General features: G+C 70.1%; 35 protein-coding genes and 1 pseudogene. 27 read left to right on the top strand and 9 right to left on the bottom strand.

The annotated features are described in order from the left end of the window. The first annotated feature begins 204 nt into the window (after positions 1-204). From GWK61_RS21955 to GWK61_RS21945, 3 genes are all read left to right on the top strand, one after another. The gene (locus GWK61_RS21955; RefSeq protein WP_194910921.1) at positions 205-990 is read left to right on the top strand and encodes a helix-turn-helix transcriptional regulator; all 786 of its coding nucleotides are present in this window, start codon (positions 205-207) and stop codon (positions 988-990) included. A gap of 167 nt (positions 991-1,157) precedes the next feature. After that, positions 1,158-1,964 (top strand): hypothetical protein, encoded by an 807-nt coding sequence (locus GWK61_RS21950; RefSeq protein ID WP_194910920.1) that lies wholly within the window; start codon positions 1,158-1,160, stop codon positions 1,962-1,964. Positions 1,965-2,041: 77 nt separating this feature from the next. Continuing rightward, on the top strand, positions 2,042-2,680 hold the full coding sequence (locus tag GWK61_RS21945; protein ID WP_194910919.1) for a hypothetical protein: 639 nt from the start codon (positions 2,042-2,044) through the stop codon (positions 2,678-2,680). Positions 2,681-2,730: 50 nt separating this feature from the next. On the opposite strand, the gene GWK61_RS21940 is transcribed toward GWK61_RS21945, so the two are convergent. After that, on the bottom strand, positions 2,731-4,047 hold the full coding sequence (locus tag GWK61_RS21940) for an MFS transporter (protein ID WP_194910918.1): 1,317 nt from the start codon (positions 4,045-4,047) through the stop codon (positions 2,731-2,733). A gap of 104 nt (positions 4,048-4,151) precedes the next feature. Here GWK61_RS21940 and GWK61_RS21935 point away from each other — a divergent pair, with 104 nt between their 5' ends. Next, entirely contained in the window at positions 4,152-5,249 is a 1,098-nt protein-coding gene (locus GWK61_RS21935) for a DUF5937 family protein (protein WP_194910916.1), read from the top strand. A 105-nt stretch (positions 5,250-5,354) separates the two neighbouring features. Here GWK61_RS21935 and GWK61_RS21930 read toward each other — a convergent pair whose 3' ends face one another. Then, positions 5,355-7,235 (bottom strand): hypothetical protein, encoded by a 1,881-nt coding sequence (locus tag GWK61_RS21930; protein ID WP_194910914.1) that lies wholly within the window; start codon positions 7,233-7,235, stop codon positions 5,355-5,357. 162 nt (positions 7,236-7,397) lie between these two features. On the opposite strand from GWK61_RS21930, the gene GWK61_RS21925 reads away from it, so the two are divergent. After that, entirely contained in the window at positions 7,398-8,618 is a 1,221-nt protein-coding gene (locus GWK61_RS21925; RefSeq protein ID WP_194910912.1) for a hypothetical protein, read from the top strand. A 102-nt stretch (positions 8,619-8,720) separates the two neighbouring features. Here GWK61_RS21925 and GWK61_RS21920 read toward each other — a convergent pair whose 3' ends face one another. Together GWK61_RS21920 and GWK61_RS59655 are read right to left on the bottom strand one after the other, a co-directional pair. Further along, positions 8,721-9,557 carry a hypothetical protein gene (locus GWK61_RS21920; RefSeq protein ID WP_194910911.1) on the bottom strand — a complete coding sequence of 279 codons (837 nt, stop codon included), beginning with the start codon at positions 9,555-9,557 and terminating at the stop codon, positions 8,721-8,723. A gap of 200 nt (positions 9,558-9,757) precedes the next feature. After that, positions 9,758-11,533 (bottom strand): FUSC family protein, encoded by a 1,776-nt coding sequence (locus GWK61_RS59655; RefSeq protein WP_194910909.1) that lies wholly within the window; start codon positions 11,531-11,533, stop codon positions 9,758-9,760. A gap of 88 nt (positions 11,534-11,621) precedes the next feature. On the opposite strand from GWK61_RS59655, the gene GWK61_RS21910 reads away from it, so the two are divergent. Beyond that, complete coding sequence (locus GWK61_RS21910) at positions 11,622-12,062, top strand: MarR family winged helix-turn-helix transcriptional regulator (protein WP_323747685.1); 441 nt, start codon at positions 11,622-11,624, stop codon at positions 12,060-12,062. Positions 12,063-12,089: 27 nt separating this feature from the next. Continuing rightward, positions 12,090-12,656 carry a GNAT family N-acetyltransferase gene (locus GWK61_RS21905; RefSeq protein ID WP_194910907.1) on the top strand — a complete coding sequence of 189 codons (567 nt, stop codon included), beginning with the start codon at positions 12,090-12,092 and terminating at the stop codon, positions 12,654-12,656. 31 nt (positions 12,657-12,687) lie between these two features. Here the strand turns inward: GWK61_RS21905 and GWK61_RS21900 are convergent, their stop codons facing one another. Then, the gene (locus tag GWK61_RS21900; RefSeq protein WP_323747684.1) at positions 12,688-14,346 is read right to left on the bottom strand and encodes an MFS transporter; all 1,659 of its coding nucleotides are present in this window, start codon (positions 14,344-14,346) and stop codon (positions 12,688-12,690) included. 314 nt (positions 14,347-14,660) lie between these two features. On the opposite strand from GWK61_RS21900, the gene GWK61_RS21895 reads away from it, so the two are divergent. The 6 genes from GWK61_RS21895 (at position 14,661) to GWK61_RS21870 (ending at position 19,902) form a co-directional block, all read left to right on the top strand. Beyond that, the gene (locus GWK61_RS21895; protein ID WP_194910905.1) at positions 14,661-15,977 is read left to right on the top strand and encodes an ATP-binding protein; all 1,317 of its coding nucleotides are present in this window, start codon (positions 14,661-14,663) and stop codon (positions 15,975-15,977) included. Positions 15,978-15,980: 3 nt separating this feature from the next. Next, the gene (locus GWK61_RS21890) at positions 15,981-16,391 is read left to right on the top strand and encodes a roadblock/LC7 domain-containing protein (RefSeq protein ID WP_194910904.1); all 411 of its coding nucleotides are present in this window, start codon (positions 15,981-15,983) and stop codon (positions 16,389-16,391) included. Further along, complete coding sequence (locus GWK61_RS21885) at positions 16,388-16,735, top strand: DUF742 domain-containing protein (RefSeq protein WP_194910903.1); 348 nt, start codon at positions 16,388-16,390, stop codon at positions 16,733-16,735. Before GWK61_RS21890 ends, GWK61_RS21885 begins: the two co-directional genes overlap by 4 nt. Further along, a complete protein-coding gene (locus tag GWK61_RS21880; RefSeq protein WP_194910902.1) occupies positions 16,713-17,324 on the top strand; it encodes a GTP-binding protein in 612 nt (203 codons plus the stop codon). The genes GWK61_RS21885 and GWK61_RS21880 overlap by 23 nt, the downstream gene beginning before the upstream one ends. Positions 17,325-17,365: 41 nt before the next feature. Further along, positions 17,366-18,535, top strand: a complete 1,170-nt coding sequence (locus tag GWK61_RS21875) for a cytochrome P450 family protein (RefSeq protein WP_228562717.1) — start codon at positions 17,366-17,368, stop codon at positions 18,533-18,535. Between the two features lie 125 nt (positions 18,536-18,660). Next, positions 18,661-19,902 carry a cytochrome P450 family protein gene (locus GWK61_RS21870; protein ID WP_194910889.1) on the top strand — a complete coding sequence of 414 codons (1,242 nt, stop codon included), beginning with the start codon at positions 18,661-18,663 and terminating at the stop codon, positions 19,900-19,902. A 40-nt stretch (positions 19,903-19,942) separates the two neighbouring features. Here GWK61_RS21870 and GWK61_RS21865 read toward each other — a convergent pair whose 3' ends face one another. Then, positions 19,943-20,914, bottom strand: coding sequence for a helix-turn-helix domain-containing protein (locus GWK61_RS21865; RefSeq protein ID WP_194910887.1), 972 nt, complete (start codon positions 20,912-20,914; stop codon positions 19,943-19,945). A 244-nt stretch (positions 20,915-21,158) separates the two neighbouring features. Here GWK61_RS21865 and GWK61_RS21860 point away from each other — a divergent pair, with 244 nt between their 5' ends. After that, positions 21,159-23,030 carry an amidohydrolase gene (locus GWK61_RS21860; RefSeq protein ID WP_194910886.1) on the top strand — a complete coding sequence of 624 codons (1,872 nt, stop codon included), beginning with the start codon at positions 21,159-21,161 and terminating at the stop codon, positions 23,028-23,030. Positions 23,031-23,042: 12 nt separating this feature from the next. Here GWK61_RS21860 and GWK61_RS21855 read toward each other — a convergent pair whose 3' ends face one another. Beyond that, positions 23,043-23,708, bottom strand: a complete 666-nt coding sequence (locus GWK61_RS21855) for a TetR/AcrR family transcriptional regulator (RefSeq protein ID WP_194910885.1) — start codon at positions 23,706-23,708, stop codon at positions 23,043-23,045. A 70-nt stretch (positions 23,709-23,778) separates the two neighbouring features. Here GWK61_RS21855 and GWK61_RS21850 point away from each other — a divergent pair, with 70 nt between their 5' ends. Further along, on the top strand, positions 23,779-24,672 hold the full coding sequence (locus tag GWK61_RS21850; RefSeq protein WP_194910884.1) for an NADP-dependent oxidoreductase: 894 nt from the start codon (positions 23,779-23,781) through the stop codon (positions 24,670-24,672). Positions 24,673-24,704: 32 nt separating this feature from the next. Here GWK61_RS21850 and GWK61_RS21845 read toward each other — a convergent pair whose 3' ends face one another. Further along, complete coding sequence (locus GWK61_RS21845) at positions 24,705-25,076, bottom strand: hypothetical protein (RefSeq protein WP_194910883.1); 372 nt, start codon at positions 25,074-25,076, stop codon at positions 24,705-24,707. A gap of 368 nt (positions 25,077-25,444) precedes the next feature. On the opposite strand from GWK61_RS21845, the gene GWK61_RS21840 reads away from it, so the two are divergent. Together GWK61_RS21840 and GWK61_RS21835 are read left to right on the top strand one after the other, a co-directional pair. Beyond that, on the top strand, positions 25,445-26,353 hold the full coding sequence (locus GWK61_RS21840) for an aminoglycoside phosphotransferase family protein (RefSeq protein WP_194910882.1): 909 nt from the start codon (positions 25,445-25,447) through the stop codon (positions 26,351-26,353). A 212-nt stretch (positions 26,354-26,565) separates the two neighbouring features. Beyond that, complete coding sequence (locus tag GWK61_RS21835; protein WP_194910881.1) at positions 26,566-27,966, top strand: serine hydrolase domain-containing protein; 1,401 nt, start codon at positions 26,566-26,568, stop codon at positions 27,964-27,966. A gap of 31 nt (positions 27,967-27,997) precedes the next feature. On the opposite strand, the gene GWK61_RS59650 is transcribed toward GWK61_RS21835, so the two are convergent. Then, complete coding sequence (locus GWK61_RS59650) at positions 27,998-29,758, bottom strand: cellulase family glycosylhydrolase (RefSeq protein WP_194910880.1); 1,761 nt, start codon at positions 29,756-29,758, stop codon at positions 27,998-28,000. 345 nt (positions 29,759-30,103) lie between these two features. Here GWK61_RS59650 and GWK61_RS21825 point away from each other — a divergent pair, with 345 nt between their 5' ends. From GWK61_RS21825 to GWK61_RS21780, 10 genes and pseudogenes are all read left to right on the top strand, one after another. After that, positions 30,104-31,063, top strand: a complete 960-nt coding sequence (locus GWK61_RS21825; protein WP_194910878.1) for a dihydrodipicolinate synthase family protein — start codon at positions 30,104-30,106, stop codon at positions 31,061-31,063. Beyond that, positions 31,039-32,820, top strand: a complete 1,782-nt coding sequence (gene araD, locus GWK61_RS21820) for an L-arabinonate dehydratase (RefSeq protein ID WP_438939776.1) — start codon at positions 31,039-31,041, stop codon at positions 32,818-32,820. Before GWK61_RS21825 ends, araD begins: the two co-directional genes overlap by 25 nt. A gap of 225 nt (positions 32,821-33,045) precedes the next feature. Then, positions 33,046-34,269: an extracellular solute-binding protein gene (locus GWK61_RS21815; protein WP_228562713.1), complete on the top strand. Its 1,224-nt coding sequence runs from the start codon at positions 33,046-33,048 to the stop codon at positions 34,267-34,269. Positions 34,270-34,271: 2 nt separating this feature from the next. Then, the gene (locus tag GWK61_RS21810) at positions 34,272-35,492 is read left to right on the top strand and encodes an ABC transporter ATP-binding protein (protein ID WP_194910874.1); all 1,221 of its coding nucleotides are present in this window, start codon (positions 34,272-34,274) and stop codon (positions 35,490-35,492) included. A gap of 76 nt (positions 35,493-35,568) precedes the next feature. Further along, the gene (locus tag GWK61_RS21805; protein WP_194910873.1) at positions 35,569-36,489 is read left to right on the top strand and encodes an ABC transporter permease; all 921 of its coding nucleotides are present in this window, start codon (positions 35,569-35,571) and stop codon (positions 36,487-36,489) included. Positions 36,490-36,506: 17 nt separating this feature from the next. Continuing rightward, a complete protein-coding gene (locus GWK61_RS21800) occupies positions 36,507-37,367 on the top strand; it encodes an ABC transporter permease (protein ID WP_194910922.1) in 861 nt (286 codons plus the stop codon). A gap of 18 nt (positions 37,368-37,385) precedes the next feature. Further along, positions 37,386-38,753, top strand: coding sequence for a glycoside hydrolase family 28 protein (locus GWK61_RS21795; RefSeq protein ID WP_194910871.1), 1,368 nt, complete (start codon positions 37,386-37,388; stop codon positions 38,751-38,753). Next, positions 38,750-39,589: an NAD-dependent epimerase/dehydratase family protein gene (locus tag GWK61_RS21790; RefSeq protein ID WP_194910869.1), complete on the top strand. Its 840-nt coding sequence runs from the start codon at positions 38,750-38,752 to the stop codon at positions 39,587-39,589. The genes GWK61_RS21795 and GWK61_RS21790 overlap by 4 nt, the downstream gene beginning before the upstream one ends. 4 nt (positions 39,590-39,593) lie before the next feature. Then, on the top strand, positions 39,594-41,090 hold the full coding sequence (locus tag GWK61_RS21785; RefSeq protein ID WP_194910868.1) for a glycoside hydrolase family 28 protein: 1,497 nt from the start codon (positions 39,594-39,596) through the stop codon (positions 41,088-41,090). A gap of 93 nt (positions 41,091-41,183) precedes the next feature. Beyond that, positions 41,184-41,971: pseudogene (locus GWK61_RS21780) on the top strand (hypothetical protein); the annotation flags it as partial.

The following is a 41,971-nucleotide window of genomic DNA, read 5'->3' as shown; positions in this document are numbered from 1 at the left end:
GGCGGCAGCTGGTAGGCGGCCGCGTCGCGCGGGAGGTACGTACGTGGTGCACGGGCTCGCCACGTACGTACCACGGGGTGCCACGGGGACCGGGGGCAGAGGTGCACTCCGTGCTGGACCGGATGTGTGTCAGGGGGCGGACGTTCGAGAATCCTTGCGAAAGCAGGCCGGGATGGCGGCCCGCTGAGCACGAGGAGACCCCCGATGAGCACCTCCACCGTGACCGAGAAACTGATGTCGCTGGCCGAACAGGCGCGACTGTGGCAGGACACGCTGATGCGGACGACCGCCGAGATCGCGGCGCTGACCGCACTGCCCGACGGCGACGCCGCCGAGCCCGACGCGGTCCGCACGGCCTTGGCTGAGCTGGCGGGCTCCGCCGGCCAGACCGGATGGCTGCGCTCCGGAACCCCGTTCCCGCACCGCGATGGCGACGTCGTCGCCGAGGCGCTGTTGCGGCCGGGAGACCGGGTGCGCGCGCTGCTGAACGTGGATCACCCACAGGACTCCGACAGCCGCCTCGGACGCGGCTGGGCGGATTCGAAGGCTGAGATCCGTGCTGTCGGGTACGCGCCGACGGCTGCCGCGAGTGGCCGGCCGACCGATCCGCTACCGTGCTACGACCTGGTCCTGGCCGACCGCCGCGTCGCCATGGTGATCCTCGCCGAGCTGGACGGGACGCCGAGGGCCTACACCGTCAGCGAGCCCGTCGTCGCGATTCTGGGCTCGGTCTGGGACTCGTTGTGGGCCCGTTCGCTGCCGCTGGATTCGGCGCTGCGGATGGACATCGTGGCGCGTGACGACGTCAAAGCGGCGATCCTGGGCTATCTCGAGGCCGGTGCGAAGGACGAGGTCATCGCCCGCGCGATGGGCATGTCCCTGCGCACCTGCCGCCGCCACATCGCCGAGCTCCTGGCCGCCGCCGGCTCGGTCAGTCGGTACCAGGCCGCTTCGCGGTTCGCCCGGGCTGGACTGTGTCGGATTCAGTGAGCCGATTCACTCGCCACTGATACTCAGGCGGCTGATATTCCGCGAACCGCGTCGACCAGGAGCATCTGATCTCGCCTGATCTCAGCGCGTGTTAGCTCCGTGTTATGGCCGTGTGGGGCGGGCCCGGGAGGCTTGGGGCAAGCACTCCGCGCCTAGGGGGACGCCACGTGACCGAGACTTGCCCTTGCTTGCCGCTGCACTGCCAGGTCGGCTCCGACGCCGATCCGGGCTTCGGCTGTGAATTTGATGTCGAGCACCTGGAGATCGCGCAGGAAGCCGACCCCGCGTCGTCCGTGGCCGAGCGTCGCGCCGCCGCGGCGGAGATCCTGCGCGCCACCCCGATGCGGTCCGATCGCGAGGTCGGCAAGGCCGTGGGGCTGTCCGCGGGTACCGTCTCGGCAGTGCGGCGCACCCTCGGCGAACGCCGTGCCTCGCACCTGCGGGTCGGCGCGGACGGCCGGGTCCGGCCGGTGAACGCGCACGAGGGCCGCCGTGCCGCGGCGCGCCTGCTCGCCGAACACCCGGAGATCCCGGTGCGGGCGATGGCGCGCGAGGCCGGGATCTCCCTCGGCACCGCGCATGACGTGCGCCGACGCGTACTGGCCGGGCTTCCTCCGGTCCCCGAGGGCCGCGCTGGCTCGCAGCCGGGCCAGCCGCAGGCCGGTGTCTACAACGTCCCGCAGTCGCCGAACCCCGCACGCCGCACCCCGCGTTCCGACCCCGCCGCCGCGCTCGACGCCCTGCGGCGCGACCCCGTCCTGCGCTACTCCGACACCGGTCGCACGATCCTGCGACGCCTCGACGCTCAACTGCTCGCGGCCAGCCAGCTGATCGAGCTGTGCGAACACGTTCCCGCGCACTGCGGCACGCAGGTCGAAGCCGTGCTGCGGCACATCGGCGCGGCGTGCGAGGACGCGGTGCGTGCGGTGCACGGCCGGGTGCCGACGCGTTCGAACGACGAATTCGACGGCTGATTTCGGTTCAATTCCATGCTGACCTGAGAGCACCACCGGACACCGCCCAGACATCAACCCTCTGCGATTGTTGCCTCATGGACTTCTTCGACACCTTCCCAGAACCCGCACCCCCGCCCGAGCGCCCCCCGGCGCCACCGCGCCCGAAGTGGATGATGCCGGACGCCGCGTTGCCGGCCGAGATGGCCGAGAACGCGATCATCGTCCGCGAGGAGGGGCTCGCCATCGCCATCGGCGGCCTGTCGGTGTATCCGAACGGCTTCGACTTCTCGCTCCACATCCGGTCTCGCAGCGACGGCGACCAGATCGACCCCTACGGCCACCGTCGCCGCCGGGACTATCTGCGGAACACCGTCAGACCGGATCCCGGCGATCCCGAGCAGAACCTGCGTGTCGGCGTCCAGTTCGCCGACGGCCGCCGCGCCGCCTCCAACCAGTCGCTTCGCCCTCTCACCCCCGATCAGGACGTCGATCCCGACGAAGTGGTCCTGCTCGGGGGCCACGGTGGAGGCGGCGGCCGGGCCTACGACCTGACCTACTGGATCCATCCGTTGCCCCCGGAAGGACCCGTCACCATCGTCATCTCCTGGCTCGCGCAAGGCATCACCGAGGTGCGCCACGACTTCGACGGCGCCGCCATACTCGCCGCCGCCGAAAAGGCGGTCCAGCTGTGGGACGACGAGCCACCGCGGGGCTGGGTCGGCAGTCCTCAGTAGCACGTTCGGCGGCCATACCGGTGCCGCTGCGTCGTCGCCAGGGGCGGTGCTCAGGCTTGTTCGTTCTCTGACAGCCGCCGAACCGACCAGGCGGCGAGCAGCGTCCCGGCGGCCAGGCTCAGCCACAGCGCGGCCGACCCGTGCGAGGCCAGGACGGCGATGACCGTCGGCGAGATGGCCAGCCCCATGCCGTTGGACAACTGGAAACGGCCCAACGTCCGACCGAGCACCTGCGGCGGAGTGATCGCCAACAGCAGGGGGCTGATACTTCCGGCGTACATGATCTCGCCGATGGTGCAGAGCACTGACACGCCGGCGACGGCAGCCGCCGCGAAACCGTGGCCGAGGTCCGACGTGAGCAGGAATCCCACATAAGACACCGCGATCACCACCCCGGACGCGGCCAATGCGACGCTGCGCGGCCAGCGCGCCAGGAAGATGGTCACCGGCACCTGGAACGCGACCACGAGCGCGGTGTTGGTGACGAAGATCCCGGCGGCCCAGACCGGCGAGGCGTGCAGTAGCTTGACCAGGATCAGCGGCAGCGCGATCTCGGGGACGTTGACGCAGAACACGAACATCACGTTCGCCGCCAGCAGCGTGGGCAGCGCCGGGCCGGGTCCGGAGCGGACGTCGGCGGCGCTGCCGGACGTTGCCTGCGCGCGGATGTGGACCGACCAGGCCAGCGACGCGGAGCCCAGGAAGCTGAATCCGGTCGCCACGGCGAGCCAGCGCATCGCGGTCGGACCGCCGGCCAGGCAGGCGGTGGCGGCCAACGCGCCCAGGCCCATGCCGGCGTTGCGCACCGACCGTGCGGCGGCGCTGGCCGCGTCCCGCTCGCGGCCCTTCGCGATGGTGGCGATGAGCGCCGAGTGCGCGGCGGGCATCGTCTGGTTGCCGATCCCGAGGAACAGGGCGCCCGCGGTGAACAGCACGACGCTGCCGGTAGGGGCCGCAAGCAGCAACACCGTGCCGAGGACGCGGACCAGCATCGCCACGGCCACGACCGTGCTGCGCGCGCCGGTGTCGAGCCAGCGGCCGGCGGCCGGGGTCGCGGCGAGGCCGGCGATGATGCCGACGGTCATGGCGACGCCGGAGGTCGGTGCGGACAGGTGCAGGACGTCGATGCCGTAGAGCAGCAGGAAGGGGCGCAGCATGCCGTTGCCGAAGGAGTCGACGAGCAGCGCGACGGCGTAGCGGGGTCCGCCGGAGGCACGTAGCAGGGTGCGTGCGCTCACGCGGGGTCGGGCAGCTTTAGCTGAGCCGTCGGACGGGCTGGCGTTGGATGAGGCGGCGTCGGACGCGGCGGCGTCAGTCGGGGCGGTGCTAGCTTCGGCGGCGTCGTCGGGCACGGTTGGCGCGCTCATGGTCATGGCTCAAAGGTGCGGACCGTCCGACGAACGGTCACGTGAGTTGACGAAACGCGTCAACCGACGCGGCGTTCAGAGCCGCTACCAGCGACAATGGTCACGTGACACTGCGCATCGACATCACCGGCATGCCGCCCGAGCGGCTGCGGTTCGCCGTCTCCCCGCTGGCCGAGCTGACGGCGATGCTGCACGCGCTGGCCGCCACCGAGCACCACCCGAACTTCGCGACCTGGGCCGCGGGTATCCGCGCGGCGCTGCGTCCGGAGCTGGCCGAGCGCCTTCAGGAGGCCGAGTTCCTGTGGCGCTCCTCGCGTGCGGACTTCCTGCTGCCGGCCCGGCCGAAGCCGAGCCTGAAGGAGGAGCTGGACGACGTCGACCTCATCGACGACGAGGCCTACGTGTTGTCGGCGCTGGTCACGACCTGCGGCAGCAACCGCGTCCACTTCGGCGCGGCCTCACCGCTGACCGACGAGGCGGCGCGCGAGCGTGCGCTGGACCAGGCTCAGGCGCGCGGTGCGGTGCAGGAGGCGTTCGCCGAGCGGCTGCTCGCCGATCCGGCGGCGGTGCGGCAGCGGGTGCGCCGGACGCTTGAGCAGTGCGCCGAGGCGTTCTTCGACGCGGCGTGGCGGGACGTGGTGGTGCGGCTGGCGGCCGACGCGCAGGTGAAGACGGATCTGCGCGAGCGCCGGGGCATCGGCCGGGCGCTGGCCTCGGTGTCCGGCGCGGTGGCGGTCACCTCGCAGGGGGACGGCGGCGAGTGCATCGTCGTGGACAAGCTGCAGGACAACGCGACCAGTGCGCAGGGCGTCGGAATGACGCTCATCCCGAGCGTGTTCGGCAGCCCGCACCTGGTTGCGGTCCACGCGGCCGGCTGGCGACCGGTGATGCAGTATCCGGTCGCCGAGCCGAGCGCGGCGGTGGACGCGGTGCCGATGGACGTCATCGAGCGGCGGCTTCAGGCGCTGTCGCATCCGGTGCGGCTCCGGCTCGTGCGGACGATGGCCCGGAGCCCGCACACCACGGGTGAGCTGGCCGACGCCTGGCGGCTGACGCCTCCGGAGGTCTCGCGGCACCTCGCGGTGATGCGGAGGGCGGGGCTGTTGGTGACGGAGCGGCGTGGGCGGTATGTGTACTACGCGCTGGACGCTTCGGTGTTGACCGCGCTTGGCGGCGATCTGCTGTCGGCGGTGCTGCGGTGACGGTGGACGACGGTCGCCGGGCGCTGGACTACTCCGCTCTGCTCGTGGAGGCGGCGGCGATGGCCGCTCGGCTGGGCCGGGCCGGTGTGGGGGCCAGGGATTGTCCTAGTTCCACAGGATTCCGATGCCCGGCCCGAAACGGCTCGTGTACTTGTTCACATGGTTGGCCCACTCCTTCTGGGTCGTCAGGTCGTACCAGCGGGTCGCGCCGGTGGTGCCGGCGTTGATCCAGTCGGGGCCGTAGTCGCCGCTGCGCGCTCCGAAGAGGTTGCGCAGTGCCGGGTCGTTGTCGGTCAGGGCTTTGATGTAGTCGTCCAGGATGCTGCCCTTGAGCGCGTTGGTGAGGGCGGTGGGGTTCTTGGACTTGGCGATGGAGGCGAGGTTGTCCGCTGTGTAGCCAATCTTGCCCTTGTCCCAGTCGTCGAGGGCTCGGTCGACGTAGCTCTTCAGCTTGTTCGCGATCGGGTCGGGGTTGGCGAGCAGCTTTCCGTCCGGGCCGACCAGGCGCGATGCCGAACAGCTCGCGGCAGTGGAGCAAGGGTTTTCCTGCTTGTCGTCAGCCTGCTGATTCTCCTCGTCCTGGACGAGCTGGTCGACGGAGACCTGGGCCGTGGCGTAGACGTAGTACTCGCCGTTGAAGCGCACGTAGTAGGGGACTTCGGCGCCGTTCTCGGCTCTGGACTGGGCCTCGGCCGCCGCCTTCTTCTCGGCGTCGACGGACGTGAACACGCCGCCGGCGCCGGGGTCCGAGCAGCCCATCGTGGCCGTGCCGTTCAGCGGGAGCTGGCCGCTGGAGTCGCAGGACCCTGCCGGTTCGCCCTCGATGCTGACGTCCGCGTGCAGCTCCGCCGCGATCTGGCCGCCGGTGATCTTCGCGTTCGCGGTGGTCGGGTCGATGGTGTTGCTGACGGTGACGCTGACCTGGCAGCCCCCGGCGTTGCAGCTGATCTGGCCGTTGCCCTGGAGCTTGAACTGGAGGTCGCCGTTGACGGCGGTTTTGAGCTGCTTGGTGTCGTCGAGGATCTCGTTGTCGGTGGCGTCGGGCTCGTTGGCCGGGTCGGTGGGGAACGAGGTGTCGGGAGCTTGCCGGCCGGTCCAGGTGAAAGCTGCCGCCGCCGCTGTCGTGGAGCCGCCGCTCGGCGGGGGCGGGGACGACGCGCCGTCGCCGAGCGATACGAGACGATACGGGACGTCTCTGGACACTGACAAGGTGCCGAGCGATGTCTTCGCTGTCAGGACACGAACACCGTCGACTACGGTTCCGGGGTCGGAATCGGACGGGAGATCGTTGCTCGCGGCCAGGGCCTGAGCCAGCCGATCGGCCAGTTGCCCGGGCGGGACGAAGGGAGCGAGGCGGTCGCCGAGCAGGGTGTCGACGTCCTTGCCGGTGAGCCACTTGCCGCTGACGGCCGCCTGCTGCGCTTTGTTCGTCACGCCGGGCAGGCCCGACGCCGGCGGCTTGATGTAGAGCTTGCCGGCGACGTCGAGCAGGCTGATGGCGGCGCCGCTGTCGGTGATGGTGCCGACGGACTCGCCGTGGCTGGTGACGCGGATGTCGATCGGGTCGCCGTCGACGGTGCTGCGGTAGTGGACCTCGGGCGCGGCGGCCAGGGTGTTCAGGGCGGCCATGAACGGCGCCCGGGATACGGCCGGGTGGAGCTTGGGGACGGCGGGGGTGGGGGCGGAGCCGGTCGCGCCGTGGTGCGTGGACAGGCCGGGCAGGATTGTTGCTGCTGCTAGGACGGCCAGGGCTAGCGCGCCGATGCCGGATGCCAGGAGCAGCTTTCGCTTCCGCTGCGGATTCGGAGGCTGGGCTGGAGCCCAGCCTGGAGTCCCGACTGGAGCAGGAGCAGGAGCCCAGGCTGGAGTTGGAGTTGGCGCCCACGTGCCCAATTGCACAGTCGGCTTGCCCTGATTCGGCTGCTGCTGCCAGGTCGACTCGTTCGACGCGGGGCCTTGCTGTTGCCAGTAGTGCTGCTCGTCCATGGCGTCCCTCCCTCGGCCGTGGAGGCCAACTGTAGGAACGCGCTGGGAGGACCGGTCCTCCGAGAACGATCGTAGGGGTTCGGTTTGCAGGCGACGACTGTACGGATACGATCAGTCGCTCGTTTGTCGGCGTTGGATGATCTGAATATTCGGGGGGCTCGCGTGGGTGCGGACAAGCATGGGGTCAAGGGCGAGGACACGCGCGAGGGTACTGGCGTTGGTGCCGGGGCGCCGCTGCCGTTGCCGTCGGAGCCTTCGCCGGAGGCCGAGACGGTCGCCGTCGCGTTCGGGCCGGCGGATGTCGCCGCTGCGGCGGGGGCGCGGGACGTTGACCGGCGGCGTCGGATGGTGATCGTCGGCGGTGCGGCCGTGCTGGTCGTGGCTGTGGTTGTGGTCGGCGGGGTGCTCGCGATGGGTGGCGGCGGGTCGCACGCGGCGGCGTCTTCTTCGGGCCAGGGCTCGCAGACGCGGAACGGCGGGGCACCGTCCGGGGCTGACCTGGCCGGTGGTTCGGCGGGGCAGTCGACGTCGGAGCAGGGCGGCGGGGGTTCGGCGAGCGGGAGTGCGACGGCTCCGAGTTCGCTCGGTGCGGCCGGTTCGGTGGGTTCGACCGGTGGTCAGAGCAGCGCGGGGGGTGTGACGACGAGCGCGGGGCAGCCGGGTGGTTCGTCCAGCGCGAGCAAGGCGGGCCGGCCGTCCAGCTCGGCTCCTTCGAGCGGTGGCGGTCCGAGCGCTGTGGGGACCGGCGGTCCCAGCGCGCCGCCGTCGCAGCAGGCTGCGAAGGCTCCGGCCTACGTGGGGCGGTTGGCGTCGAGTGCGGCGGCGTCGGCTTCGGGGTCGGTGACGTTGCAGACCTCAGGGTCGGCGGCGGGGGACACGTTGGTGGTGTCGGTCATGCTCACCAATACGGCGCGCACCGGGGGTGTTAGTGCCTCCGACAGTGCGGGCAACAGCTACTCGGTGATCGCGGACCAGACCGACGGGGCGGGGGATCGAACCCTGATACTCGCTGCGGTCGGCGCGAAGGCGCTCGGCGGCGGCGGTTCGGTGACGCTCAACTTTCCGAACACGGCGGAGCACCATGTCGCGGTCGACGACTTCTCCGGCGTGACCGGCATCGGCGGGCACTCCTCGGCGACTGCGGCGTCCGGGCCGTTCGCCTCGGGCTCTGCTTCCGGCGGCGGGATCGTCTTCGGGGTCGCGGGGGTGCAGGGCGGCGAGAACGCGAGCTGGGCCTCCGGATTCACCGCCTTGCCGACGCTGGTCGTGGCTCCGGCGGACCAGCTGGCGACTGCTTACGAGATTGTGGGTTCGGGCAGCTTCCAGGCATCAGGGTCCTGCAATCACCAGTGGATGGCGGCGGTCGCGACGCTGACCGGCTGAGGCTGAGGCTGAGGCTGAGGTCCATGCAGCGAGGGGCCAGCAGCTTGCCGGCTCCCAGCCGCAGGGCCTTGACGTCGCCGAGGACCTCGCCCGGCTCTCCGGCTAGCCCGCGGGGAGTTCCTCGGTCCCGGATGGTGCGTAGGCGATCAGCCGCGCCTTCTGGCGCTCGCGGGCCGCGGCGAGTTGCGCGCTGAGGTCTTCGTGGTGGTGCTTTGTTCGGAGCGTCCCGGCGAAGGTTCTCATGGAGTGCCCTGTCAGTTCGCGGAGTACGAACAGGCGCCGGATCTCCTCCAGTTCCGGCTCGGCGGAGCATTCCCACACCCTGTCCTGTGCCAAGAGCAGGTCGAGGTCGTCGCGCGCGTGGCACAACTCGCAGATGCGGGGGGTTTGGACTTCCGCCAGCAATAGCGCCTGCAACGCTTCCCGCAGTGGCTCTGGAGTACTTGCGCTTGTGCACCAGCGGTCAAAAGCGTCGGACGGCGGCGCCCACCGGATGCGGATGAGTCGCTGCTCCCGGATCTCCTCCGCGCCATCCGCGCCATCCTCACCGCGATCCACCAGGTAGGCGCGGAACAACAGCAGCTCCTCGCCGCTCACGCCGATCGCCGGGTGGTCGTCCGGGTTGAGCTCCCACTCCAGGCGGTACTCGCGAGTCGCGGCTCCGGGCGGCACGTCGACCACGCACTCGGTGATGCGGGGATCGTCGTTCGGCAGCGTCGCCGCGTCGCGCTCCGGTCCCAGCGCTGAGCCGTCCTGCGCAAGGTCGCGGTAGCGCAGCAGACTCAATCGCGGCAGGTAGCGGCGCAGCCGCAAGGTCGTAGCGGCTTCGTGTTCCCCGGGCCGGACGAGGATACGAGCCTGGCCGCGGACAGTGCCGATGGCCTGTTCGCTTTGGGACTCCACGGTCAGTTCGGGACTCTGCTGGCTCGATGCCGTCACCCGACCAGCCTAGCGGGCGGTCCGGTGAGGCTCGCAGCGCCCGATCCGCCCGGCCGCAGCCTTTCCGCCCGCTGATGTTAGGGCGGTGTTAGGGCTCTTAGAGGCCCCGGTGCGAGCCTGGTTACCGGGCAGTAAACAGTGCCAACGGCGTCGGGCCGCCGTCACTCCCATCCACCCTGAAGGGGAGATCCGCCATGCCATCAACCACGCGGGCAGCCCGAGGCGTCCTCGGTGTCCGGTACGACGGAGGTGCCGCCGTGCGGTCCTTCGGCCGCTCGATCGTCGGTGCGCTTCGGGACGCGGACACCGGGTGGGGGAACTGACCGGCTGACCTGGATGTCGCTGACCGGGGCGTGCCGCTCTTCGGGCGGTGAATCAGGGGGCTGCCAGGTCAGGAGTGCCGACTTGGCGAGCCCGGCGAGGGCCGCGTCCAATGCGATGAGGGCCGAGGCCGCCGTCGAGTGGCCCTGAGGCCCGATCCTCCGGAACGGTGCGCCGGGCTTGCCGCCGAGGGCCCGGCGGATCGCGCCGACGTTCGCCGCGACGGCGCGGCGCAGCGGGTCCCACTCCGGTACGGCGTCGGGGCGGGTGCCAGGGCCAGTGCTGGTGCCAGTGCCGGCGAACACCCCGGCGAGCGTCCCGACCGGCTCGACGCAGCCGTGCAGCAGGTCGACGGCGTCGGCCCGGTCGGACGCGCCGGACAGCATCCGCTGCGCGCGCAACGGCTTCGCGATCTGCTCCAACTGCGTGACCGCGTGCTGGAAGTCCCCCCGGCGCCGCCGCACCTCGCCCGCGTCGCCCATCGGCGCGCCGAGGAAGGCGCTCAGCGCCGCGAGCGCGTCGGCCAGCCGGCGCTTGAGCACGCTCTCGGTGCGCACCGGCAACAGGAACCAGGAGGCTGTGATACCGATCGCCGCGCCGACGACGATCGCCTCCAACCGCGTCTCCAGCAGCGACGGCGCGCTCTGCCCGAAGTACCCGTACAGCAACGACAACGCCGCCGTCACGCTCCCGGCCCAGAACGCGTAGCTGATCTCACGTAGCCAGCTCGCCAGGCCCAGCACCACGAAGATGATCACCACTGACCAGCGATCCCCAGCCGGAAACGCCCCGGCGATCGTGGTGGCGACCACCGTCCCGACAGCCGCCCCCGCCGCACGCAACACGCCCTTGTGCAGCACGTCGCCACGCCCCCGCGAGCCGCTGCAGACGATGAACGCGGTGAGCACCGCCCACGGCCAGTGATCGTGGAAAACACTGTGGCCGACGACGAAAGCGGCGCCGAGGGCGACCGCCATCTGGCAGGCCATACGCGTACTGGCCGGAATGCGAGCGGCCCTGGACAGAGCAGACGGAGTAGACGGAGTAGACGGAGTAGACGGAGCAGAGGGAGTAGACGCAGGGGCGAGAGGCACCGTCCGAACGCGCTGCTCACGAAACCCCAAAGCCGCGCCGCCAAGCTGAAACACCGCCACCCAGAACGCCGCGACCACCGCGATCAGCGCGCACCACAAGTCATAACTCGCAGCGTGCGCCGGAACCCCCTCGGCGTGCGTGACCAGCAGCGTGATGAACGGAACCACCACCACCGTCCCCGCCTTGGTCGCCCGCGGCCCGAACCGCCGGATCCAGATCACGCCGGCCATCGCCGCGGTGAACGCCGCATCCCCGAAGAACGGATACCGCAGTAGCAGAGAACTGACTTCCGAAGCACTCGCCGCCGCGACCGCGACCACTGCCGTACCGATCAGCCGGTCCCGATGAGCAACGCCGAGCTGAACCCGCCCCAAGGTCATCGTCATCGCCACAGCCGCGATCACGATATCGACGTGCAGATGCGCACGATGCTCGATCCAGATCGCCGAGCCGAACGCACACAGCACCGCCGCCATCGCGACCGCCGCGGCGCGCAAAGCCGCAGGCCGCCATACCGACCGGCTCCGGCGTGGCCCGATGGCTATCAGATTAGTACTCACTGTTTACTACCTTGAGCGAGAATCATGCACGTCAGAGCAGATGAGCCACAAGAGGCGTTAGCTCGATAGTAAGTGATAGCGTACCAATGTGACAAACGCCGAGACCCCACCGGACCACCTGGAAACCGCCACGGCCATCCGCCAAGGCGCCATCCGCCTGGCCCGCCGCCTGCGCTCCAGCCGCTCGGCCGGGGCCCTGAGCACCAACAAGATCAGCGTCCTCAGCCACCTGAAACGCCACGGACCCTCCACCCCCGGCGAGGTCGCGGCCGTCGACCGCCAGCAGCCGCAGTCCCTCACCCGGGTCTTCGCCGACCTGGAGCGCGACGGCCTCATCGTCCGCTCCGCCGATGCCGGGGACCGCCGGCAGTCGATTATCACGCTTACCGACGCCGGCAGCCGCGAGCTGGAGCGCGACGTCGCCGAACGCGACGCCTGGCTAGCCGATGCCCTCGGCGGCCTGACCGAGACCGAGCGCCAGGTGTTGCGGCTGGCCGCGGCGCTGATGGAACACATCGCGGACGGCTGAGCGGACAACGCACCCGGTTAGGGCAGGATGTCTCAGGTGAGCGACATTGAGCGACCCGCCGGCGCCCCCGAGCCGGACATCCGCATGGCGACGGTCGACGACGTGCCCCGCATCGTCGCCCTGATCGAATCCGCCTACCGCGGCGACTCCAGCCGCACGGGATGGACCTCCGAGGCGGACCTCCTCGACGGCCAGCGCACCGACGAGGCCGACGTCACCGCCACGGTGATCGACCAGGCCAGCCGCATGATGGTCGTCGAGTCCGGCGCGGACCTGGTCGCGTGCTGCCTGGTGCAGCACCGGGAGACCCACGCCTACTTCGGCATGTTCGCCGTCAGCCCGAAGTCGCAGGGCGGCGGCCTCGGCAAGCGCGTGCTCACGGTGGCCGAACAGCTGGCGCGCGACGAGTTCGGCATGACTGCGATGCACATGACCGTCCTCCGGCAGCGCACCGACCTGATCGACTTCTATGTCCGCCGCGGGTACCGGCGCACCGGCGAGATGAAGCCGTTCCCTTACGGCGACGAGCGATTCGGGAAGCCACGTCGAGACGATCTCGAATTTGAAGTGCTCATCAAGGATCTGGCGGCCTGAGCCGTCGGGATTTCAGCGCGCCTCGATCGCGCTACTCCTGCTGTCCGTCCTGCCGCTGCTCCGGCTCGTCCCGCCACTGCGGCGGCAGCAGGTGCTCGACCGTCGGCGGCGGTGAGGACAGGTCGTTGGCTCGCTGTTCGAACTCGGAGTCGGCGCCGGTGAGCCGGATCGAGCGCTGGTCCTGGTGTTCCTGCCACGAGGCCACCTCGAAGACCTCGACGAACGTGTCCTGCTGGTCGCCGTCGCGGAAGACGCCCCAGCGGGTCGCGCCGGTGCGCCGCCGGGACAGCCCGACCCAGTCGATCGCCTCCTTGAACGCCGCCTGGTTGCCGGGCGCGACCTGGTACCGCTTCACCACCAGGATCGGCCCGCTGTCGAGGTCGGGTTCGAAGGCGAGGTGCGGGTCCGGCCAGTTGGCGTTCGTGGTGCGGTCCAGCTTCCCGGTCAGCGCGTGCAGCGGCAGCCAGCGCACGCTCATCGCCGCCAGCACGAGCAGCGCCGCGGCGATCACCAGGACCGTGGTGAGGCCGAGCGGCGCGGCCAGTGCGCCCCAGCCCAGGGACCCGATCGCCTGGCCGCCCATGAAGACCAGCAGGTACACGGCCAGCGCCCGGGCCCGGACCCACGCCGGCAATGACAGTTGCAGGGCCGAGTTCAGCGTCGACAGCGAGATCAGCCAGGCGACGCCGGTGGGCACCATGGCGATGACCACCGCCGCTTTGTTGGTCGTCTCGCCCAGGACCAGCGTGCCGGCGGCGAATACGAGGGCTGATGCCGCCAGCAGCCGGTTCGAGGTCAGGAAGCTGTTCAGCCACGACAGCGTGAACGCGCCGATCACCGCCCCGACGCCCAGCGCCGCCAGCAGCACGCCGTAGCCGCCGGCTCCGAGCGCGAGCCGGGAGCTGGCGACCACCGGCAGCAGCGCCCACAACGCGCTGCCGGGGATGACGAACAGCGCCGCGCGCAGCAGGATCCGCCGGGGCGAGGGCGCGTTGCGCATGTAGCGGTTGCCGGCGCGCAGGGCGGCGAGCGCGCGCTCGGGGTGTTCGCCGCCGGGCTGCGGGCCGCGGTGCCAGGCCGCCACGGCCAGCACGACGAACAGGAACGACACGGCGTTGATCGCGAAGACCAGCGAGGCCCCGGAGGCGGCGACCAGGAAGCCGGCGATCGCCGGCCCGACCGCCCGGGCCAGGTTGACGGTGAGGCTGCCGAGCGTCGCCGCGGCCGGGATCTGCTCGCGCGGCACCAGCTCCGGCTGGATCGCCTGCCACGCCGGCCCGACGAAGGCCTGGCCGCAGCCGAGCAGGAACGTCAGGGCCAGCAGTACGGCCGGTGTGGTCAGGCCGGCCGCGGTCAGCCAGGCCAGCGCCCCGGCCACCAGGGCCATGACGAGCTGCAGGTAGATCAGCAGCCGGCGGCGGTCCAGCACGTCGGCCATCACGCCGGCCGGCAGCGAGAACAGCATCACCGGCAGCAGGCTGGCGGTCTGCACGGCCGCGACCAGGGCGGTGGAGGAGCTGTGCTCGACCAGCAGCCACTGGGCTCCGACCGTCTGCATCCACGAGCCGACGTTGCTGCCCAGCTGGGCCAGCCACAGGATGCGGAAGATGCGGTCGCGCATCGGGGCCCAGGGGCTGGTCGAGGGCGCCGCGGCGGCCGGGCGCCGGGCGTTGTCGGCAGATTGCGTCACACCGGAGTTGTACCTCGGAAGCGGGCCTTGTTGCCTGCGGGGGTTGTCAGGGGCGTCCGTGTCGCGTCGCCCGCCCGGCGGATGGACGGTGGATGGACGGTGGACGGGCAGCCGATGGGCAGACCGCCTCCGCCGAGAAACCCAACGCCGGCAACGGAAACAAATAGTCGAACCCGCATCCGCCTCCGATTCCCGGACGCACTGCGGTACTGTCAGGGACCGTAGATGCTCCGTGTGTCCTACCGGCCACAGCCGGCTTGAGTATCACGCCTGACATGGGCTCGTTCCCGGCGCAGACCTGATTGAGAAGACGGATGAATGCTGATATAGCCCTGTGGTGCACGGCCGGCGCCCTCGTCGTCGCGATAGTGCTGGCGGTGTACTGGGTCACCACCGCCCGGCGCCTGCGCGCCCGCGTCGCAGGCCTCGAAGAAGCCTGTGCCGCCCGGGACGCCGCAGTGGGGCAGCTCGTCGCGCTCGGCCTGCCGGGGGTGGCCGATGTGCTCAGCGATGCGCCTGCGGCCCGGATCTCCTTCACTGTCGCGCCGTCCCTCAACGGCACCGCCTTCGCCGGCAACGCCGGTGTGCTGGCGCAGCGGTACACCATCGGCCTGCGCGAGTTGCAGGGCAAGGTGGCCGGGGCCGTGCGGCAGCGCGTGGAGGAGGAGGCGCAGCAGACCACTGAGTCAGCGGTGCGCTCCTTCGCCGAGACGGTGGTCAGCCTCGGGGCCAGCCTGAGCAAGGTGGTCGCCGAGGCCATGCGGCAGCACCGCGGCGACGAGACGTTCGAGACCCTCACCCTGATCGACCACACCGTTCAGCAGATGATCCGGCAGGCGCAGTCCTACGTCGTGGTCTGCGGCGGGCTCCCGGGGCGGCGCTGGCCGGCGCAGTCGATGACCGACGTGGTGCGCGGGGCGATGGGCCGCATCCAGGACTACCAGCGGATCCGGCCGCGGGAGCTGAGCCGGCAGGTGGTCGGGCAGGCCGTCGAGCCCGCGGTGCACGCCGTCGCCACGCTGTTGGACAACGCCGCGCGCTACTCGCCGCCCGGGTCCTTCGTCGACGTCACGTTCCAGGAGGGCCACCACGGCGTGACCGTCATCGTCGACGACGCCGGCGTGGGCATGAACAGCGAGCAGTTGGACTCCGCGCGGCGCATCCTGTCCGGGCAGGAACCCGTGGACCTGCACCGGTTCGGGCCGCATCCGAAGATCGGGTTCCCGACGGTCGCCGCGCTGAGCAAGCGCTACGGGTTCCAGGCGTCCATCGACGGATCGAGCAGTCCCTTCGGAGGTACGCGTGCCGCGCTGTTCATCCCCGAGGCGCTGCTCGCGGCGGACACCTCGGTCGGGGACGGCGTGACGCCCGAACCCGCGCAGGCGCAGGCGCAGGCGCAGGCGTCGGTACCGGCGCAGGTCTCCGCGTCAGTGCCGGTGACGGAGGTCGAGCTGACCGAGACCGGGCTCCCGCGCCGCAAGCGCCACAGCGCCACCACCGACACCCAGCCCCTCCCTCCGGTGTTGAGCACCACGCAGCCGCGGCCCAGCGTCGCCGCGGCCTGGCAGAACGGTGCCCACGGTGCCGACCGCGCGGCCACGCCCTCCGACCCCGCAGAAGGGACTCGATAGCCCGTGAGCACCTCAGCCCCGCCGGCCGACGGGAACAACAAGCTCACCTGGATGCTCAGCAGCCTGGACATCGAAGGGGTGCGCTATTCCGTCCTGATCTCCGGGGACGGGCTGCGCATGGCGCATTCGGACTCGATCACCCGGGACGAGGCCGACGCGTTCGCCGCCGCCGTCAGCGGGGTCCAGTCCCTGGGCAAGGCGCTGGCCGCGATGTGCGGGGACCAGGACAACCGGCTGCGCCAGAACCTGATCGAGTACGACCAGGCGCTGGTGCTGGTCACCGCCGCCGGCCAGAACGCGATGCTCGGGGTGTGCGCGACGCCCACGGCCGACGCCGGGCTGATCGTGCACCGGATGAACGACCTCGCCTCGCGGCTGGGCAACGAGCTCACCAGCGAGACGCGCCGGCCGTGAGCCGGCCGCGGCGCGACCCGGATCTGGTGCGCGCGTACGTCATGACCGGCGGCGCCGTGCGCCCGAGCCGGGAGATGGGGCTGGTGACGCTGCTGGTGGCCCAGGACGTCCCGGCCCAGGGCCTGGCGCCGGAGCAGCGCCGGGTGCTCGGGGTGTGCAGCCGGCACGGCGCGCTGTCGGTCGCCGAGATCGCCGCGCACCTGGACCTGCCGCCGTCGGTGGTGGCGATCCTGGCCGCCGGGCTCATGGACTCCGGGCATCTGGCCCTCCCCACTCCCGCCGCCGACCTTCCCGACGTCGACGTGCTGAAAGAGGTGCTTCGTGGGCTCCGCCAACTTGTCTGAGGTCGCCTACCTGCCCGGCACCGTCACCCGGTCGGTGAAGCTCCTGGTCGCCGGACCCTTCGGGGTCGGCAAGACCACGTTCGTCGGCAGCGTCTCGGAGATCAGGCCCCTGCGGACCGAGGAGATGATCACCGAGGCCAGCGTCGGGGTCGACGATTTGGCGGGGCTGCCGGCCAAGACCTCCACGACCGTGGCGATGGACTTCGGCCGCCGGACCTTCGGCGGAGTGGCGCTGTATCTGTTCGGCACGCCGGGCCAGCACCGGTTCCTGCCGATGTGGGACGAGCTGGCCCGCGGCGCGCTCGGCGCGCTGGTGCTCGTCGACACCCGGCGCCTGGACCACGCCGACGAGATCCTGAGCGCGGTGGAGAAGCGGGATCTTCCCTACACGGTGGCCGTGAACCAGTTCGACGGGGCCCGCCGCTACCCCGACGAGGAGATCCGTGAGGCGCTGGACCTGGCCCCGCACACGCCCCTGACCTTCTGCGACGCCCGCGACCAGGCCTCCTCGGCCAAGGCGCTGATCGTGCTCGTCGAACACCTCACCAGCCGACCCAGCCGACCCAGCCGACCGGAGATGTTTGCGTGACCACCCAGACCGCGGCGGACGCCGCCACGGCGCGCGTCCCGATGTACACGCCGGAATTCGCCGCCGATCCGCACGGCGCCTACGCCGAGATGCGCCGCCTGCACGGCGCGCTGGTTCCGGTGCTGCTGCACCCGGACGTGCCGGCCACGCTGGTGATCGGTTACCACGTCGCGCTGAAGATCCTGCACGACCAGGACCGCTTCCCCGCCGACCCGCGCCAGTGGGAGGAGGGGATCGACAACGCCTGTCCGGTCAAGCCGATGATGGAGTGGCGGCCCAACGCGCTGCGCAGCTCAGGCATCGAGCACGCCAGGTACCGCAGCGCGAACGTCTACAGCCTCAGCGGCGTGGACCTGCACGGCCTGCGTAAGGTCGTCCAGGACGTGGCGATCGGCCTGATCAACGACATGTGTCAGGCCGGCGAGGCGGACCTGATCACGCAGTTCGCCTTCCCGCTGGCCTTCCAGGTTCTCAATACCCTGCTGGGCTGTCCGCCGGAGATCGGGCAGCGGGTCGCCACCGGGATGGCGCAGATCTTCGAGGGCAACGACGCCGAGGCCGGCAACGCGATGCTCGCCGGGGCACTGGCCGAGCTGGTCGTGATGAAGAAGGAGTACCCGGCCAACGATGTGACCACCCGGCTTCTGCAGCACGAGTCGGCGCTGGACATCCCGGAGATGGTGCATCAGCTCGCCACGCTTTACGGCGCCGGAATCGAGCCGCAGCAGAACCTGATCGCCAATGCCCTGCTGCTGATCCTCACCGACGACCGTTTCTCAGGTGACGTGCTGGACGGCAACCTGACGGTGCGCGATGCTCTGGACGAAGTGCTTTATCAGGACCCTCCGATGGCCAACTACGCCATCTCCTACCCGCCGTATCCCGTGCAGATCGACGGGGTCTGGCTGCCGGCGCACCAGCCGGTGCTGATCAGCATGTCCGCGTGCAACAACGACCCCGCGATCGCCTCCGACCAGCGGGCCGGGAACCGCGCGCACCTGGCGTGGAGCGTCGGTCCGCACGCGTGCCCGGCGCAGTCCGCCGCCTACCTGATCGCGCAGGCGGCGATCGACCAGATCCTCGACGCGCTGCCGGAGATGGAACTGGCGGTCCCGGTGGAGAAGCTGGTCTGGCGGCCCGGGCCGTTCGCCCGGGCGCTGGCGGCGTTGCCGGTCACGATCCCGGGCTCGCCGCCGATCCCGCTGCGCTGACCGAACCGCCGATGCCGTCGCGCTGACCGAACCCCGATCCCGTCGCGCTGACCCGAACCCACCCCCATCCCGCCGCGCCGACCGAACCGTCCTCGTTCGTCCCCGTCCGCCATGGAGGCCCCAGCATGGACCAGCCTGTGCTCACACTCGACCCGACCGGCGCGAACCGCCACACCGAGGACGCCTATCTGCGCGACCACGGTCCGGCCACGCGCGTGGACCTGCTGGGCCAGGAGGTGTGGGCGGTCGCCGATCCGGGGGTGCTCAAGGCGCTCCTGATCGACCCGCGGGTGTCGAAGGACGCCGCACAGCACTGGCCGAAGTTCCCCGACGAGATCATCGGGAAGTGGCCGCTCGCGCTGTGGGTCGGCGTGAGCAACATGTTCACCGCGTACGGCGCCGACCACCGCCGGCTGCGGCGCCTGGTCAGCCCGGCCTTCGCGGGCCGCCGGGTCGCCGCACTGGCCCCGCGCATCGAGGAGATGACCGACGCGCTGCTCGACGCGCTGGCGGAGACCCCGGCGGGGCAGAGCGTGGATCTGCGCGAGAACCTGGCCGTGCCGCTGCCGATCCAGGTCATCAGCTCCCTGATGGGGCTGCCGCCGGCCGCGCAGCAGGCGTTCCGCGGCCTGGTGGACGCCGTGTTCGACACCACGCTGTCGCCGGAGGAGGCCCAGGCCAACGCGGTGAAGCTGTACGGCGTCCTGGCCGGCCTGGTCGCCGAGAAGCGCGAGAACCCCGGCGACGACATGACCTCGGCGCTCATCGCGGCTCGCGACGACCAGGACGAGGAAGGCGACGGCTCGGCGCTGACCGAGCAGGAACTGCTCGACACGCTGCTCCTGGTGGTGTCGGCCGGCTACGAGACCACGGTCAACCTGATCGACCAGGCCATCACCCTGCTGCTGACGCACCCCGAGGAGCGTGCGAAGGTCGACGAGGGCAAGGCCCCGTGGCGCGACGTCGTGGAGGAGACGCTGCGGTTCGAAGCGCCGGTCGCGCACCTGCCGCTGCGGTACGCGGTGGAGGACATCGAGCTGGCCGGCGGGCTGGTGATCCGGCAGGGCGAGGCGATCCTGGCTTCCTACGCCGCGATCGGCCGCCACCCGGACCTGCACGGCGAGACCGCGGGCGCGTTCGACGTCACGCGCGCGGGGCAGGACCACTTCGCGTTCGGCCACGGGGTGCACTTCTGCCTCGGCGCGCCGCTGGCGCGGATGGAGGCGGAGACGGTGCTGGACAAGCTGTTCGCGCGGTTCCCGGACATCGCGTTCGCGCCGGGGGCGGAGCTTGCGCCGCTGGGGTCGCTGATCTCGAACGGGCATCAGGCACTGCCGGTGGTTCTTCAGCCGGCTGCTGGGAGCTGATCGCGGTGGTGTGCCGGCCGTCGCCTCGGCGGCCGGCGAATTAGACCTTGATGGAAGCCATGGCAGGGGACATGCGATCGCGATCAGGCTGCGGACGCCCGCCATGGCTGCGCACTTTGCCGGCGGTCACTCCGAATCGCTGGTGGAATGTGCGGGAGAAGTGCGACATCGAGGTGAACCCGCAGCGTGCCGCGGCTTCCGCCGTGCTGATGCCCGGCCCCGGCGCGTGCCTGAGTGTGCTGTAGGCGAGGTCGAGCCGCCGCGCCAGGATGTGCCTGGGCACGGAGGCGCCCACCTCGGCGAACAACCGTGACAGATGCCGTTCCGAGACGCCTGCGCCCGCCGCCACGTCGGATGCGGACAACAGGGGGTCGGCCAGGTGATCGTCGATGAACGCGCGTGCGGCGGCGCGATGTTTCGTCGACGGCGATGCCCTGCCGCCGGAAGCGAGCACCGCCACCAACTCCAGCACGGCCTGTTCGTCGGCCGGCACCGGTACGTGTGGACGTACAGCCCGGTGTACGAGATTCATCAGAGCACGTGCATACGGATCCTGATGGACGGTGAGAACGCTGGGCTCGCCGATTTCCGCGTCGCCGGTCAGGCCCGAGATGCTCGCACGAGGGACCGTGACTGCCAGCTCTGCGATGTCCCCGAAGCCCTGACGCCGTAGCGGAAAGTCCACGTCGCACACCACCACATGACCGGGACGCAGTCGCGTTCGCGCGCCGCGGTACTCCAGGACTCCATCGCCCTTGAGTTTCGTGTACACGGCTATGGCATCCGCGGGCCGCGCCGCGATCGCTTCCTCCTCGCGCGCGACACCGTGTGGCGTCCCGCTGACCAGTGCCAGCGCGGCGTGATCCAGTTGCAGGTGCACCTGGCGAGCCTGGAACGGTCGATCGGCCGGGACCCGGCACGCAAGCTCGACCAGTGATTCGGCATTGTGCCGTTCCCAGTCGCCGACTGCCGCGGTGACTTCGAAGACGCGGGCCTGCGGAATGCGAATCACACCAGCCTCCTCAGCCCGCCATGACACGTTCGCGTGCTGTCCAACAGCGCCTCGCGGATGCTTATTTCCGCCATCGGCGGCTGTGGGCGACGCCTTTGGCGAGGCCCGTTGCGAGACTGGGCTGACCCAGCCGAAGGAAATCGGCCATCTGCCGCCCGTCAGCGGATCTCATTGAAACGTTCTGATCAGCCATGCCTCCCTGAAGAGACATGTCCCCTTGGGACGTCATTGAAGGAGTGACTCTATGGAAAGCTCGAAGCAGCCAAAGCACAACGTCTCGCGCCGCGCGTTGCTGCGCACCAGCGCGACAGCCGGTGCGGCCGCCGCAGCTGCGGGCAGCATCGCCGCGGCCGGCCCAGCCGCGGCGACCGCGAGCGCCTCAACCGCGGCGCGACGGAGTACCTCCCCGGCGGGGAACCTGATTCTGCGCAACGGCCGGATTCATACGATGGACAGCGCCGGTACCGTCGCCGGCGTCATCGCGATCCAAGGCGGGGTGATCACCTATGTCGGGAACAGCTTCCACCGAGCGCGTCGGTCTTTCGCCGAGGATCCGCGGGTCATCGACCTGCACGGCAGGATCGCCATGCCCGGTCTGATCGACTGCCACAACCACTTCGTGCTGATGGGTAACCGGCCAGGGCGTCACACCCCGTTGGAGAACGCCTACTCCATCGCCGACGTTCTGGCCCTGTACCGCCGACGCGCCGCGGCCCTGCCCGCGAACAACAAAAGGGCGGCGGGTGCGAGCGACTTCATCACCACCATCGGTGGTTTCACCCCGAACCAATTCGCCGAGAAGCGGCTGCCCACGCTCGCCGAACTCGACGACGCCGTCCCGGATCGGCCGGTCTACATCCAGGTCGGGTTCACCGGTCCGGCGGTCACCAATTCCCTCGGAAAGACGTTCTTCGAGAATGTGAGCGGCCCGTTCGGCCCGGTGCAGGTGGGTGCGGACGGCTCCATCGCGGGGGCGCCGTTCCCGGGGAGCGGGCCGTCGACCAAGGCATTGCTGGCACTGCGCCGGACGCTGACGTTCGACGACCGCAAGTCCAGTGTGCGGGACGCGATGGCCTACGCCGCGAGCCTCGGGGTGACGACGCACCTCGACCAGGGCGCGTTCCAGGCCACGAACACGCCCGACGACGGGGCCGCGAGCGAGGACAACTTCGCGATGTACAACCCGTTCCTCGCGGTCTACGGAGAGGGGAACCAGCGGGACGCGGTCACCGGCGGACTGCCGGAAGCCGTCGTCCGGCTGCGTACCAACGCCCTGCTGTTCGACAGTGAACCCGACATCCCCGTGGCCAAGGCGCGACTGCAGAACACGTTCCCGTTCTTCGGCAACGACCTGGTGCGCACCGGCGCGATCGGTGAATTCCTCGCGGATTTCCAGCACTACGCCGGCGGGAACGACACCTGGACGAACGCGGCGACGGCCGTGGCGAAGGCCGGATGGCGCGCCGAGGTCCACTCCATCACTCCCTCGGACTTCCGAACCGAGATCGAGGGCTTCGAGGCGGTGAACTCGCAGACATCCATCGAACACCTCCGTTGGGTGGTGGCGCACGCCACTTTCATCACGCCGGACTACGTCGCCCGGCTGAAGGCACTCGGCGGCGGAGTGAACGTGACGCCCTACCGATACTTCGGAACGGCGGTTCCGGCGGGACCGCCATACCGGATGCTGGCCGACAGCGGCATCCCGCTCGGGCTGAGTTCGGACGGCATGCAGATCGCGCCCCTGAACCCCTGGATCCACGCCTACTACGCCACAACCGGCCTGAACGCCCTGGGCAACCAGGTCAACCCCGGCCAGCAGCTGACCCGCGCCGAGGTCCTCGCCGGGTTCACCACGTCGAACCAGTGGTTCCTCGGCGGGGAGGACGAGCACCTGCTCGGCTCGCTCGAAACCGGTCGGCTCGGCGACGTGGTGGTACTCAGCGATGACTACTTCACCGTTCCCGACTCGCAGTTGCGATCGCTGCACTCGGTCCTCACCGTCGTGGGTGGCTCTGTCGTGCACTCGGGCGACATTCGCTACTGGGTTGCTGACGCTGGATCCGGCGCTGAAGCCGGTCATCGTGATGGGGGACCGGGGGTCGTTGGCCACTGAATCAGGGTTCTGTCAGGCGCCGGGCTCGTGTGTGGCGGAGCGTCCGGCGTCCCAGGCTGCCTGGATCATGCCGAAGACCTCGTCCACGGTGGCCTCCGGATCGTCTGATTCGCGGGCCAAGGAGAAGGCATCGATGGCGAACCGGGCGATCGCCTGGCAAGCCGTCGTGGTGTGCAGCGGGTCGGCCACGGCGTCCGCCGCGATCGCCGTGGCCAAAGCCTGTGCGTGCCGCAGCCGCATCGACGCCTCGTACTGCCGCAGCGCCGGCGTCTCGTCGATCATGCGCCACATCGGGGCGGCATCGTCCGTCGTGCAGTGCCGGATCAGGGCCTTGACCTGGCCGCGCAGGGCCGGGATCAGCGGCTCGTCGGGCCTGCGGTCGGTGACGGCCCGCACGAGGCCGCGCTCGAAGTCCTCGTCCTGGTCGAAGACCAGCGCCTCCTTCGCCGCGAAGTGCGAGAACAGCGTGGTCACGGCCACGTCGGCCTCGGCGGCCACCTCCCGGATGCCCACCGCGTCGTAGCCGCGCTCCAGGAAGAGCCGCAACGCGGTGTCGGCGATCTTCTGGCGGGTCGCGGCCTTCTTGCGCTCGCGGCGTCCCGGCGGCTCGGGCCGCGCAAGCTGCTCAGGCTGCTCAGGCTGCTCAGGCTGCTCAGGCTGCTCAGGCTGCTCGGTCATGGCTGAACACTATCAGGTGTGAAACCGTAGCTGTTTCAAAATGCTAACCGTTAGTGCTACGGTCTGCCGCATGAAGAAAGTGAGCTTCGCCGAGTTCGGCGGTCCGGACGTCCTGCACCTCACCGACGCCGAGGAGCCCCACGCCGGCCCAGGTCAGGTGCGCATCGCGGTGCGCGCGGCAGGCGTGAACCCCGTCGACTGGCGGGTCCGGGAAGGCCAGAAGCTGGCGGCACATCCGCTCAAGCTGCCCTCCGGCGTCGGGCTGGACGCCGCCGGGATCGTGGACGAGATCGGGGCGGGCGTCGAGGGGGTCGAGGTCGGCGACTCAGTGTTCGGCGAAGGCTCGGAGACCTACGCCGAGTTCGCCGTGCTCGGCGCGTGGGCCCGCATACCCGAGGGGCTGTCGTTCGAGGAGGCCGCCGGATACCCCTCGGTGGTCGAGACCGCGCTGCGCATCGTCGGCCAGGTCGGCGTGCGGCCCGGGGAGACGCTGCTGGTCAGCGGCGCGGCCGGGGGCGTCGGGTCGGCGGTGCTGCAGGTCGCGCGCGATCGCGGCATCGCGGTGATCGGCACGGCGGGAGAGGCGAACCAGGACTACCTGCGCAGCCTCGGTGCCGTCGCCACGACGTACGGCCCCGGCTGGGTCGAACGGGTGCGCGGGCTCGGACGCGTGGACGCGGCGCTGGACCTGGCCGGCTCCGGCGTCATCGGCGACCTCGTCGAGCTGACCGGGGATCCGCAGAAGGTCGTCTCGATCGCCGATCTCGGCGCGCCGCAGTTCGGCGTGCGGTTCTCCGGCGCGGCCGGCAGCGTGCCGGACGCGCTGGTCGAGGCCGTCGCGATGATCGAGCGCGGGACGCTGCACATACCGGTCGAGACGTCGTACACCCTGGCCGACGCCGCGCAGGCGCACATCGACAGCCAGGCCGGCCACACGCGTGGCCGACGGGTGATCGTCGTCTAGGAACGTCGGCGTGCTGTCGCTGCGGCGCCGGCCTACCAGCCGACGACGCGCCGATCGTCCTCGGCTTCTCGGAACCGGATCCGGGTGTTGAGGACCCACTCTTCCAGTTGAGCTTCGAGCAGCTGCCGCGTCTCGGCATAGGAGTCCAGGGCCGCCGCGCACGCCCGGTCCGCACTCTCAAGTCTGCGCCGCGTCTCCAGCACCGCCTGCTGATCCCCGACGAGCTGTACGACGGTCAGCCGTTCGAGGAGCCGCTCACGTAAGTGTGTGCAGAGGCTCACCGTCGACTGCGCCTCGTACTCGGCCAGCAGCAGCTGCCCGATCCAGGCGTCGCTGACCGCCTGTTCGGCAGTTCGCACGACCGCGCGCTGATCGAGGCCGCGGTCGTCCCGGTTGATGTCCATGTACTGTCACCTCCCTGTGGCGTCTTCGAGCACTGACGGTAAGTGTGCACCGCCGTGAAGGCGCCAAGACTTCCGGCTTGACCGTTCTGCTGAGATCGAAACGGGGGCAGTTGAGGTATTTCGGTGGTGTGGCTGCGAAGTGTTGGGATCCGACCTTACGACCATGGCGCCACCCTCCGCACCTTGATCGGGTTTGTCGTGGGGTTGTCGGTCGGCGCCGAGGTCCATGCCCGGAGAACGGACTTCGGGCGGGCCGCGTTCAGTGGCCCGCCCGGATCTCCGTGTTCTGACTTACTCGGCGGGCTCGGCGGTGCCCCGCGGGACGAAATCCCGTTGCGGTGATCCGTTCCGCCGGTCAGGATCGCGCCATGACGACCTCTGCCCCGGACGGCCGCGCAGGCATCGACGCAGCGCTGGTCAAGCGCCTGATCGCGGCGCAGTTCCCGCAGTGGGCCGGGTTGTCGGTGACGCCGGTCGAGCTCGACGGCTGGGACAACCGTACCTATCGGCTCGGCGCCGACATGACCGTGCGGCTGCCGACCGCCGCCGGGTACGTCGCCGGGATCGCCAAGGAGAACGAGTGGCTGCCGCGGCTCGCCCCGCAGTTGCCGTTGCCGATCCCGCAGGTCCTGGCCACCGGTAAGCCGGGGGAGGGGTATCCGCATCCGTGGTCGGTCCGGGGCTGGCTGCCAGGTAGCACGCTGAGCATGCCGGAGGTGGCCGATCCGGTGCGGTTTGCCACGGATCTGGCCGCGTTCCTGCACGCGCTTCAGGCCTGCGACACCACCGACGGTCCGGTGGCCGGCGAGCACAGCTTCTACCGTGGCACTCCTCCGTCCTTCTATGACGCCGAAACCCGTGCCTGCCTGGTGGATCTCGACGGACGCATCGACACCCGCCGCGCCGCCGCAGTCTGGGACGCCGCGCTCAAAGCCGAATGGGACGGCGAACCGGTCTGGTTCCACGGCGATATCGCCACCGGCAACCTGCTTATCGACGCGGGCCGGCTCAGTGCCGTGATCGATTTCGGCACCAGTGGCGTCGGCGACCCGGCGTGTGACCTGGTCATCGCGTGGGTGACGCTGACCGGCGAAGCGCGCGAGGCCTTCCGTGCCGCGATGGCGCAGGACGCGGGTATGTGGGCTCGGGCGCGTGGCTGGGCTCTGTGGAAGGCGATGCTTCAGCTCAGCGAAAGGGTGCAGCTTGACCCGGCGCTGGTTTCGGTCATCGAGAGGGTGATCGCGGATATCCTCGACGACCACGACCGGCACGGGTAGCACGACCGGCACAGCACGACCGGCACAGCACGACCGGCACGGCACGACCGGCACGGCACGGCCGGCGCGGCGCGGCCGGCGCGGCGATCGCGGTCGGCATGGCGCGGCCAGCGCGGCCAGCATGGCGCGGCGATCGCGAGCCGCACACCTGAAGCGCTTAAGCGAATTCCGGTAGTCTCAAAGCCTCACCACAATCGCTCGCGGAGGCCCAGATGACCGCCCTGACCCGCTCGGAGCCCTCCGCGCAAACCACCGACGCGCGAGGCGTCATCGCCTTCCTCGACGCCATCGAGGGCGTGTCCGGCATCGAGCCGCACAGCATCATGCTGCTGCGTCACGGCCACGTCATCGCAGAGGGCTGGTGGGCTCCCTACGACCCGGACGGCGTCCAGCAGGTCTACTCGCTGAGCAAGAGCTTCACGGCCACGGCCGCCGGATTCGCTTGGGCGGAAGGGCTTTTGGACCTCGACGCCCCGGTCGTCTCGTATTTCCCTGAGCTGGACAGCGAAATCACCGACCCGCGCAGCCGGTCGATCCTGGTCCGCCACATCGCCTCCATGTCCGCCGGCCACACCTCCGAGCAGTGGGACCGGGCCCTGGCCACGTACTGGGAGGAGCCCGTTCGCGGCTTCCTGCTCGACCCGCCGGACGGCACCCCGGGCGTCACCTTCGCCTACAGCCAGTCCACCACCTACGCCCTCGGCGCGATCATCCAGCGCCAGTCCGGCCAGTCGCTCGTGGAGTACCTGCGGCCCCGGCTCTTCGAGCCGCTGGGCATCGGCGAGGCGTTCTGGCTCCGGCACCCGCCGGCCGGACGCGACCTCGCCTTCGCCGGCTTGCACGTCACCACCGACGCCATCGCGCGCCTCGGCCAGCTCTACCTCCAGGGCGGAGTCTGGGAAGGGCGGCAGCTGCTTGCGCCGGAGTGGGTAGCGGAAGCCACGCGCAAGCAGGTGGACAACAGCAACAGCGACGGTTCCGACTCAGACTCGGACTGGTCCCAGGGCTACGGCTTCCAGTTCTGGATGGCCCGGCACGGCTACCGCGGCGACGGCGCCTTCGGCCAGCTGTGCGTCGTCCTCCCCGAGCACGACGTCGTCCTAGCGATGACCTCCGAATCCGTCGCCATGCACCTCATCCTCGAAGCGGCCTGGACCCACCTGCTGCCTGCCTTCGACCGCGAGGGCTCGGCCGAGGCCGACGCCGCCCTGAAGCAGCGGCTGACCGGCCTCCAGCTCCCGTTCCCCGACGGAGAAGATGTCCCGGACAGCGAGTTCACCGTTGCCCACACGGTGGTCGAGCGGCTCCGGAAGGTCAGCCTCACGGCGCAGAAGCTGACCCTCCAGGAGGAGGACGGCACGGTCACGACGCTGCCGTTGCTCCCCGGCTCCTGGCCGCCGCCGACCGGACACCTGTCGGCGCGCGCCGTCCGGACGGACGCCGACACCGTGCGCGTCCACCTACAGTTCGTCCAGTCGCCGCACAAGCTCGTCATCACCGGCGATCTGCGCAGCGGCACGTTCAAAGCGGACTGGCGGGTGGCCCCTCTGGGGAGGGTGTCGCAGTTGTCGCTGTTCGACCTCGCCAACCCCGAACCGCGCACGGCGCCGTGACCGTCGTTCAGCTCGTCGTCCAACTCATCGTTCAGCTCGCCGTGCACACCGGAGTCGGAGCAGGGTTGGTCCCGCTGTAGCTCGCCTGGAACCCGAACGAGGTGGTGGCTCCGGGCGCGACGACCGCGTCGGAGCTCACCGCGGTGAACGTCTCGCTCTGGCCGCTGTGGGATTCGGTCGCGTTCCAGGCATTGCTGACCTGCTGGCTGCTCGGCCAGGTCCAGCCGACCCGCCAGCTGTGGGTCGCAGCCGTCCCGGTGTTGGTGATGGTGACGTTCGCCGTGAAGCCGTTGTTCCACTGGTTCGACACCGCGTAGGCGGCGGTGCATCCGGCGTTGGTGCCAGTGCCCTGAGTCGTCGCGGTCACCGAGTTCGAGGCCTGCGATACGTTCCCGGCGGCGTCGAATGCCTTGACCGTGTAGGTGTAGGCGGTCGAAGGGCTCAGGCCGGTGTCGGTGTAGGTCGTGCCGGCCGCCGTGCCGACGAGCGTGCCGCCGCGGTAGACGTCATAGCCGGTGACGCCGACGTTGTCGGTGGACGCCGTCCAGGACAGCGTCGCCGAGGTGGCCGTGGTCACGGTCGCCGCCAGGTTGGTCGGAGCGGTCGGCGGCGTGCTGTCGCCGCCGCCTCCACCCCCGCCGGCGAAGCCGGGGGCCTTGATCGTGGCCAGGTAGGCGTCCTTGGCGGTGTTGACCGTGGTCCAGTCGTCGTTCAGGATGCCGCCGGTGTCGCCGGAGTCGGGGTTCCAGGACCAGAACGTCCACTGGTAGGCGTCGGAGCCGTAGGTGGCGGTGGGCCGCAGGTAGGTGACCAGGGTCTTGAGCCAGGTCTGGTCGATGGTCGAGGCCAGGGTCGTGCCGAACTCGCCGACCCACACCGGCGCGGTGTTCGACGCGAACAGGTAGCCCCAGTTCTTGTCCCAGATGCCCGGCATGTTGGACGGGAACGACGGGTCGGTGAACCACGGCTGGCTGGCGACGCTGGTCGCGTAGTCGTGCGCCGAGTAGACGAGCTGGTTCGCGACGTTCAGCTGCACCGGATACGTGCCGGCGCCCTGCAGGTTGCCGCCCCACCAGTAGGAGCTGCCGTTGAAGGTCTGCACGCCCTCGACGAAGATCAGCAGGTGCGGGTTCACCGCCAGCACCGCGTTGCCGGCGCGCTCGGCGGCCAGGCGCCAGTCGATGGTGACGTCGCCGCAGCCCCAGCACGCGGGGTCGTGCGGCTCGTTGTGCAGGTCGATGCCGACCGCTGTGGGGTTATTCTGGTAGCGCGTGGCGATGGATGTCAGGTCACTGATCCACGTCGACTCCGGCACCGAGGCCGTGTACCAGAGTGCTGACTGCCCGCCGACGTCCGGCCGGTGCCGGTCCAGGATCACCTTCAGGCCGATGGCGCCCGCGTAGGCCACGATCTTGTCCATCACCTGGAGCGAGGTCAGGCCCTGCAGGTCGGTGTTCATCTGGTAGAAGTTGATGCTGTTCGGCATCGTGCCGGGCTTGAAGATGTCGTCGCTGTAGGGCAGCCGGATCGTGTTGTAGCCCAACGACTTCATCTGGTCCATCATCGACTTGTAGTCGCGCGACCAGAGGCCGTGGACGACGTCGTTGCTGGTCTCGAAGCCGAACCAGTTGACGCCGGCGATGCGGACCGGCTGGTTCCCGGAGTCCAGGATGTCGCGGCCGCTGGTGTGCCAGTAGCCTGCGCCGGCTGCCGGTGTCGCCAGTTTGATATTCGCCGCAGTCGCCGGCTGCGCGACCGTCCCGGCGAGGATCAAGACCAAGGCTGCGGCCATGTGCCGTATCGACAATCTTCGAAGTCTGATCCGGCTCATGGCGACTCCTGTCTGTGTGGTCCGTGGCCTGTGGCCTGTGGGGTTCACTACAGGGCACGAATATCGGCGCGGCAACCGAGTGCTCCGGGCCGGACTCCGACGCGGGGACGATTCCCCTTGTCATGGCAGTGGTTCCCGAGCCGTGCGCGGGCTTCGGCACATGGAAGTTTCACCCTCGGCCGGCGACCGTCCCAGCGTGGGGCGAGTGTTGACGAGCCCGGCCGCCCGCCCTAAGCTCCCCAAGCATCTCATATATGAGATCTGACGAACCCCTTCGCGGGAGCGTACGAAACGGAGCCGACATCCATGACCGCCGCACCGGCCGCCACGACACCGGACGACGCGACACCACCGCCCCTGGCCCACCTGCGGGACCGCCTGGCCACGGTGGTGGCGATCCCGGCCACCCCCTTCACCTCCGCCGGCGACGTCGACTGGGACGGCCACGCCGCGCTGCTCCGCCGCCTGGTCGAGCACGGCGTCCAGGCCGTGACGCCGAACGGCAACACCGGCGAGTTCTACACGCTCAGCGACTCCGAGAAGAAGCAGGCGGTGGAGTCCACGGTCCGGGCCGTGGACGGCCGTGCCGAGGTCGTCGCGGGGGTCGGCCTCGACATCGCCTGCGCCGTGGACGCCGCCGAGCGCGCGGCGCGCGTCGGTGCCAGTGCCCTGATGATCCACCAGCCGGTGCACCCCTACCGCTCGGCCGAGGGCTGGATCGAGTACCACCGGGTCATCGCCGACACCGTGCCCGACCTCGGCGTCATCCTCTACATCCGCGACGCGCGCGTGGCCGGGGAGCACATAGCCACGCTGGCCGAGCACAGCCCGAACGTGATCGCCGTCAAGTACGCGGTCCCGGATCCGGTGCGCTTCGCCTCCGTGGCGCGCGACGCCGGGCTCGAAGCCTTCGCCTGGATCGCGGGGCTGGCCGAACTGTCCGCCCCCGGCTACTTTGCCGTCGGCGCGACCGGCTTCACCTCCGGCCTGGTGAACGTCGCGCCCCGGCTGTCGGCGGCGATGCTGGACGCGCTGCGCGGCGGCGACTTCGCCAAGTCGATGCTGCTGTGGGAGACGGTCCGCGAGTTCGAGGAGCTGCGCGCGGCCGACGCCAGCGCTGACAATGTCAGTGTGGTGAAGGAGGCGCTGGCGCAGCTCGGCTTCGTCGGCCGCGACGTGCGCCCGCCGTCTAGGGTGCTGCCGCAGCCGCTGCGGGATCGGATCGCCGTCGTCCTGGAGGAGTGGCGGAGCGGGGGCTGGTTGTGACCGGTGAGGCGGGGAATCAGGACACGTCGACCACGCTGCGCAGCGCGGCCTGGTTCGGCGAGGGCGCGACCGGCGGCTATCTGCGCGCGTTCAGCCATCGCTCGCGGATGCGGCAGCTCGGCTACCTGCCCGAAGAACACCTGGGCAAGCCGGTCATCGCGATCCTGAATACGTGGTCTGACATCAATCCCTGCCACATGCACCTGCGCGAGCGCGCCGAACAGGTCAAGCGCGGAGTGTGGCAGGCCGGCGGATTCCCTTTGGAATTCCCGGTTTCCACGCTCTCCGAGACGTTCCAGAAGCCCACGCCGATGCTTTACCGCAACTTGCTGGCGATGGAGACCGAGGAGTTGCTGCGCTCCTATCCGGTGGACGGCGCGGTGCTGATGGGAGGCTGCGACAAGACCACGCCGGCGCTGCTCATGGGGGCCGCCAGCGCGGGGCTTCCGGCGCTGTTCGTGCCGGCCGGACCGATGCTGCGCGGCCACCACCGGGGCAAGACGCTCGGCAGCGGCACGGACTTGTTCGCCTATTTCGACGAATACCGCGCCGGACGTGTCGGGGAGTGCGAGATGGCCGAGGTCGAGTGCGGTCTGGCGCGCTCGCCGGGGCACTGCATGACGATGGGCACGGCCTCGACGATGACCGCGTGCGCCGAGGCGCTCGGCATGACGCTGCCCGGGGCGTCGTCGATCCCCGCCGTCGACTCCGCGCACCATCGGATGGCCGCGGCCTCCGGGATGCGTGCGGTCGCGATCGCTCTGGAGGGCGTGACCCCGCAGCAGGTGATGACGCGCGAGGCGTTCGAGGACGCGGCGGCCACGGTGCTCACGCTCAGCGGCTCCACCAATGCCCTGATTCACCTGATCGCGATGGCCGGACGGGTCGGTGTCACGCTGCGGCTGGACGATTTCGACGCGATCGGGGAACGCGTTCCGGTGTTGGCCGACGTCCGGCCGGTCGGCAGGTTCCTGATGGAGGACTTCTACTACGCCGGTGGTCTCAGAGCCCTGCTACGCCAGCTTGCCGAGGTTCCCGGATCGCTGCATCCGGACCGGCCGACGGTCGCCGGCGTCCCCTTCGGCCAGTATTACGCCGACAGCGAGACCTACGACCCCGAGGTGATCCGCACGCCGGCGAACCCGGTGGCCGAGCACGGCGGCGTCGCGGTCCTGCGCGGCAACCTGGCCCCGGACGGCGCGGTGATCAAGCACCTGGCCGCCGAGCCGCGGCTGCTCACGCACAGCGGGCCGGCGGTCGTCTTCGACTCCTACCCCGATTTGCAGGCCCGCATCGACGATCCGGCGCTGGGGATCACCGAGGACACGGTGCTCGTCCTGCGCGGCGCCGGTCCGCTCGGCGGGCCCGGGATGCCGGAGTACGGGATGCTTCCGATCCCCGCGTACCTGCTCAAGCAGGGTGTCACGGACATGGTCCGGATCTCCGACGCCCGGATGAGCGGCACGAGCTACGGCACGTGCGTGCTGCACGTCGCCCCGGAGTCGCATGCCGGCGGGCCGTTGGCGCTGGTGCGCACCGGCGACACGATCACGCTGGACGTTCCGGGGCGCACGCTGCGTCTGGAGGTCGACGACGCCGAGTTGGCGCGGCGGCGTGCGGCGTGGCAGCCGCCGACGCCGCGGTTCGAGCGCGGTTACGGCGCGCTGTACGCGGAGCACATCACGCAGGCCGATCAGGGTTGCGACTTCGACTTCCTCGCGCGGCCCGGGGTGAATCCGGCGCCGGATCCGCACTGAGCACAGGCGCACTGAGCACATCCGCACCGAGCCACATCTGCACTGCATCTGCAGCACCCGCACAGCGCACACGCAAAACGTAAGTCGTATGCCAGTTCACGGCCACCGCCGGGCCTGAATCCGCCCGCCGGTCCCGCATCAGGCCCCTGTCGCACCACTGCGGCGTCGGCTTCTCACGCCCACTCAGCGAAGGACACCCCTATGTCCGTGCGCACAAAATCGTCCATGTCCGGATCCATGTCCCGCCGCACCCTGCTCGGCTCGCTCGCCGCCGGTGCCGCCGCCGCGCCGCTGGTGTCCGCGTGCGGCGCGCCGGGGTCGTCGAGCTCTGCCAAGGCCGCGCCGCCGAGCACGCTGGCGACTGTGCCGTCCAAGCCGGTGGCGCTGAACGTTCTGGACGTGGCCGGGAACCTGCAGCTGACGCAGCCGATCCTGAACGCGTTCAAGGCGCAGCACCCTGAGATCGTCTCGGGGATCACCACCAGCACCGGGACCGCGCCGGAGCTCGCGCCGAAGGTGCAGGCGCAGCAGCAGGGCGGGAACGTGCAGATCGATCTGGTGCTGACCGGGACCGACGGGCTGGCCGCCGGGATCGAGAAGCAGCTGTGGTACGGGCTCAAGCCGTACTACGACACGTTCTTCCCGGGGCTGATGGCCAACTACCAGCCCGCTGCCGCGTCCATGGCGGCGCTCGCGCAGGACCAGGGGATCGAGTTGGTGGTCACGCCGTCCGGGCCGCTGTTGGAGTACGACCCGGCGAAGGTGTCGACGCCGCCGACGACGCCGGACGCGTTGCTGGCGTGGGCGCAGGCGCACCCCGGCAAGTTCCAGTATGCGCAGCCGCGCAACTCGGGTCCGGGGCGGACTTTCCTGATGGGGCTGCCCTACTTGCTCGGGGACTCGGACCCGAGCGACCCGACGAATGGCTGGGCCAAGACCTGGGACTACCTGGCGCAGCTGGGCAAGTACGTGCAGAGCTACCCGACGAAGACCTCTGCGACGATGACCGGTATCGCGCAGGGGACCGTCTGGATGATCGCCTCGACGGCCGGGTGGTATATCAACCCGCGGGCCACGGGGACGGTTCCGGCCGGGATCAAGGTGGCGAAGTTCGACAATCTGACGTGGGTCAGCGACGCGCAGTACGGCGTCATTCCCAAGGGCATCCCGGCCGATCACCTGACCGCGGTGCTGCGGCTGCTGGCGTTCGCCCTGACCCCCGATCAGCAGGCTGCGACGTACGACAAGGGCTACTTCTATCCCGGCCCCGCGGTGAAGGGCGTGACGCTCGCGCAGGCGCCGGCTGCTTCGCAGCAGGTGGTGCAGAAGTACGGGGATCCGGACTTCGACGCGTGGACGTCTTCCGGGCCGATTCGGAACTCGCTGCCGGCTCAGGCACAGGTCACGGCGTTCGATCTGTGGGACAAGAAGATCGGCGCGGCGAAGTGACGATGACCGCGACCACACCTTCCTCCCCGGCGCCGGCTTCGACGAGGCCTGATTCCCAGCTCGGCCTGCTGAGCCTGCGGGGCGTCAGCCGGGCCTACGGCGCGCACACCGCGCTGCACCCGCTGGATCTGGAGATCGTCGGCGGCGAGTTCATCGCGCTGCTCGGGCCGTCCGGGTGCGGCAAGACCACGGCGCTGAACTGCCTGGCCGGGCTGCTGCCGCTGACCTCCGGCGAGATCGAGCTGGACGGCCGGCGCGTGGACACGCTGCCGCCGGAGAAGCGCGGCTTCGGGATGGTGTTCCAGAACTACGCGCTGTTCCCGCACCTGACGGTCCGCGCGAATGTAGCCTTCGGCCTGAAGATGCGCGGCGTGGCCAAAGCGGAGATCGAACGCCGCGTCGCCGAGGTGCTGCGGCTGGTCCGCCTAACCGAGCACGCCGCGAAGCACCCCGCGCAGCTGTCCGGCGGGCAGCAGCAGCGCGTCGCGATCGCGCGGGCGATCGTCACCGAGCCGGCCCTGGTGCTGATGGACGAGCCGCTGTCGAACCTGGACGCCGCCCTGCGCCTGGCGATGCGCGGCGAGATCCGGCGCATCCACCAGGACTTCGGGCTGACGACGGTGTACGTCACGCACGACCAGGAGGAGGCGCTGTCCCTGGCCGACCGGCTGGTGGTGCTGCACGACGGCCGCGTGAGCCAGATCGGAACGCCGGCTGAGCTGTATGAGCATCCGGCGGACCCGCACGTGGCGGCCTTCATGGGGTATCGCAACCTGCTGCCGCTGACGGTGTCTTCGGCCGAGGCCGCGACGGCGCTCGCCGAGGGCGACGGCCTGCGGATAGTAGGGACCCCGGCTGGCGAACCCCCGCGCGCTGGCGACGAGGTGCTGGTCGCGATCCGGCCCGAGGACCTGCACGTCGCCGCCGAGGGCGAGACGAGTATTGGTGAGGCGACGGCGGAGATTGTTGAGTACCACGGCCGCGTGCTGCATGTGGAGGCGGCGACGAGCGAGGGTCGACGGTTGCATCTGAAGGCCCACGAGCCAGTACGGCCCGGCGATCGGCTGCGCGTTGCGGTGGCGGCCGAGCGGGCGCTCGTGTTTCGGGGCGCGGCGGCGGAGGTGCTGGAGGGCACGTCGGCGGAGGCAGCGTTGGTGCCGGAGGTAGAGACAGGGGCTACAACCGTTGCGGCACAAGGGGACTCGGGAGCTGAGGCTTCATGATCGCTACCACTGCGCCCGCCACCGCGCATCCAAGCTCGGTGCCGCGCCACCGCCTGGTTGCCGGAGCTGAGGCCTCATGACCGCCACCACCGCCCCCGCCGCCGCGCCTCCAGGCCCGGCCCGTCGCCCGGCGCTGCGTCATCGCCTGGCCGAGCGTGGCGTGGATCGCACGCTGCTGCTCGTCCTCCCCGGCGCCCTCGCCCTGCTCGCGCTGTTCTGCTATCCGTTCCTCTACGGGTTGCAGCTCTCGTTCCAGCCCACGCAGGGCGGCGTGTTGGGCGCGTATCACAAGTTCTTCAGCGATCCGTTCTCGCGTAAGTCGATCTGGGCGACGTTCTCGTTGGCCATTCCGGCGTCCGTTATCAATGTCGGCGCGTCCGTGCCGATCTCCTATCGGATGCGGCGGGACTTCCGGGGGAAGCGCATCATGCTCGCCGTGTTGGTCGTGCCGATCACGCTCGGGACGGTGCTGACAGCCGAGGGCATCCTGGAGTTCTTCGGGCCGGCGGGGTGGTTCAACCGCACGTTGCACCTGCTCGGGTTGGCGGCGTCGCCGATGCGCCTGACCATGAACTACACCGGGGTGTTGCTGTCGCTGATCATCAGCGGGTTCCCGTTCGCCTACCTGCTGACCCACTCCTACCTCTCCGGCATCCATCCGAGTCTGGAGAAGGCCGCTGCGACGCTCGGCGCGGGGTGGTGGCAGCGCTTCCGCTACGTCACGCTGCCGCTGCTGCTGCCCGGGCTGCTGACCACCTTCAGCCTGACGTTCGTCATGGCCTTCGCGGTCTTCCCCTCCGCGCTCATGGTCGGCGACCCCGACGGCCACACGCACGTCATCTCCATCGAGGCCTACGAGGCCGCGCTGGAACGCTTCGACTACGCGCAGGGCTGCGCCGACGCCATGATCATGACGCTCCTGATGCTGGCGGTGATCGGCGTGCTGGCCGCAGCCCGGTCCCGGATGTACCGGGGCGCGACGGGAGGCAAGGGATGAGCACGTCGAGCGCGACGATGCCTGACGCGTTGGACGCGTCGGCGCCGGGCCCGGATCGCCGCCGCCTGGCGCTGCGTCCCGGGACCTGGATCACCTGGGGCGTCCTGGCCTTCTTCCTCCTGAACCTGGCCGGCGTGATCACCACGGTCCTGCTGGACTCCTTCGGCACGCGCTGGTTCGACTCCTGGCTCCCCGGCGGCTGGACCGGCCACTGGTACTCCGACGCCTGGCGCGAGTTCAGCCTCGGCCGGGTCCTGGGCGTCACGCTGGAGGTGACGCTGCTGGTCGTCGCGATCTCGCTGGCGCTCGGCGTCCCCGCGGCCTACGCGCTGGCGCGCCGCGACTTCCCGGGCAAGCGCGCGCTCACGCTGCTGTTCGTGCTGCCGATCCTGGTGCCGCCGATCGCCTACGGCATCCCGCTGGCCACCATGCTCTACAAGGTCCACCTGGCAGGGACGCTGACCGGCGTGGTCCTGGCCAACCTGGTGCCCTCGATCCCGTTCGTGGTGTTCACGATGACGCCGTTCATCGAGCAGATCGACCCGCGCATCGAGGCGGCGGCGCGGGTGTGCGGAGCCGGGACGCCGACCGTGCTCGGCCGGATCCTGGGCCCGCTGCTGGTCCCCGGGATGCTGGCCGCCGGGATCCTGGTGCTGGTGCGGACGTTCGGCATGTTCGAGCTGACGTTCCTCACCTCCGGACCGAGCAGCCAGACGCTGGTCGTGACGCTGTTCTCGGCCGTGAACTCCGCCGGCATCCGCTCCACGCAGTCCATCGACGCCATGGCGGTCATCTACACCGGCTCCATGGCGGTCCTGCTGCTCATCGCGCTGCGCTTCGTGAACCCGACGCAGTTGGTCGCGAGGTCCGCGGACTAGAGACGAAAGAGGCCTGACATGAACGAGCACACCAGTCGCCGTGACGTCCTGCGCCTTGCGGCGGTCGGCGGGACTGTGGCTCTCGCCGGTGGGATAAGCCCATCGGCATTCGGTGCGACAAACGAGCGATGCGACGCCGACAAAGCGGCCGACCGCGCCGCCGACCGGATCGTGCGCTCCATCCAACGCCCGCGCATCCCGCGCCGAGACTTCGTCATTACTGACTACGGCAGCATCCAAGCCGCGATCCGCGCGGCCTCCGCGAAGGGCGGCGGCCGCGTGGTGGTCCCGGCCGGCACTTGGCCGACCGGGCCGATCCGCCTCGCCTCCCGCATCGACCTGCACCTGGCCGAAGGCGCCACACTTCTGTTCGACACCGACCCGCGCGCCTACCTGCCGACGGTCCACAGCCGCTGGCAGGGCATCGAGCTGATGAACTACTCGCCGCTGATCTACGCCTACGGCGAGCACGACATAAGTGTTACCGGTAAAGGGGTTCTCGACGGCCAGGCTTCGGCGGCGAACTGGTGGGCCTGGAAGAAGCCGGGCGACGCCGACTTCCCGGTGTTCGAGGCCTCGGTCAACGCCGGACTGCCGGTCGAGCAGCGCGACGGCACCAAGTACCACTTCCGCCCGGCTTTCATCGAGCCCTACCACTGCGAGCGCGTCCTGATCGAGGGCGTGACGCTGCGCAACTCGCCGTTCTGGCACCTGCACCCCACGCTGTGCCACGACGTGACGATCCGCGACGTCACCGTCGCCTCGACCGGCCCGAACACCGACGGCTGCGACCCCGAGTCCTGCGACGGCGTCCTGCTCGACCGGATGTCCTTCGACGTCGGCGACGACTGCGTCGCGATCAAGTCCGGCCGCGACGCCGACGGCCGCCGCGTGGACGTGCCCTGCCAGCACGTCGTCATCCAGAACAGCACGTTCGCCGCCGGCCACGGCGGCATCACCATCGGCAGCGAGATGACCGGCGGCGTGCGCGAGGTTTACGCCAGGGACCTGGCGATGACCAGCACCAGCCTGCAGGCCGGCCACCGGCTCAAGACCAACTCGGTGCGCGGCGGGTTCATCGAGGCCAGCCACGTCTGGCGGGTCGACGTCAGCGCGATCGGCGGACCGCTGCTGCTCATCGACTACAACTACGGCGAGGGCAACACAGGTTCGTACCCGCCAGTGGTCACCGACATCAACCTGAGCCACTGGACGGTCGCCGGCGCGATGCAGGGCTGGGACATCAAGGGATACCCGAACGACCCGATCGGCACCGTTCGGCTGCGAGACGTCACCATCGCGGGAGCGCTCACGACGCCGAACGTCGCGGCGAATGTCAGTGATCTGCTGCTGACCGATGTGGTGATCGACGGAGTCCCGCAGTGACCGCGTCGGTGCTGGTGACCGGCGCGGCCGGTCGGATCGGCGGTTACTTGCGGTCCGGCCTGCCGCCGTTGGGCTGGCGTCTGCGATGCCTGGACCTGGTCGGTCCGTCTGAGCCCGAACCCGAGCCCGAACCCGAGCGCGACGGCCTGTCGTGGGTGGTCGGCGACATCCTCGACCCCGAGGCGCTGGCGCAAGCCATGGCCGGCGTCGAGGCGGTCGTGCACCTGGCAGGCATCCCGACCGAGGCTCCGTTCGCCGATCTGCTGCCGGCGAACTTGGACGGCACGTATCAGGTCTTCGAAGCGGCACGGCGAGCTGGCGTGCAACGCGTGATCTACGCCAGCAGCAACCACGCCGTCGGCTTCCACGAGAGCGGGTCGCTGCTGACGGCCTCGGCGAGAGCGCGTCCTGATTCGCTGTACGGCGTCACGAAGGCGTTCGGCGAGGCACTGGGCTCGTTCTACGCCGATCGCCACGGCATGGACGTCGCGGCCGTGCGCATCGGGAGCTGCTTCGACCGGCCGCCGGGGGAGCGGGGCTTGGGCACGTGGCTGAGCCCGGACGATTCGGTGCGGCTCGTCGATGCGCTGCTGCGCGCGCCGTCGTTCGGGTTCGCGCTGCTCTACGGCATCTCCGCGAACACGCGTGCGTGGTGGGACCTGGAACCGGCGCGCGCCCTCGGCTACCGGCCGGAGGACGACGCCGAGGTCTTCGCCGAACAGATCCTCGCCGAGAACGCGCCACTGACCCACGACGACCCAGACCGCCGATTCGTCGGCGGACGCATGGCTGTGACCAGCGCTCCCCACCCGGGAGCGCGAGAGGGAAGGACCTGACAGCATGTCCCCACGAACCGCACGCCGGATCCGCGTCATCGGGATCTGGTCCCTGGGCCCGGCCGTCGTGCTGGCGACCGCGGCGACCTACCTGCTCGGCACACCGGCTTCGGCAGCTCCTGCGCGCGCAGGAGCAGCAAAAGCGGCTCCCGTTCTGGCTACCGGCGACAGTCGCAGTGTGTCCGAACCGAGTGTCCCGAGCACGGTCTGCGCCACGGTCCCCGCACAGCTGACGATCTCGGGCCGGACGTTCTCCTCCTCGCAGGAGTCGAACCCGCCGGACACGTCGCGGATCCAGCAGAAGCTGGACTCCTGTACCGGAAGCAGCGGCACGGTCGCGGTGAAGCTCGTGACGTCCGGCTCCGCGAACGCCTTCCTCAGCGGCCCGCTGACCGTCCACGCCGGCGAGGTCCTGCTGATCGACAGCGGTGCGACCTTGTACGGCTCCCGGAACCCGGCGACCTACCAGGTCTCCGGGAAGCCGACGTGCGGCACGCTGGCCGGTTCCGAGGGCGGCTGCAAGGCGCTGATCCAGGTGTCCGGGGCGAACGCCGGGATCGAGGGCGTGCAGAACGCCTCAGGACATCAGGGCACGATCGACGGCCGCGGCGACACCGCGATCCTGGGCGGCTCGACGACCTGGTGGCAGCTCGCCGACCAGGCCAAGGCGCAGGGGCTGAACCAGCAGAACCCGCGGCTCGTCGAGGCCGACTCCTCGAACGACTTCACGATGTACCACGTCAACCTGGTCGACTCGCCGAACTTCCACGTCGTCTACAAGGGTGGCAACGGGTTCACGGCCTGGGGCGTGCGGATCAAGACCCCGGCGAACGCCCGCAACACCGACGGGATCGATCCGTCCGGTGCCACGAACGTCACCATCGCCGACTCCTTCATCCAGGATGGCGACGACGGGATCGCGGTGAAGGGCGGCAGCGCGGCGTCGAACATGACGATCCGCGACGACTACTTCTGGGGCACGCACGGCATCTCGATCGGCAGCGAGACGAACGGTGGCGTGCGGAACATCCTGTTCGAGAACGACACGCTGAACGGCGTCGACAGCTCCGGGATCACCAGCAGCAGCGACAACGGGATCCGGATCAAGAGCTCGCCGAGCAACGGCGGGGTGGTGACGCAGGTCAGCTACCTGAACACCTGCCTGAGCGGGATGAAGGCGCCGATCGTGCTGGACACGCGTTACAGCGGCGGGAGCGGGTCGTCGATCCCGTCGTTCACGGACATCGTGATCAACGGGGTGCTCGCGAAGTCTTCGAGTTCCAGCGCCACTTCGGTGCTCAACGGCTACAACTCCTCGCACCCGCTCGGCGTGACTCTGGAGAACGTGCGCCTGGACGTGTCGAAGAGTACTGCCGAGTACGCGCAGGTGCAGACGTATGTCAGCTCGCTGATGCCGTCGGGGACGGGGGTCACGGTGACCGGGATCTCCGGCAGTGGGAGCGTGCCGTCGTGCACGTTCCCGGGCTACCCGGCGCTCTGAGCTGACTGGGTAGTGACCCGGCCGCGTCGTGCTCGTTCTCCACGTCGGAAGAATCCTCCTTTGTCGTGGTGAACCGAGTAGAAAGCCGTCCATATGCGGACCGATGTCATCTCCGGCCACGTGGATCCGTCGGGCGCCGCGTTGGAGTCGGCGATGGTGTTGCACTATCCGCGGCTCGTGCGGTTGGCGTACTTGGCGTTGCCGGGGGATGGGGAGCGGCATCATCGGGCGCTGACTGCGCACGGCATTGTGCAGAACACGCTGCCGCGTGGTGGGCGTGCGCCGCGCGTCGCCGGGGCCGAGGTCGGGGCGAGCGATGCCGCCTACTCGGCCTTGCGTCTGGCCGTCCTGCGCGAAGTGCTGTGGGCGCCGCGACGTCGGTGGCCCGGCTTCCTCGCGCTGGTGTTGCGGCCGCGCGTCTGGGGGTTGCGGCTGTTCCCGATCGGTGGCGGTGCGGAGGAGTTGCGGCTGGCGGCTGCCCTGCGTGACGCCGACCCCGTCGCCAGGGCCGCCTACGTCCTCATCGCGCTCGAAGGGCTCAACTCCCGGCAGGCCGAGGCCGTACTCGTTGCGGCCGGGGCGGACAACTGCCGGGTCGGGGCCGCCGCCGGGCAGCGCATGGCCCTGACATACCCGGCCGAGGTGGCGCTCTCCGGGGAGTTCGACCCCTGCACGCTGCGTACCGGGCCGGTTGATCTGCCGGAGCGTCGGCGCCGGATCCGGCTGGCGGCCGTGCTGACGTGCGGCGTCGTGGTGGTCGGGGCCGGACTCGGGGTGAGCGTCGTCGGCGGTGGTGGATCCGGGGATAGTGGAGGAGGCGGGAGCCAGAGCCAGGCCGCCGCACCGGAAACCGGCACCGTACCGACCGCCCACGGCCCCAT

It is taken from the genome of Catenulispora rubra (genome assembly GCF_015356825.1).
GTDB lineage: Bacteria > Actinomycetota > Actinomycetes > Streptomycetales > Catenulisporaceae > Catenulispora > Catenulispora rubra.
Note: the sequence above shows the minus strand (reverse complement) of the source record. Positions and strands in the feature narration are given on the sequence as shown.

What these genes read in the sequence shown, in the direction of transcription:
- GWK61_RS21955 (WP_194910921.1), top strand. Translation starts at nt 205, where the DNA reads ATGAGCACCTCCACCGTGACCGAGAAACTGATGTCGCTGGCCGAACAG.
- GWK61_RS21945 (WP_194910919.1), top strand. Translation starts at nt 2,042, where the DNA reads ATGGACTTCTTCGACACCTTCCCAGAACCCGCACCCCCGCCCGAGCGC.
- GWK61_RS21940 (WP_194910918.1), bottom strand. Translation starts at nt 4,047, where the DNA reads ATGAGCGCGCCAACCGTGCCCGACGACGCCGCCGAAGCTAGCACCGCC.
- GWK61_RS21930 (WP_194910914.1), bottom strand. Translation starts at nt 7,235, where the DNA reads ATGGACGAGCAGCACTACTGGCAACAGCAAGGCCCCGCGTCGAACGAG.
- GWK61_RS21905 (WP_194910907.1), top strand. Translation starts at nt 12,090, where the DNA reads ATGTCTCAGGTGAGCGACATTGAGCGACCCGCCGGCGCCCCCGAGCCG.
- GWK61_RS21895 (WP_194910905.1), top strand. Translation starts at nt 14,661, where the DNA reads ATGAATGCTGATATAGCCCTGTGGTGCACGGCCGGCGCCCTCGTCGTC.
- GWK61_RS21875 (WP_228562717.1), top strand. Translation starts at nt 17,366, where the DNA reads ATGTACACGCCGGAATTCGCCGCCGATCCGCACGGCGCCTACGCCGAG.
- GWK61_RS21870 (WP_194910889.1), top strand. Translation starts at nt 18,661, where the DNA reads ATGGACCAGCCTGTGCTCACACTCGACCCGACCGGCGCGAACCGCCAC.
- GWK61_RS21860 (WP_194910886.1), top strand. Translation starts at nt 21,159, where the DNA reads ATGGAAAGCTCGAAGCAGCCAAAGCACAACGTCTCGCGCCGCGCGTTG.
- GWK61_RS21855 (WP_194910885.1), bottom strand. Translation starts at nt 23,708, where the DNA reads ATGACCGAGCAGCCTGAGCAGCCTGAGCAGCCTGAGCAGCCTGAGCAG.
- GWK61_RS21850 (WP_194910884.1), top strand. Translation starts at nt 23,779, where the DNA reads ATGAAGAAAGTGAGCTTCGCCGAGTTCGGCGGTCCGGACGTCCTGCAC.
- GWK61_RS21845 (WP_194910883.1), bottom strand. Translation starts at nt 25,076, where the DNA reads ATGGACATCAACCGGGACGACCGCGGCCTCGATCAGCGCGCGGTCGTG.
- GWK61_RS21840 (WP_194910882.1), top strand. Translation starts at nt 25,445, where the DNA reads ATGACGACCTCTGCCCCGGACGGCCGCGCAGGCATCGACGCAGCGCTG.
- GWK61_RS21835 (WP_194910881.1), top strand. Translation starts at nt 26,566, where the DNA reads ATGACCGCCCTGACCCGCTCGGAGCCCTCCGCGCAAACCACCGACGCG.
- GWK61_RS59650 (WP_194910880.1), bottom strand. Translation starts at nt 29,758, where the DNA reads ATGGCCGCAGCCTTGGTCTTGATCCTCGCCGGGACGGTCGCGCAGCCG.
- GWK61_RS21825 (WP_194910878.1), top strand. Translation starts at nt 30,104, where the DNA reads ATGACCGCCGCACCGGCCGCCACGACACCGGACGACGCGACACCACCG.
- GWK61_RS21815 (WP_228562713.1), top strand. Translation starts at nt 33,046, where the DNA reads ATGTCCGGATCCATGTCCCGCCGCACCCTGCTCGGCTCGCTCGCCGCC.
- GWK61_RS21810 (WP_194910874.1), top strand. Translation starts at nt 34,272, where the DNA reads ATGACCGCGACCACACCTTCCTCCCCGGCGCCGGCTTCGACGAGGCCT.
- GWK61_RS21805 (WP_194910873.1), top strand. Translation starts at nt 35,569, where the DNA reads ATGACCGCCACCACCGCCCCCGCCGCCGCGCCTCCAGGCCCGGCCCGT.
- GWK61_RS21800 (WP_194910922.1), top strand. Translation starts at nt 36,507, where the DNA reads ATGCCTGACGCGTTGGACGCGTCGGCGCCGGGCCCGGATCGCCGCCGC.
- GWK61_RS21795 (WP_194910871.1), top strand. Translation starts at nt 37,386, where the DNA reads ATGAACGAGCACACCAGTCGCCGTGACGTCCTGCGCCTTGCGGCGGTC.
- GWK61_RS21785 (WP_194910868.1), top strand. Translation starts at nt 39,594, where the DNA reads ATGTCCCCACGAACCGCACGCCGGATCCGCGTCATCGGGATCTGGTCC.